We start from the raw sequence: 54705 nt of genomic DNA on the forward strand, positions 1-54705 counted from the left end.
ACGTGCAGCAAGGGGACGTATATCCGTGTGCTGGGCGAGGACATCGGCAATGCGCTCGGTTGCGGCGCGCACCTGAATGCGCTGCGGCGCACGCAGGTTGGGGCGCTCACGGCCGAAGGAATGATCACGCTGGAAGCGCTGCAGGCCGACGCCGCGCCGCTGTCGCTGCTGGCGCCGGTGGATGCGCTGCTGTCGTCGTTCCCGGCGGTTGTGCTGACCGAGGAACTGGCCAGGCGTTTCCTGCAAGGCCAGCGCCTGGCGCTCGGCAAGGAAAGCGTCGATGTGCCAAAGGAACAGGGCAGGGTGCGCGTTTATCATGACGGCAAATTGCTCGGGACTGGCATCCTGCAGGAGTATGCGATCCTGGCGCCGGAACGGTTGATCGCCGCGAAGCAGTAGCATTCGTGGCGACTCAGCGCGGAGGCGGCCTTCGGCCTTGTCCGCCCTACGAGTCTACCGGATTATCCAAAAAAACGATGCGGACCAGTGTGCGTAGGGCGGACAAGCGCGAAGCGCGCCTCCGCGCTGTTCCGCCCGGGACCCGATTTGGTGAAAAAATTAGCAAGCCATTGAAATTACGGGCCTTTTTGGATTGGCGCGTCGCAACACGTGCTATACTAGTCGGTTCCAGTAATCCGCAGCATCCTGTTTACCCCCGTACGCTACGTACATTTTCTTTACGACCATGTCAAATTCAAAACGCGCAATTCGTAACATCGCAATCATCGCCCACGTTGACCACGGCAAAACCACGCTCGTGGACCAGCTGCTGCGCCAGTCCGGTACCTTCCGTGAAAACCAGGCGGTCGATACCCGCGTCATGGACTCGAACGACCTCGAAAAAGAACGCGGCATTACGATTCTGTCGAAGAACTGCGCGGTTGAATACGAAGGCACCCACATCAACATCGTCGACACCCCAGGCCACGCCGACTTCGGCGGCGAGGTAGAGCGCGTGCTGTCGATGGTTGACTCGGTGCTGCTGCTGGTCGATGCACAAGAAGGCCCGATGCCACAGACCCGTTTCGTCACGCGTAAAGCGCTGGCGCTGGGCCTGAAGCCTATCGTTGTCGTCAACAAGGTTGACCGTCCGGGCGCGCGCGCTGACTGGGCCATCAACCAGACCTTCGAACTGTTCGACAAGCTGGGCGCCAGCGACGAGCAGCTCGACTTCCCGATCGTCTACGCTTCGGGCCTGAACGGCTACGCCGGCCTGACTGAAGATGTCCGCAGCGGCGACATGAAGCCACTGTTCGACGCGATCCTGCAACACGTGCCAGTCCGCGACGACAATCCAGACGGCCCGCTGCAGATGCAAATCACCTCGCTCGACTACTCGTCGTACGTCGGCAAGATCGGCATTGGCCGCGTCAACCGCGGCCGCGTGAAGACCGGCCAGGACGTCATCGTCATGAACGGTCCTGAAGGCACGCCAATCAAAGGCCGCATCAACCAGGTGCTGAACTTCAAGGGCCTCGAGCGCGTGCTGGTCGACGAAGCTGTCGCCGGCGACATCTGCCTGATCAACGGTATCGACGAAATCGGCATCGGTTCGACCATCTGCGCACCGGACACCCCGGAAGCGCTGCCAATGCTGACCGTCGACGAGCCGACCCTGACCATGAACTTCATGGTCAACAACTCGCCACTGGCCGGCCGCGAAGGCAAGTTCGTCACCAGCCGCCAGCTGCGTGACCGCCTCGACCGCGAACTGAAAGCCAACGTCGCACTGCGCGTAGCGCCGACCGACGACGACACGATCTTCGAAGTATCGGGCCGCGGTGAGCTGCACCTGACCATCCTGATCGAAAACATGCGCCGCGAAGGCTTCGAGCTGGCTGTATCGCGTCCACGCGTGGTCTTCAAGATGGTCGATGGCGTGCGCCACGAGCCGTTCGAGAACCTGACCGTCGACGTTGAAGAAGCCAACCAGGGCGGCGTGATGGAAGAACTGGGCCGCCGCCGAGGCGACCTGACCAACATGGAATCGGATGGCAAGGGCCGTGTGCGCCTTGAGTACAAGATTCCAGCGCGTGGCCTGATCGGCTTCCAGGGCGAGTTCATGACCCTGACCCGCGGTACCGGCCTGATGTCGCACGTGTTCGACGAATACGCTCCAGTGGACAACTCGCGTGGCGAGATGGCCGGCCGCCGTAACGGCGTGCTGATTTCGCAGGACGACGGCGCTGCCGTGGCCTACGCAATCTGGAAGCTGCAGGATCGCGGCCGCATGTTCGTGGTCCACAACGACCCAGTGTACGAAGGCATGATCATCGGTATCCACTCGCGCGACAACGACCTGGTGGTTAACCCGATCAAGGGCAAGCAGCTGACCAACGTGCGTTCGTCGGGTACCGACGAAGCAGTGCGCCTGGTACCGCCTGTCCAGATGTCGCTCGAATACGCGGTTGAATTCATCGCCGACGACGAACTGGTCGAGATCACGCCTAAGTCGATCCGCCTGCGCAAGCGCTACCTGAAAGAGCACGAGCGCAAGAAGGCTAGCCGCGAGGCGTAATAACCCTGTATCCGGGACCTACTGTCCCGGATCGCAAAAACCCGCAGGCGCCGGCAACGGTCCTGCGGGTTTTTTTACGCGCATACACGCCACGTCGTTCCCGCGAAAGCGGGAACCCATGCTGAGCGCGTTCCACCAGCACCCTATGGATTCCCGCTTGCGCGGGAATGACGATCAACGGTTCCGGGCGAGCATGGCATTCACTCGCGGCCATCAGCGAAAGTGATACTATTGCGCCAACCCGGGGAGCCGTATGGACTTGCGCCAGATTCAGTATTTCATTTGCCTGTTTGAAGAAGGCAGCGTAACGCGCGCGGCGCGACGGTTGAGCATCGTGCAGCCGGCGCTCAGCATGCAGCTGGCGCGGCTGGAGGAGGATCTCGGGCAGAAGCTATTCGACCGCAACAGCCAGGGCATGGTGCCAACCGCCGCCGCGCGCCAGATGTACCGGCTGTTCCTGCCCATCATGCAGGACTTCTCGCGCGCGCGTGAGCAGGTCATGTGCAGCGATGGCGAAATTACGGGGCATGTGAATATCGGCCTGATCGCGTCGATCACGGCCGGTGTGCTGGCCGACACCCTGTCCGCATTCTCGGCGCGCTACCCGAAGGTGGGCGTGACCGTCGCCGACGGCTACAGCACCACCCTGTCGGACTGGGTGAGCGGCGGGCAGATCGAAGCGGCCGTCGTCAACGGGCCGCGCCGCAACGGGCAGCTGAAGGTCGAACATATCATCGACGAAGACCTGGTGCTGGTGACGGCCGCGAGCCATCCTGCGCCGCCGCCGGCCCGGCTGACATTGCAACAGGTGGCGCAACTTGGCATCGGCCTGGTGCTGCCGACCCGTCACCACGGCCTGCGCGATGTGATCGACAGTTTCGCCCACAACGAAGACGTGGAGCTGGCCCCGGTCTACGAGGTCGACTCGCTGGTGACGATGACCCGGCTGGTCGAATCGACCCAGCTGGCCACCATCCTGCCGCGCATCGTCGTCAACGAACGCGCCGAGGCGGGCGCGCTGCGGCTTCACACCATCGTGTCGCCGCGCCTGACCCGCCAGGTACTGCTGCTGTCGCATCCGCGCCGTCCGCTGAGCCCCGCCACTGCGGCGTTTGTGGCCATCCTCAAGGCGCAGATCCTGCTCAAGACCCAGGGTCCCCAGGCCGTTTTGTAATGCCTTCCCAGCGCTTTACCAGTCCTGCATGTTCGACGCCGAACAGGTCGAGCACGCGGCCCACGGTGTGGTTCACGATGTCGTCCACCGATTCCGGACGGGTGTAGAAAGCCGGCACCGGCGGCAGGATGATGCCGCCCATTTCCGTCACGCTGGTCATGTTGCGCAGGTGCGCCAGGTTGAGGGGCGTTTCGCGCGCCATCAGCACCAGGCGGCGTCTTTCCTTGAGCATCACGTCCGCCGCGCGGCTGACCAGGTTGTCGGCCAGCCCGTGCGCGATGCTGGCCAGGGTCTTCATCGAGCAAGGGGCGACCACCATGCCAATCGACTGGAACGATCCGCTGGCCACCGTCGCGCCGATGTCCTTGACGTTGTGGACCACGTCGGCCAGCGCTTCGATGTCGCTGCGCTTCATGTCGAGTTCCTGCGATGCCGTCAGCGCGCCGGACGACGACATCACCAGGTGCGATTCGCAGGCGCCGCTGGCGCGCAACTGCTCGAGCAGGCGCACGCCGTAGATGGCGCCACTGGCGCCCGTGATCGCAACCACCAGGCGCGGACGGGCACTCACCGCACGACCTGCATGCTGGACCAGTCGACTGTCGCACCCGTGGTGATCTCGGCCGCCAGGTCGACCGTGTCCTCGCCCGGCACCTTCACCTTGGTGAACACGTGCTCGTGGTAGACCACCGGCCGGGTCGCGTCGATACCCATTTTGGCGCTGATGCCCTGCATATGCGCTGGCGGCGGTGCGCCGCCGGGCATCTCCATGCCCACCGTGGTGGATGGATCGAGCACCGAGCCTTGCGCGCCGGCGATCACGACCAGGTCGCGGTCGGCCTGGAAGCGTGTGGCCACGGCCCATTCGACCTGCAGCGGGTCGTGTACGTCGACGTCGTCGTCGACCACGGTCACCTGCTTCAGGTCATAGTGGGCGCCGAACGCGCACAGGATGACGTTCTTCGCTTCGCCTTCGCGCTTCTTCTTGAACTTGACGTGCAGGTGGTAGCGCCCGACGCCGCCGATCGACAGGTGGACGTCGCTGACGCCGGGATGGCTGCGCTGCAGCAGCGCGAGCAGGGTCGCTTCGCGCGGGATCGCGCCCAGCAGCAGGTGCTCCATTTCGGCTGGCACGATGGTATGGAACAGTGGCGATTCGCGGTGCGTGATGGCCGTTACCTGGATCACTTCGCGTTCTTCGCGCGCGCTGTAATACTTGGGGAACTCGCCGAACGGGCCTTCGGGCTCGCGCACCTTGGGCAGCAGCTTGCCCTCGATGACGATCTCGGCGCGGGCCGGCACGCGCACCTCGCTGGTTACGCATTTAACGACCGGCAGCGGCGCGCCATGCAGGGCGCCGGCGATTTCAAGCTCGTCGTGGTCGATCGGCGAGATCGCCTGGGAAGCGAGCAGGGTAAGGGGATCGGCGCCGATCACCACGGCGACGTCGAGCGCCTCGCCCTTCGCCTCTGCGGCCTGGTAGAAGGCGTGCAGGTGGCGCGGCAGCATCAGGATCGCCATGCGGTCCTTGGCATGTACTTGTATGCGGTTGATCGAGACGTTCTGGATGCCGGTGACCGGATTCCTCGCGATGACCAGGCCCGCCGTGATGTAAGGGCCGTTATCGTGTTCGCTGTGGGTCGGTATCGGCAGCGCGGCGTGCAGGTCGATGTCGCGCGTGACCACCTGCTGGCACGGCGCCTCGGCGGAGGCCACTTCCCGCCACGGCAGCGGATTGTCCGACGCCTTGCGGAAGGCGGCCAGCAGGTCGGATTCCCTGACGCCCATCGCCTCGGCGATCCACCCACGCCGCGACATGAAGCCCGATACAACCGGCATCGCATGGCCGTCCGGGGCAGGGAAGAAGGCGGCCTGCTCGCCGTCCAGCCGCTTGGCGATGGCGGCCAGCTGGTGCTTCAGTTTCACGTGCTCGCGCACCACCGCCACGCGGCCGGTGGAGCCAAGGTGGGACAGCCAGCTGCGCAGGTCACCGGCCAGGCCGGTCTCGTCATTGTTCGTTTTCACTCGGGTCTCCTCCATTGTCGGGCCAGTATAGGCAGGAGCCATTTATAACTACAAATAATAAATACTGATCGTCAATATCAAAATTAGTGATTGCTAAAAACGAGAGTTGGCGTGCGCGTTGCTCGTTTTTCGTGCATTATTGGCCGTATTAAGAGAGTGCGCTACGTTCCCCGGACTGAATCAGAAGGGGCGATAGCCTCCCCAAGGAGATATGCATGTCAGCTGCAGTACGTGTTTTGCAAGGTAAGTTCGGACGGGTTTGTCTTCTGGATATGGACCGCCCCCTGGTCACCCATGGCCATTCGCAGTGCCACGTCCTGATCAAGGTGAGCGGCGAAGACACGTCGTTCACTGTGCGCGACAAATCGTATCCGCTGACCGACCAGACGGCAGTGCTGATCAACTCGTGGGAACCGCACGCCTACACCCACCACGATCCCGATGCGCCGGGAACCATCATCCTTGCGCTTTATATCGAGCCGCTGTGGCTGGGCGAAATCGAGAAGGCGCTCATTTCGAGCGGCCAGCCGGGCTTCTTCCCGCAGCCCTGCGTCGAGATCTCCAAGCCGATCCGCAACCTGTCGAACCAGCTGGCGATGCAGATGCTGTATGGCGACCAGCTTAGCGCACAACAGCTCGAGCTACAGCTGTCGAACCTGATGATCGCGGTGATCGACGCGTTTTCCGAATGGCGCAACTTTAACGACCTGCGTAAAGCCGAAATGCCGCGCATTCCCGATCCGCGCATCCGCCGCGCCATCTCTTACATGCGCGGTAACGTCGGCGCCGAACTCGATATCGACAAGCTGGCATCCGAGGCCTGCCTGTCGCGCGCCCACTTCTTCAAGCTCTTCCAGCAGGACACCAGCCTGACGCCGAACCTCTACGTCAACGTGCTGCGCATGGAGAAGGCCATCGAAGGACTGACGCAAAGCCGGCAGCCGCTGGTCAGCCTGTCGGACAGCCTCGGATTCAGCGCGCAGAGCCACTTCACGCGTTTCTTCCAGCAGCACCTGGGTGCGGTGCCGAGCCAGTACCGCAAGGTGGTCGACATCTACGACCACCACTGAAATCGCAGGCGCGTAAAAAAAAGAGACTGTACGGTAAATCCAAACACCCACGGGTAACAGCTTTCGGCGCACTCGGACCTACACTTTTTGCAACAGTCATGCTGCAAAAAGGGTCTCGAAGTGAACCAGATTTCCGAACTGCCCGTCGAAGCACTTGCCCCTGCCGGCCATGTCGGCAAGGCGCTTCCCCGCTTTGAAGACGCGGCCCTGCTGACAGGGCGCGGCGGCTACGCCGACGACATCGGCGTCAAGCCGGGCACCCTGCACGCGGCGATCCTGCGTTCGCCCCACGGCCACGCCGACATCCTCTCCATCGACAGCAGCGCCGCGCTTGCGCTGCCGGGCGTGCGCGCCGTACTGACAGGCGCCGACGTCGCCGCCTGGTCAACGCCGTTCGCAGTCGGCGTCAAGCAGCCGATGGAACACTGGTCGATCGCCATCGAGCGCGCACGCTATGTGGGCGAGCCGGTCGCCGTGGTGATGGCGGAAAGCCGCTACATCGCGGAAGACGCGCTGGAACTGATCAAGGTGGAATACCGCCAGCTGCCTGCAGTGGTCGATCCGGAAGCGGCGCTGGAACAGGGCGCCCCGGTACTGCACGCGGCGGTCGGCGCCAACCTGGTGAACGATCGCCATTTCTCTTACGGCGAGCCGGAAGCCGCCTTCGCCGCCGCCGCGCGCACAGTCAAGATCAAGGTCCACTACCCGCGCAATTCCTGCACCCCGATCGAATGCTTCGCCGTCGTCGCGGAATACCTTGCTGGCGACGAGGGCTACGATGTCATGTCGAACTTCCAGGGACCGTTCGCGCTGCACCCGGTGATGGCGCGCTCGCTCAAGGTGGCCGGTACAAAGCTGCGCCTGCGCGCGCCGCGCGATTCCGGCGGCAGCTTCGGCACCAAGCAGGCGGTGTCCACCTACATCGTGCTGCTCTGCCTTGCCTCGCGCAAGGCGGATGCGCCGGTCAAGTGGATCGAGGACCGCCTCGAACACCTGCAGGCCTCGGTGTCGTCGACCAACCGCGTCACCACGATTGAAGCGGCGGTCACGTCCGAGGGCCTGGTCACCGCACTGCGCTACCACCAGATCGACGACTGCGGCGCCTACCTGCGCGCGCCGGAACCGGCCACCTTCTACCGCATGCACGGCATGCTGACCGGCGCCTACAAGGTGCGTCACCTCGAAGTGCACAACCAGGTCGTGCTGACCAACAAAACCCCTTCCGGACTGGTGCGCGGCTTCGGCGGCCCGCAAGTGTACTTCGCGCTTGAACGCCTGATGCAGCGCATCTCGGTCGAACTGGATCTCGATCCGCTCGACGTCATCAGCCGCAACATGATCACCCCCGACGCCTTCCCGTACCGCGCGCCCGCCGGTTCGCTCTACGACTCCGGCGATTACCAGCTGTCGATGGCGATGGCGGTGGAGCGCGGCGGGCTGGCGGAGCTGAAGGCGCGGCGCGACCAGGCCCGCGCCGAGGGCCGCCTGTACGGCATCGGCTACGCCGCAGTGGTGGAGCCGTCGATTTCCAACATGGGTTACATCACCACCGCGCTGACCCCGGCAGAACGCGCCAAGGCCGGGCCGAAAAACGGCGCCAACACCAGCGCCACCGTGGCGGTCGATCCGCTCGGCAGCGTCAGCGTGATGATCGATTCGGTGCCGCAGGGGCAGGGCCACCGCACCGTGGTGGCCCAGGTCGTGGCCGACGTGCTGGGACTGGAGCCGTCGGATGTGCTGGTTAACGCCGAACTCGACACGCAGAAAGACGGCTGGTCGATCGCCGCCGGTAATTACTCCAGCCGCTTTGCCGGCGCGGTAGCGGGCACCGTCCACCTGACCGCGGTCAAGGTGCGCGACAAGCTGGCGCTGATCGCAGCTGCCATCCTCGGCGTGCCCGCCGCCGACATCGTGTTCGAAGGCCGCAAGGTGTTTTCGCGCGTCGCGCCGGACATCAAGCTGCCGTTCCACCGTGTGGCGGGCGGCGCCCACTGGTCGCCGGCCAGCCTGCCGGAAGGGATGGCCTCGGGCGTGCGCGAAACCGTGTTCTGGACGCCGATGCAGCTGCAGGCGCCGGACGAAAACGATGTGATCAACAGCTCGGCCGCCTACGGCTTCGTGTTCGACATCTGCGCGGTCGAAGTCGACAAGATTACCGGCCAGGTGCGCATCGACCGCTACGTCACCTCGCACGACGCCGGCCGCATCCTCAACCCGGCGCTGGCCGATGGCCAGATCCGCGGCGCGTTCGCACAAGGCCTGGGCGCCGCGCTGATGGAAGAATTCGACTACGGCAGCGACGGCAGCTTCAAGTCCGGCACCTTTGCCGACTACCTGGTGCCGACCACCTGCGAAGTGCCCGAACCGGTCATCGTCCACATCGAAACGCTGTCGCCGTTCACGCCACTGGGCGCCAAGGGCCTTGGCGAGGGCAACAACATGAGCACGCCGGTGTGCATCGCCAACGCGGTGGCCGACGCGCTGGGCGTGGCCGACCTGCGCCTGCCGCTGACGCCGTCGAAAATCCATGCGCTGCTCGGCGTCGAGGACCCGGCGCCGAGCGGGCCGCGCAGCGCACCTCCGGTAAAAGCGCCGCAAGGCGGCCACGCGCTGTCGATGTCCGGCTCGGTCGAACTGCCGGCCACACCGGAACAGGTGTACGCGGTGCTGCTCGATCCGGAGGCGCTGGTCAAGGTCATTCCCGGCTGCCACGCGCTCGACAAGGTCGGCGAAAACCACTACCGCGCCGACGTCACCATCGGGATCGGGCTGGTCAAGGCGCGCTACGCCGCCGAGATCCGCTTGTCCGACCTCGACCCGCCGCACGGCCTCGCGCTCGGCGGCAAAGGCGTCAGCTCGCTCGGTTCGGCCGAAGGCGCTGGCCGCATCCGTCTCGAGAGCGCGGGTTCGGGAACCCTGCTTACCTACGACTACAGCGCCGCGGTCAGCGGCAAGGTGGCGGCGGTGGGCGGGCGCATGCTGGAGGGCGCAGCCAAGATCGTGCTGCGCCAGCTGTTCGAACAACTGGGGCGCCAGGCCGGCGGCGGCGCGCCGCCCGCGCGCTCACTGTGGCAGCGCATCCTGCACGCGCTGGGAGTATCCAAATGAAGCCATCGGCATTCGATTACATCCGCGCCGACAGCGCCGAAGAGACGGTGGGCCTGCTGGCGCGCCACGGCGAGGACGCCAAGATCCTGGCCGGCGGCCAGTCGCTGATGGCGATGCTGAACATCCGCCTGGCGCAGCCGGCGATGCTGGTCGATATCTCGCGCTGCAAGGACCTGGACTACGTGCGCGTCGAAAACGGCAAGCTGGTGGTCGGCGCGGCGGCGACCCAGGCCAGCGTCGAAACGCGCGCGGCGCTCGCGTCGGAAGTACCGCTGCTCGCCATGGCGTTTCCGTGGATTTCGCACTTCCAGATCCGTAACCGCGGCACCGTGTGCGGTTCGGTGGCCCATGCCGACCCGAGCGCCGAACTCCCGCTGTGCCTGACCGCGCTGCAGGGCGAGGTGGTGCTGCGTTCGCAGTCCGGCCGCCGCGTGCTGAAGGCCGACGATTTCTTCCAGGGCATGCTGATGACCGCTGTACGCCCGGGCGAAATCGTCGAGGAAGTGCGGTTCCCGCTACAGCAGCAGGGTGCGCGCTACGCCTTCCGCGAAGTCTCGATGCGCCATGGCGATTTCGCCATCGTGGCGCTCGCCGCTGTCGTCACGGACAGCGCCATCGAGCTGACCGCGGGTGGCGTGGCAGACCGCCCGATCCGCAAGCGCTGGGCGCGCATCAGCGGCGCCGACCTGGACACCGCGCTCAACGACTTCGCATGGGAACTCGAGGCCCAAACCGACGCGCACGCAAGCGCCGAATACCGGCGCCACCTGGTGCGCCAGCTGGGCCGTCAACTGATTGGGAGGGCAAGTACATGAAGCACTACGAAAAGAACATGGAGTACCCGGTGACCATCGTGCTGAACGGCGTTGCGCGCACCGCGCCGGCCGAATCGCGCATGCTGCTGTCGGACTTCCTGCGCCACAAGCTTGGCGCCACCGGCACCCACGTCGGCTGCGAACACGGCATCTGCGGCGCCTGCACGGTGCGCGTCGACGGCGTGGCCCAGCGCTCATGCATGCAGCTTGCCGTGCAGGCCGATGGCCGCAGCGTCGATACCGTCGAGGGGTTGAACAAGGGCGCCGGCGCCGAACTGGGCGACCTGCAGGCAGCCTTCAAGCGCCACCACGCACTGCAGTGCGGCTTCTGCACCGCCGGCATCCTGATGTCATGCAGCCACTTCCTCGAGCGCGTCCCCGCGCCGAATGAGGAGCAGGTGCGCGACATGCTGTCGGGCCACCTGTGCCGCTGCACCGGCTATACGAATATCGTCAACGCGGTGCTCGACGTTGCAGCGCAACGCCAGGCCGCCATCCAGGGGAGTAAAGAACATGCTTGATTTGGGCCGCAGTTTCCTCGCATCGGTAGAACGCAGTCCCGGCCAGCTGGCGCTGGTGGACGGCGAGCTGCGCCTGACCTACGGCGAGTGGTTCGAGCGCGTGGCCGCGGTGGCGGGAGGGCTGCAGGAGATGGGCCTGCAGCGCGGCGACCACCTGGTCGCGCTGCTGCAAAACCGCTGGGAGATGGCGACCCTGCACTGGGCATGCCAGTTCGCCGGCATCATCGTCACGCCGCTGAACTGGCGCGCCAAGCCGGACGAAATCGATTACTGCGCCGGCGATGCGAATGCGCGCGCCATTGTGTTCCAGGATGTGTCGGCCGATGCCGTGAGCTGGTCGGTGGTGGCGCAGCGCCTGCCGCGCATCGCAGTCGGCGCGGCGGAAGGCGCCACGCTGTCGTTCGAACAGCTGCTGGCCGCCAGGCCGGCGGCGCAATTGCTCAATGCCGCCGCCGACGACTGGTCGCTGATGCTGTACACCTCGGGCACCACCGGCAAGCCGAAGGGCGTGCCGCGCCGCCACAGCCATGAGCGCGCGGCCGCGCTGGCCCACGTCGCCCAGAACCAGTATGGCCGCCACGAACGCACGCTCGGCGTCATGCCGCTGTATCACACCATGGGCGTGCGCTCGCTGCTGGCGATGGCGCTGGTGGATGGCTGCTTCGTGTGCGTGCCGAAGTTCGATCCGGTCGCGGTGCTTGCGGCGATCGAGGCCGAGCGCATCACCAACCTGTACCTGGTGCCAACCCTGTACCACGACGTCATCGCGCATCCGAACTGCGCCACGACCGACCTGTCGTCGGTGCGCAAGCTGGGCTTCGCCGGCGCATCGATGAACGAAGCGCTGCTTAAAAAGCTCGACGCGCTGTTCCATCCCGAGCTGTTCGTCAATCACTACGGCTCGTCCGAGGTGTACACCTTCAGCATCGACCAGGACGCGGTGAAAAAGCCGGGTAGCGCAGGGCGCGCCGGCATCAACCAGCGCCTGCGCGTGGTGCGCCTCGACAGCGGCGACCCCGACATGGCCGCCGAGCGCTACGAGGAAGGCGAGATCATCGTCGACCTGGCGGGCGACGAAGCCTTCGAGGGCTACTGGAACCGCCCGGACGCCAACGCCAAGGCCTTGCGCGGCGGATGGTACTTCACCGGCGACACCGGCTACCTGGACCGCGACGGCGACCTGTTCGTGTCGGGCCGGACCGACGACATGATCATCAGCGGCGGCGAAAACATCTCGCCGGTCGAAATCGAGAGCCTGCTGTCGCTGCACCCGGCAGTCGACGAAGTGGCGGTGGTTGGCCTGGCCGACGCGCGCTGGGGCCAGTGCGTCACGGCCTTCGTCAAACGCCGCGCGCCGGTCACCGAGGCGGAACTCGATACGCATTGCCGCACGTCGGGCCTGGCCAACTTCAAGCGGCCGCGCTCCTACATCTTCGTCGTCGAAGTGCCGCGCTCCCCGGTCGGCAAGCTGTTGCGCCGCAAGCTGGTCGCCAATGAATACGAAGCAGAAGCACCGCAGTGATTCTTTCCATTCCAAAAACGCAGGAGACAAAATGAAACCAGCATTCGCATACAAAGTAATGGCCGCGGCGATGATCGCAGGCTTTGCCGCAACCGCGTCGGCCCAGGACGGCCCGATCCGCATCGGCGTCGTCACGCCGCTGTCGGGCACCTATTCCGCGCTCGGCCAGCAGGTCAAGTGGGGCATCGAGCTCGCCACCAGGGAAATCAACGCCTCCGGCGGCATCATGGGCCGCAAGGTCGAACTGCTGTTCGAGGACGAGGAGGCCAATCCCTCGGTCGCCACGCCGAAAGCCGAGAAGCTGTTCCAGGTATCGAAGGTCGACTTCCTGACCGGTACCGTCAACTCGGCGTCGACGCTGGCGGTAGGCCAGCTGGCCGAGCGCAACAACCGCCTGATCGCTACCACCGTCTCGTTCTCCGACACGATCACCGGCGAGAAGTGCTCGCCGAACGTATTCCGCGTGAACGCCAAGGCCGGCCAGCAGTCCGCCGCGCTGGCCGAGTGGCTGAGCAAGGCCAAGCCGAACGCCAAGGTGTTCTACCTCGGCCCTGACTACGAGATGGGCCGCAGCACGGTAGCGGCCTTCAAGAGCGCGGCCGAGAAGAAGGCGTCGAAGACCGTCGGCGAAGTGTTCGCCCCGCTCGACAACAAGGACTACTCGCCGTTCTTCGGCCAGGTCCGCGCGGCGCGTCCGGACGTGATGTATACCTCGGTGGCCGGCAACGACACGGTGCGCCTGTTTAACCAGATGGCCCAGTACGGCCTGCTGAAGAACATGACCGTGGTGGGCGCGTCCGGCACGCTGACCTCGCAGAACCTGAAGGCGGTCGGCAAGGCAGGTGAAGGCTTCGTTACCGGTGTCGGCTACTCGGTTGAAATCGACCTCCCTGAAAACAAGAAGTTCGTGCAGGCCTTCACCGAGTACGCGAAGGCGCCGCCTGACCTGTACGGCGCCGACTCTTACGGCGTCATGTACTTCTACAAGGCCGCGGTCGAGAAGGCGAAGAGCACCGACACCGACAAGGTGCGCGCCGCGATGCGTGGCCTGGAGTGGATGACCCCGCAGGGCAAGAAGACCATGCGCGCGGGCGACCACCAGGCGATCCAGGACATGTACGCAACCCAGATGTCCAACGGGAAGTTCAAGGTCATGAGCAAGGTGCCTGGCGCCGCCGCGATCGGCCCGGACACCTGCACCAGGTTCTGACGATTATGGATGGATTCATCGACACACTGCAGTTCGTGCTGGCTCCACAGGTCGTCAACGGCCTGTCGATCGGCGTGGCTGTGATCCTGATGGCGCTCGGGCTGACGATCATTTTCGGACTGCTCGACGTGATCAACATGGCGCACGGCGAGTTCTACGCGCTCGGCGCCTACCTGGGCGTGAGCCTGGCCGCCGCCGGCGTCAACTTCTGGCTGATGCTGCTGCTGGTGCCGCTGATCATGGCGCCGGTCGGCTATGCCTTCGAGCGTATGCTGATCCAGCGCGTGTTCCACCACAAGGACCGGCATATCCTGACGCTGCTGCTCACCTTCGGCCTGGCGATCATCATGGAAGACCTGTTCAAGGTGTTCTATGGTCCGCAGGCGCTGACCGCCGAAACGCCGATTGAAGGCGCCAGCGAGATCGCCGGCATGTTCTTCCCGAACTACCGGCTGTTCCTGATGGCGATCGGCGCCGCGATCATCGTGGTGGTGTGGCTGGTGGTCTACCGCACCAGCCTTGGCGCGATGGTGCGCGCCGCGGCGTTCGACAAGAACATGGCGTCGTCGCTGGGCGTGCCGGTATCGCACGTCTATGCCGGCACCTTCGCGTTCGGCGTGGCGCTGGCGGCCTTGTCCGGCGTGCTGCTCGCGCCCGTGTACTCGGTGTTCCCGACCATGGGCAAGGACTTTATCCTGATGGCGTTCAGCGTCGTCATCGTCGGCGGCCTTGGCAGCATCAAGGGCGCAGTGATCGCGGGGCTCGTGCTGACCCAGATCCAGGCTATCGCCAGTTTATACATGTCGCCTTCGTGGACCGACCCGCTGGTATTCGCCATCATGGTGGCGGTGCTGATGGTGCGCCCGCAAGGACTGTTCGGGAGGCTCGGCCATGCTTGATAACGTCACTCCGATCCGCGCCGCGGCGCCCGCTCCCGCGCCGGTGCTTGGGGCGGTCGCACGCCGCGAGCTGATCGCCCGCAACGCGGTGCGCTACTTCGCCTTCCTGTTCATCGCGCTGGCGCTGGTGTTCGCCGCCATCGCCACAGTGCTGGACGATGTGTTCTTCTTCCGCCTGGCCACGGAGGCCCTGATCTTCGGCGGCTTTGCGATGTCCGTCGACCTGCTGCTAGGCTTCGTCGGCCTGCTGTCGCTTGGCCACGCGCTGTTTTTCGGGCTTGGCGCCTATGTGTCCGGCCTGGTGCTGAAGGAATGGGCTGCGTCGTTCTGGCTGGCGCTGGCCGTGACACTGGTGGCGGCTACCGTTGCCGGCGCCGTGGCCGGCGTCATCGCCACCCGTGCACGCGGCGTGTACTTTGCGCTGATCACCTTCGGGCTGGCCGAGGTGGTGTCCAAGGTGGTGTTCAATACGCGTGAGCTGGGCGGCTCCGATGGCATCATCGGCATCCCTGTGGTGCAGGCCAACTTCCTGTTCTTCACCGTCGACAGCAGCCACCCGGCCAGCTTCTTCCTGCTGGTACTGGTGCTTGTCATGGCGATGTACTTTGCGCTGGAGGCGCTGCTGCAGACTCCCGCCGGCCGCCTGGTCGTGGCCATCAAGGCCAACGAGCACCGCGTGCCTTTCCTTGGCTTCAGCGCGCAGCACTACAAGCTGCTGGCCTTCATCGTGGCCGCCAACGTCGCCGCCCTGGCCGGGTCGCTGTACCCGATGCTGCGCGGCTTCGTGTCGCCAGAGCTGATGTTCTTCCAGGCGTCCGGCAACGCCGTGATCACCGTGATCCTGGGCGGCGTGGGCACCCTGATTGGCCCGCTGTACGGCAGCGTGATTTTGAGCGCGCTGAAATCGGTGGTCGGCTCGTACACCGAACATCACCTGATCATCATCGGCGTGCTGTTCATGATTTCGGTGATCTTCTTCCCCAAAGGCCTGATCGGCTACCTGCGCCCGCGCCTCGAAGCGTGGCTGTCGCGAAAGGAGCAGCCATGAACCACGCAGACCAGAACGTGCTGTCGGTACGCGACCTGACGGTGCGCTTCGGCGCGCTGACCGCGGTCAACAACGTCAGCTTCGACGCGAAGCGCGGCCATATCACGTCGGTGATCGGACCGAACGGCGCCGGCAAGAGCACCTTGTTCAACCTGATCAGCGGTGCAATCCGCCCGAGCGGCGGCAAGGTCAGTTTCAACGGCCAGGATGTCACCGCGCGCGGGCCGGACCACCTGATGAAGGCGGGCCTGGCGCGCTCGTTCCAGATCACCAACCTGTTCTTCGAGCTGTCCGTGTTCGAGAACCTGCGCCTCGCAGCGCAGGCGCTGGAACCGGCAGGGCGGGCGTTTTTGCCGGTCCGCCGCAGCGGCATCGCCCTGGATCGCGCCGAGGAACTGATCGCGCAGTTCGGCCTGTCGGCCAAAGCGCATGAACTGGCCGGCTACCTGTCGCACGGCGAGCAGCGCCGCCTCGAAATCGCGGTGGCGCTGGCCTGCCGTCCCAGGATGCTGCTGCTGGACGAGCCGACCCAGGGCATGTCGCACGCCGACACCGAGGAAACCGGCGAAATGATCAAGTCGCTGGCGGGGGAGCTGTCGATCCTGCTGGTCGAGCACGACGTCGGGCTGGTGATGAACCTGTCCGACCATGTGGTCGTCATGACGCAGGGCGCCAAGCTGGCCGAAGGCCTGCCCGCCGCCGTGCGCGCCAACCCTGCGGTGCAGGCGGCCTATTTTGGACAAGGAAGCCATCATGCTTGAACTTGAAAACGTCCACACCCACTATGGACTGAGCCATGTGCTGCAAGGCGTATCGCTGACCGTCGGCGCCGGCGAAGTGGTGGTGCTGTGCGGCCGCAACGGCGTCGGCAAGACCACCGTGATGAAAACCATCGCCGGCTGGGTCAAGCCGAGCGCGGGAACGGTGCGCTTCAATGGCGCCGACGTCAAGCCGCTGGCGCCGGACCGCATCTGCCGCCTCGGCCTCGGCCTGGTGCCGGAAGACCGCCGTATCTTCCCCGGCCTGACGGTCGAGGAAAACCTGAAGCTGGGCTTCCTCCAGTGCCCGGGGCGCAGCAAGGCCGAGTCGCGCGCCGTGCTCGAACGGGCCTACGAGCGCTTCCCGCGCTTGAAGGAGCGCCGGCCGCAGCTTGGCACGTCGCTGTCGGGCGGCGAGCAGCAGATGCTGGCGATGGCCCGTGTGCTGGTCGGCGCGCCGAAGATGCTGCTGATCGACGAGCCGACCGAGGGCCTGGCCCCGATCATCGTCGATGAAATCTTCGCCATCATCGAGCGCCTGCGCGATGACGGCATTCCCATCCTGCTGGTGGAGCAGAACGTCCAGCGCGCGCTCGACGTCGCCGACCGTTTCTACGCGCTCGAACGCGGGCAGGTGATCCTGTCCGGCGACGCCGCATCAAGCAGCGCCCGCAGCAGCCTGCAAGAAGCCATCGCGGTCTAACTTTTTTAACCCATTCAAAGGAATTTACATGTCCCACCTTTCCCACCCGGCGCATACCCTGCTCGAAAAGCTCGACGGTTTTTCGGTGATCATCGATGCCGACCGGCAGCGCGCCGACATCGTGCTCGAGCGCCCGCCGTTCAACATCATCTCGATGGCCCAGCGCGACCAGCTGCGCCTGGTGTTCGAATCGCTCGACGAAAACCCGGCGGTGCGCGTCATCGTGCTGCGCGCCGTGGGCGAACACTTCTCCAGCGGCGGCGACATTCGCGGTTTCCTCGACGCGACGCCGGAGCATGTATCGAAGCTGGCATGGAACATCGCCGCCCCTGCGCGCTGCAGCAAGCCCGTGATCGCCGCCAACCGCGGCTTCTGCTTCGGCGTCGGCTTCGAGATCTCGCTGGCCTGCGACTTCCGCATCGTGTCCGAAACCTCGCAGTACGCGCTGCCCGAGCAGAAGCTGGGCCAGATCCCGGGTTCGGGCGGTTCGGCGCGCCTGCAGAAGATGGTCGGCATCACGCGCACCAAGGACGTCGTGATGCGTTCGCGCCGCGTGCCCGGCCAGCAGGCATACGAATGGGGCATCGCGACCATGTGCGTGCCCGACGCCGAACTCGAAAAGGCGACCGATGCGCTGGTCGAAGAACTGCTTGCGTTCTCGCCGATCGCGCAGCGTACCGCGAAGAAGCTGCTGAACGACACCGAGGACTCGACCCTGTCGATCGCCATCGAACTCGAAGGCCACTGCTACAGCCGCCTGCGCTCGTCGGATGACTTCCGAGAGGGCGTCGAGGCCTTCCACCAGAAACGCAAGGCTGACTTCAAGGGCAGCTAAGCAAAAGCCGCAAGGCGCTCAGTACGATTCTTATAAAAATTTGGAGACATGGACATGAAGAACGCACAGCACGCACTTTCCGCAAGCCGCCGCAAGCTGGCCATCGGCGCCGCCGCACTGGTTGTCGCCGGCGCGTGGAGCACACGAGCCGCCGTTGCGGCCGAATTGGCCGAGGTACGCATCGGCGTCAACAACGTGGTCAGCGATGCGCCGTTCTTCATCGCTAACAAGAAGGGCTATTTCACCGAGCAGGGAATCAAGGTCGTCTTCGTTCCATTCGACGCGGGACCGAAGATGATCGCGCCGCTGGGCACCGGCCAGCTTGACGTGGCCGCGGGCGCCATGTCGGCCGGCCTGTTCAACGCCGCCGCGCGCGACATCAACATCAAGGTGGTCGCCGACAAGGGCTCGACCCCGCCGCAGTACGACTACATGCCTATCCTGGTGCGCAAGGCGCTGGTCGACAGCGGCAAGGTCAGGAGCTACAAGGACCTCAAGGGCCTGAAGGTGGCCGAGGCGGCCAAGGGCGGTTCGCCCGGCTCGAAGCTGAACGAAGCGCTCAAGACCGGCGGCCTGACATACAAGGACACCGAACACGAATACATCGGCTATCCGCAGCACGTGGCGGCGCTGATGAACGGCGCCATCGACGCGAGCGTCACCACCGAGCCCTCGGCCACGCAGGCCATCGAGCGCGGCGCGGCGGTCCGCCTTGGCAGCGCCGATCCGTATCCGAACCAGCAGATCGCGGTGCTTCTGTACGGCGGCGACTTCATCAAGAAGCGGCCGCAGCTTGCGCAGAAGTTCATGATCGCTTACCTGAAGGGCGCGCGCTACTACAACGACGCCCTCAAGGACGGCAGGTTCGCCGGGCCGAATGCGGCCGACGTGATCGCGATCCTGGCGCAGGACAGCAACGTCAAGGACCCGGCGCTGTACAAGAAGATGACGCCGAACGGCATCCACCCGGACGGCAAGATCAACGAGGCGAGCCTGGCGCGCGACTACCAGTTCTACAAGGACCAGAGGTATGTCGACGGCAGCGTGAAGCTCGAACAGGTACTCGACACGTCCTTCTTGAATGCGGCAGTCAAGGCGCTCGGCCCTTACCAGCCGAAGCAGCAATAAGATGGGGGTGACCATGAAGCTGGCTGAAAACATACCGGGCCTGGCGGCGCCGAAGATCCGCATCGCCAACCTGACCAAGCAGTTCGCCACCAAGGGCGGTACCTTCACGGCGATCGACAACATCTCGCTCGACATCGCGCCGGGCACCTTCTTCGTCATCGTCGGTCCCAGCGGCTGCGGCAAGACGACGCTGCTGCGCATCCTGGCCGACCTCGAAAAACCGAGCAGCGGCACGGTCGACATCAGGGCCGACCGGCCGGGAAAGCCAAGCAACTCGATGGTGTTCCAGGGCGATTCGATCTTCCCCTGGATGACGGTGTGGGACAACGCCGCGTATGGCCTGAAGCTGCGCGGGCTGCCTGAGGCGGAAGTGCGCGAAACGGTCGGGCACTACCTCGACAAGACCGGCCTCACCAAATTCGCCAGGCACTATCCGCACCAGCTGTCCGGCGGCATGAAGCAGCGCGTGTCGATTGCGCGCGCATTCGCCAACGACCCGGAGATCCTGCTGATGGACGAGCCGTTCTCCGCGCTCGATGAGCAGAACAAGACGCTGCTGCAGGAAGAAGTGCTGCGCATCTGGGAAGCCGACAAGAAGACGGTCGTCTTCATCACCCACAGCGTCGACGAGGCGGTGACGCTTGGCGACAAGATCATGGTGATGTCCGCGCATCCGGGCAAGGTCAAGGCGATCATCGATGTGCCGTTCGCGCGCCCGCGCAATGTGCTGGAGCTGCGCTCGCAGCCGGCGTATGGCGAGATGGTCTACAACATCTGGGGTCACCTGCGCGACGAAGTACAACGCGCCAAGGCGCAGGAGGAAGCACGCACATGAGCATGAACGATAAAACCCGCGACCGCCTGGTCAGTGTCGCTTCGCCGCTGGCCCTGGTGCTGCTATGGGAGCTGTGCGCCCGCGCCGGGGTGCTCGATACCCGGTTCTTCCCGGCGCCGACCAGCATTGTCGCGCAGGCGGTAGACCTGGCCACCTCCGGCGAACTGTGGGGCCACCTGTCCGCCAGCCTGCAGCGCCTGCTGTGGGGATCGCTGCTGGGCGGCGTGCCGGCGCTGTTGCTTGGCATCGCGATGGGCCTGTACCGGCCTGTGCGCGCGGCCATCGACCCGCTGATCTCGGCGACCTATCCGGTGCCGAAAAGCGCGATCCTGCCGCTGATCCTGCTCATCTTCGGCCTCGGCGAAGCGTCCAAGATCGTCATGGTGGCGCTGGGGGTGTTCTTCCCGGTGGTGATCAACACGATCAGCGGCGTCATGCAGATCGATAAAATCTACCTCGACGTCGGCAAGAACTTCCGCGCCAGCCGCTGGCAGACCTTCCGTACCGTGGCCCTGCCGGGCGCGCTCCCATCGATCATGGCGGGCATCAAGCTCGGCATCGGCATGGGCCTGATCCTGATCGCGATTGCCGAAATGGTGGGCGCCAAGAACGGCATCGGCTTCATGATCTGGGATGCGTGGCAGATCCTGTCGGTCGAGACGATGTATGTCGGCCTGATCGTCATTTCCATCCTGGGCTTCCTGCTGACGCTCATCCTGAACGAAATCGAGGGATGGATCCTGCCATGGAAGCACGAGCGATAGATAACGCGGGGCGCCGCCTGCGCGCGCTGAACCTGGTCGGCGGCCAATGGCAGGGCGCCAGCGGCGCGCGCGAGGGCGACAGCATCAACCCGGCCAACGGCAGGGAGATCGGCAGCTTCGCCGCAGGCGGCGCCGCCGATGCCCGCCAGGCCATCGATGCGGCGCGGCGCGCCTTCGACGCTGGCGGGCTGTCGCGTGATCCGGCGCAGCGCGCGGCGCTGCTGCTGCGCTGGGCCGACCGGCTGGAAGGGCGCGCCGACCTCGCCCAGCTGCTGACGCTTGAAAACGGCAAGGTGCTGGCGCAGTCGCGCCAGGAAATCGCCGCCGCCGTCGCCTGCGTACGCCATTGCGCCGGACAGCTTCAGCACGGTGTGCCGCCAGCGGCGCAGCCGGTGGGCGTGGTTGCCATCATCGTTCCCTGGCACGCGCCAGTGGCGTCGCTGGCCGCCTGGCTGGCGCCGGCGCTGGCCGCCGGCTGCGCTGCCGTCGTCAAGCCGGCGCGCCAGGTCGCCCAGGTGTCCGCGGCCGTGATCGCGGAACTCGCGGCGGTCGAAGGCCTGCCCGCCGGCGCCGTCAACCTGGTCTCGGAGACCGGACAGGAAGCGGCGCGCGAGCTGGTGGCGTCGCGCCAGGTGGACGTGCTGTGCTTCACGGGCTCGCAGGAAACCGGCCGCAAAATGACGGTGGCCGCGGCGCCCAGCGCCAAGAAGCTGTTGTTCGACCTCACCCGCAAGTCGTGCAGCCTGGTGTTCGCGGACACCGACGTGCAGGCGGTGGCGGCGCAGCTGGCCGCCGCGGCTGTCGTCGCTTCGGGACAGCACAGCAGCGCACCGCGCCGCATCCTGGTGCACGCATCATGCTTTGACGAAGCCAAGGCGGCGCTCAGGCGCGCGCTGGAGCAGGTGGTGGTCGGGGCAGGGGACCGGGCCGGCTGCGGCATGGGTCCCCTGATCGATGCACCGGCGCTGGTTGCCGTGGGCGTGCGCACCGAGCAGGCGCTGGCGCGCTGCGACGAGGTGGTGCTGCACGGCCGCCGCGCCGGGGGCGAACTGGCCGACGGCTACTTTCTCTCCCCGACGCTGGTGGCCCAGCGCGATTGCTCGGACCCTTCCTCGCCGGATGAAATCTATGGCCCGTTCGTCTCGCTCGGCCGCTTCGAGGCCGACGCGGAGGCGCTGGACTGCGCGAATGAGATGCCGATGGCGCGCTCGGTCAGCGTCTGGACGGGCGACCCGGCGCGGGCGCAGCGGCTGGCGCGCGCATTGCGCAGCGGCGGCGTCCTGATCAACCGGCACGACTGGCTGGCGCCAGGTGGTAGCATGGGGCGCCAGGGCCGGCAGCCATTCGGCGGCCTGGCCGATTTTTTCGCCACTCCCGGCCACTAGGAAAGGAAGCGCCTTGCAGCACACCGCGATCGCACTCGAAGGGCGAGACGTAACGATCGAATACGAATGGGTCGCCGGCGCGCGCAGCGGTGCGCCGCTGATCGTGTTCCTGCATGAAGGACTGGGGTGCGCCGCGATGTGGGGCGACTGGCCGCGCGCCTTGTGCGCGGCCACCGGCTGCCGCGGCCTGGTGTTCTCGCGTTACGGCTACGGGCATTCCCAGCCCCGTCCCGCGCCAGGGCCTGGCTGGCCCGTTGACTACATGGAGCGCGAAGCGCGCGAGCACCTGCCTGCACTTCTGGAGGCGGTCGGCATCGACGCCGCGCGCGAGCGCCCGGTCATCTTCGGGCACAGTGACGGCGCCACCATCGCGCTGCTGTATGCCGCCGCTTTCTCGCAGCATGTGCGCGCGGCGGTGGTGCTGGCCCCGCACGTCTTTACCGAGGAGGTGGCGCGCGAGCGGATAGCGCGGCTGCGCGCCAGCTGGGACGACGGACGGCTGGCGGCCCACCTGGCGAGCCTGCACGGCGACCCCGGGGGCGTATTCAATGGCTGGAGCGGTTGCTGGCTGTCGGCTGCGTTCCGCAACTGGAACGTCGCGGGGGCGCTCGCCAGCATCGCCTGCCCGCTGCTGGCGGTGCAAGGCAGGCAGGACCAGTATGGGACCCTAGAGCAGCTGTACGAAATACAGCGCCGGGTTCCCCACGCCGAACTGCTGGTCCTCGACGATTGCCGCCATGCGCCACACGAGGAGCATCCCGCCGCGGTGCTCGGCGCCGTCGGCGCTTTCCTTGGGCGCCAGGGCGCCTGAGGCGCGAAGGGCGAGAAAAAACCCGCAATGCCGGCGACGGCGATGCGGGTTTTTTATGCGCGCTGCGTTTTGTGGCGCTTTAACGAAGTCCCAGCAAGGCCAGCACGCGTTCCCGGCTGATCCCCACCATCGCCGACGTAATCGCCAGCAGCGATTCGTAGTTCGGATCGGTCGCGGTGGCGGCGAAGTCCTTCGCCAGCACAGTCATGTCATCGGACGGCACCGGCGCCATCGCGGCGCGGCTGGCCGCGGCGCTCAGCTCGCGGCTCGCGGCGGCCTGCGAACTCCTGACCTGCGCCAGCGCCCGCACCACCTCCTGCAGACTCAGCCGCAAGGCTTCGGTATCGCTGGTGCCCCAGCGCTGCGGCGCGACTGCGCCAGGTTCTTCTTCCGTCGCCACGCGCCCGCGTCCGAGGATCGACAGGTTGTCGCGCAGGGCGGGCCAGTGCGCTTCCGGCGTCGTAAAGATCAGCTTGCCATTGGCGTCGCTGCTGACGCGGACGTTGGCGGGCGCCAGCGCGCGGTCGAAGCGCTGGACGATCTCTTCGTCCGACATGCCGGGTTCGATATTGACGGTCAGCGCCTGGCCGCCGGCGCCGGACGAAAACGACAGCATTTGCGGGGCGCTCGACTTCAGCGAGCTGAGCGTCATGCCGCGCACATTGAAGCGCTGGGTCGCCGATGCGGCGTTGTAGTTGAGCTGCGCGTCGAGCTTGTCCCCGCCGGACTGGCGCCGGCGTTCGAGCGTGTTGGCCAGTTCGCGCAGGCGCGCTTCGATCTGGCGTTCGTCCGCTTGCAGGTTGCTGAGCTTGGCGCTCAGCTCGCTTTTGAGCGACTGCAGCTGGCCGGCGACTTCTTCAAGGAAATCAAGCGCTTGCTGGGCGCTGGCGACATCGCCTTGCAAGTGGCTGTCGAAGCCGCGCATGGTGCGCCGCATCGGCGCCGGTGCCGGGGTGGCCGCAGGAGGTGGCGCGAGCTGGGGCGGACGGCCTTCGGCCAGCCGTTCGGCAGCTTCCGTGCGCGCCTGCGGGGCGCTGGCTGCGCTGCCGGTGGTGCTGGCAGGGGCAGGGGACTGGGGACGGATGCTGTCCATGGCTTACAGCACCGAGAACAGCGACAGGGTGCCGATTTTGGCGTAGGCCTTGTAGGTCGCCTGCAGGGCGTTCGAATAGCCAGTCAGCTCGGTTGCGGCAAAGCCGTAGTCGAGCTGGCCGATGTCGGTCAGCGCCATCTGGTTCGACAGGCTCACATTGCTGTGGTTGATGTCGAGGGTGTCGAGGATGTTGTGCGAGCCGCCCAGTACCGCCACTTTGCCCGAAATGAGATTGAGCGCGGTGTCGAAACCGTCGAGGTTGGCCGCGAGCAGGGTGCGCAGCGCCGGGTCGCTCGGGTTCATCGTTGGCTGGCCGAGCGCGTCGATCACGGCGTCGAGCTGGTTGAGCAGGTCTTCCACGCCGCTGACGTTGCCGTTCGCGACCTGGGTGATGCCGTTGCCGACAACCACGGTCTGGTCATTGGTGTTGCCCACAAAGGTGTAGCGCGCGCCGGCGGCGGCCGTCGCATCGAAGGCGATCGGCGCGGTGTCGGTCTGGGTGCCGGAGAACACGTAGCGGCCTTCCTGGTCGACCGCGTTGGCGGTGTACAGCAGGCTTTCGCGCAGCGAGGTCAGCGGCGAGATCATGGCGCGCAGGTCGTCCGGCGTGTTGCTGCCGTCCGAGGACCAGACCAGCAGGTCGCGGCCCTGGATCATGTCGTTGACCATGCTGGTCAGGTAATCTTCGTTCTTGCTGAGGCGGATCTTGATCGCGGCGATGTTCTCGCGGTACTGGTTCAGGGTCGATTCCTCGCGGCGCAGGCGCGACAGGCGCACGTTGTCGACCGGGTCGTCAGACGGCAGCTGGATGCGCTGTCCCGACGCCATCTGCTGGGTCAGGTAGCCGAGGCGCTCCTGGTTCACCTGGAGCGACTGGTTCATCGTCGACTGGTACTGGCTGGTGGCGATTCGCATGCGGTTCCCCTTAAGACATCATCGCGAGGGTGGCGTCGAACAGCGCGTTGGCCACCGACATCACCTTCATGTTTGCTTGATACATGTTCTGGAATTCGACCAGGTTGATCGCTTCCTCATCCTGGTTGACGCCGCTCGTCGATTTCCAGTCGTCCACCGCCTGGTTGCGGATGGTTTCATTGGTCGCCAGGGTCGCGCGGTTCTGCTGGCTGTCGACCGCCAGCTTGCCGGTCAGCTGGGTGTCGGCGTCGGCGATCAGCACCATGCCCAGCGAGGTGACGTTGATCGGATCGTTCTTGATGGCGATGATCTTCTGCAGGTTGCCGCTGTCGCCAGGGGTGCCGTCGCTTGAGAACGCCAGGTCGGCGGTCTGGTAGCCATCGACGATCTGCAGCATGTTCGAGGTGCTGCCCGGGGTGTAGACGAACATCGGGCCGCCGGCGGTGCCGTCCATCTTGAAGCCGGCCGCCAGCTGGGTGTTGACCTTGTCGGCGATCTGTTCGGCCATGTCGGCCACGCCCTGCTGCAGCGGCAGCAGGATGTTGCGCTCGTACGCGCCAAGGCCGCCGAGCTGGCCGCCGACGCTGACGCTGTCGAGGTCGAAGGTGGAGCCGGCGAAGGACAGCGAGAAGGTCTGGGTGGTGCCGCCGCTCACGTTCAGCTGGCCGGCGATGCCGCCGAGCACCAGCGCCTGGCCGGTTTTGAGCGAAACGCTGCGGGTGCCGTCAGGCTGGTCGGAGACTTCCAGGTCGAGCTGGGACGCCAGCGCGTCAATGGCCTGGTCGCGCGCGTCGACCAGCGACGAGTGGTTGGTGCCGGTGGCGGCGGCGATGGTGATCTGGCGGTTCAGCGACGCGATGTTGGCGATGGTGACGTTGGCGCTGGAAACGATCGCGCTGCGCTGCAGGCGCAGCGATTGCAGCTGGGCGTTGAAGACGTTGTTGAGGTTGTTGAAACGCTGGGCCATGGTGCCGGCCGCGGTCAGCACTTGCTGGCGCAGCGGGGTCGAGGTCGGGTCGACGCCGGCCACGGCGTTCATCGCCTCGAAGAACTTGTCGACGCCGGCCGACAGGCTCGCTGCGTTGTCGCCCATGACGCGTTCAAGCTGGGTCAGGTAAGGCTGGGTCTGCGAATGACGGCCGACGCCGGACGCCGAGCGCCACATTTGCTGGTTCTTGTAGTCGTCGCTGATGCGCAGCAAGTTGTTGACGGCCACGCCATTGCCGGGCGAGCGGTTGTTGCCGCGCTCCGAGCCGACCGCCGTCAGCAACGCCATCTGGCGCGTGTAGCCCTTGGTCTGCATGTTGGCAAGGTTCTGGCTGGTAGTGGCCAACGCCAACTGGGAAGCGAGCGCGCCGGACAGCGCATTGTTCATGATGCTCATTTTGCAATTTCTTTCGCGTGGGTGGCGTCAACTAAACAAGGCGACCGTTTACTTCGTTTTATTAAGCGGCGCAGGTAAAAGCTGGCGCAGGATGGCGTCGGCGATGCCGAAGGCGCGCTGGCCGGCCATCTGGGTGGCCACCATGCCGTCGGCCATGTCCTGCATGTCGCGGTTGACCGGGTCCTTGAACACGCTGTCGTCGGACGCCATTTCGCGGGTGCCCGCGCGCATCTGCTTGAGCATGTTCGCGATGAAGAAGCTTTCGAATTCGACTGCCGCCTTGGTGGCCTTGGCCGCATACACCGGGTCGGCGGCGGGATTGTCGCCGCCTGGGCGGGGCAGGGATGGGTCGAGAATGGTCATGTGCTGTCCTCAGATTACGACAAGTTCGCCTTCGATCGCGCCGGCCTGGTCGAGCGCCTGCAGGATCGCCATGATGTCGTCGGGCGTCGCGCCCAGGCTGTTGACGACGTCGATGATGGTTTGCAGCTTGGCGCCCTGGGGCCATTTGAACATCTGGCCCGAGCCTTGGTCAACCGACAGTTTCGATTGCGGCGTGACGGCGGTGCGGCCGTTCGAGAACGGGCCTGGCTGGCTGACGTTGGAACTTTCGGCGATCACCACCTTGAGCGCGCCGTGGGTGACGGCAGCGGCCTTGACGCGCACGCCGTCGGCGATGACGACGGTACCGGTGCGCGAGTTGAACACCACCTTCGGCACCTCGGCGCCGACTTCCACCGGCATCGATTCGAGCTTGGCCATGAAGGCCACGCGCGCGGTCGGGTTTTCCGGTGCGATCACGGCGATGGTGGCGCCGTCGCTGGTGGTGGCCACCGGGCCAAAGCGGCGGTTGATCGCCTCGACCACGTTGGTAGCCGACTGGAAGTTAGCGTTCTTCAAACGCAGCATGACTTCCGGGCGGGTCGCGAAGTCGGTGGCGATTTCGCGCTCGATGTTGGCGCCGTTGGGAATGCGTCCGCCGGTTGGCGTATTGACGGTCACGCTGGAGCCGCTGTTGCCGGTCGCGTTCAGGCCGCCGACCACCACGTTGCCCTGTGCGAGCGCGTAGATTTCGTTGTCGGCCGCGCGCAGCTGCGTCAGCAGCAGCACGCCGCCGCGCAGGCTCTTGGCGTCGCCCAGCGACGACACGTTGACGTCGATCTGCTGGCCGCGGCGGTAACCGGGCGGGAACACCGCGCTGACCATCACGGCCGCGACGTTCTTGTTCTTCGCGTCGGTCCCTTCCGGCAGCTTGACGCCGAACTGCTTGAGCATGTTGACGACCGACTGGCTGGAGTACTTGACCTGGGTGCTGTCGCCGCTGCCATTGAGGCCGACCACGAGGCCGTAGCCGACCAGCGGGTTGTCGCGCACGCCTTCGACGCTGACCAGGGAACGCAGCGGCTGCGCGGCGAACAGCGGCAGCGCGAGGCAGGAAGCCAGTACCAGGGTGGCGAGGCGGAGGAAGCGGGATTGCATGATTTGTCTACCTTAGAACGGCATCCACGGGCTGACGAAGAAGCGCGTCAGCCAGCCGGGTTGATTGGCGTCGGACAGGGCGCCCTTGCCGGAGTACGAGATGCGCGCATTGGCCACGCGCAGCGAGGACACCTGGTTGTCGGCGTCGATGTCGGCGGCGCGCAGGAAGCCCGCCAGGCGCACGAATTCTTCGCCCTGGTTCAGGGTCAGGCTTTTTTCGCCGGCCACGCGCAGCAGGCCGTTCGGCAGCACTTCCTGCACGATCACGGTCAGCGCGCCGGACAGGGCGTTTTGCTGGGTGCTGGTGGCGTCGCCGCTGAAGCTGCGTTCAGCCGACAGGTCGACACCGGTTTTCGGGAAGGTTTTGCCCAGCAGGCCGGCAGGGGTCACGCCCACGCTCGAATCCTTGCTGATGCTGGTGCCGGCGCGCTTGCTGGCCTGGGTGGTCTCTTCGAGGAAGACAGTGACCACGTCGCCGGTGCGGAAGGCGCGTGCGTCGGACGTCAGCGGCACCGCGTCGGCGTTGAACACGCCGCCCGACAAGCCGCCGCGCGCCACTGCACGCGGCAGCGGCGCGGTCTGGTCGGCCATGGTCGGCGCGGGCGCAGGCAGTTGCATGGTTGCGCAGCCGGAGAGCGCGACGACGACAGCCGCCATCAGTACGTGTTTCATTATCGCGCCGCCTGTGCCAGGTACTGCAGCATGTTGTCCGCCGCCGACAGCACCTTGGTGTTCATTTCGTAGGTGCGCTGGGCGGCGATCATGTCGACCATCTCTTCGACCACCTGCACGTTCGAGCCTTCCAGCGCGCCCTGGCGCAGCTTGCCGAATGCGCCTTCGCCTGGATTGCCTTCGGTGGCCTGGCCGCTGGCCGCGGTTTCCTGGAACAGGTTTTCGCCGAGGGCCAGCAGGCCAGTCGGGTTGACGAACGAGGTCAGGGTCAGCTGGCCCAGTTCGGACGGGGTGGTGCTGCCCGGGATGGTCGCCGAGACCATGCCGTTTTCGCCGATGGTGATCGCGGTGGCGTTGGCCGGCACGGTGATCTGCGGTACCAGCGGCAGGCCCGATGCGTTGACCAGGGTGCCGTTGGCGTCGACCTGCAGCTGGCCGGCGCGGGTGTACGCCGGCTCGCCGTCAGGTCGGCGCACCTGCAGGAAGCCGTTGCCGGAAATGGCGACGTCGAGCGGCTGGCTGGTGGTCTGGATCGAACCGTTGGTGAACACCTTCTGGGTGCCGACCAGGTGGGTACCGTTACCGAGCTGGACACCCGATGGCGACAGCGTGTTGTCGGCGCGCTGGGCGCCGGGCTGCTGCTCGACCTGGTAGAACAGGTCTTCGAAAACCGCGCGGTCGCGCTTGAAGCCGACAGTGTTCACGTTGGCCAGGTTGTTGGCGATGGTCTGCAGTTTTGCATCCTGGGCTTGAACGCCGGTCTTGCTGATCCACATTGCTGGATTCATGATGTGCTCCTGGGTGGTTTGGTGACGGCCGCTTACGCGCCGATCAGGCGGTTGCCCGCTTCATTCATGTTGTCGCTTGCCTTGAACAGCTTCATCTGCATCTCGAAGCTGCGGTTCAGGCTCATGGTGGCGATCATTTCCTCGACTGCCGAGACGTTGCTGCCTTCGAGGTGGCGGTTGCGCACCGTGACGGCAGGGTCGGCAGCCAGCTGGTCGCCGTTGCGCGCCACGATCAGGCCCGCTTCGTTCTTGGTCAGCTCGCCCGCTTCGCCACCCACCAGCTTGAGCTTGTCGACCACCTGCATCTCCTGGGCGCCCGGCGCCTGGATCGAGATGGTGCCGTCGGCGCCGATGGCGACCGCGTTAAACGGCGGCAGCACGATCGGGCCGCCGTCGCCCAGCAGCGCATGGCCGCCGACCGACAGCGCGCCTTCGGCATCGATTTCGATGTTGCCGGCGCGGGTGTAGGCTTCGCCTGGTCCGAACTGCACCGCCAGGTAGCCGTTGCCGGCCACCGCCACGTCGAGGTCGCGGCCGGTTTCCTTGACCGTGCCCTGGCGGGTCGACAGGGCATCCGACTTCATGTTCGCCATGTGGCGGTCGTCGTAGCCGAAGCCGCCTTCGAGCGACTGCGCCGCCGTCACTTCCATGTTGGCGCGAAAGCCCGTGGTGTCCATGTTGGCCAGGTTGTTGGCGTGGACCTGCTGCGAGCGCAGCGCGCGCTCGGCCCCGGAGAGGGCGGTGAAGATCAGTTTATCCATGCTGTTACAGCGCCTGCATCAGTGCTTGCATCATCGAATTCTGGGTCGAGATGACCTTCGAATTGGCCTGGTAGTTGCGCTGCGAGGTCATCAGGCCGACCAGTTCGGAGGTGATGTCGACGTTGGAGCGTTCGAGCGCGCCGGTGTTGAGCTTGCCCAGCAGGCCGCTGCCCGGGGTGCCGTACAGCGCAACGCCCGAGCTCGAGGTCTCGCCCCAGCTGGTGTCGCTGATCGAGGCGAGCGAGCCTTCGTCGGCGAAGGTGGCCACGGCCAGGGTGGCGATCGCCTGGTTCTCGTCGTTGCTGTACTTGGCGATGATCGAGCCGTCCGGGGCCAGCTCGACGCCGACGAAGGCGCCCGAGGCGTAGCCGTCGGTGGCGTTGGTGCTGGTGATCGCTTCGCCGGCGAACGCGGTGGTGCCGGCGTAGTCGACGGTGAAGGCCAGCGGGGCTGCGCCGTTGGTCGGGGTCAGGGTCAGCGCCACCGGCGCCACCGGGGCGGTCAGCTGGCCTTGTGCGTTGAAGGTCATGTTGGTGCTGGTTGCCGGAGCGGCGCCGTCGAAGCCGTAGTGCACGGTGACGCCGGCGGCCGACTTGACGAAGTACTGCGACACCGTGTGCTGGGCGCCGAGCGAATCGTAGACCACCGACTGCTTGGCCATGTTGTAGGTGTTGGCGTTGGCAGGGTCGAATGCGACCGCCGGGACGGTCCAGTCGGCAGACAGGTTGGCAACGAATTCAACCTTGGTGCTGGCAGAGGCTGGAATCTGGCCGGTCGGGATCTTAATGTCACCCATCGCGCCGAGGGTCGCGCTGCCGGCGACGCGGGCGAAGCCCTGGGCGCGGCGGCCGTTGCTGTCGACCATGAAACCATCCTTGTCGGCCGAGAAAATGCCGACCCGGGTATAGGCCATCAGGCCCTGGTCGTCGCGGGTGACGAAGAAGCCGCGGCCATCGATGGCGGCATCCATGCCGCGTCCGGTGGTCATGGCGCCGCCGTTCTGGCCGATGCTCTGGGTCATCGAACCGACTTCAACGCCGGTCGCCTGGGCGCCCGCGTACATCGACGAGAAGTTGGCGCGGCTGGACTTGTAGCCGTAGGTGCCGGCGTTGGCGATGTTGTTCGAGGTTGCTTCCAGTTGCGTGTTGATTGCCTGGATGCCCGACAGTGCGATTTCGAAACTCATGATGTATGTCCTTTAGAAAACGTTAGATGTGTGCCGCGGCAGCCAGGGGATTGGCCTTGCCATTAAAACCGGTGACGTACGACGGAGCCACTTCGCCCACGCCCGCCACCTTGAGGAGAATGCCGCCGGACGCCGTCATGCGCACCGACTCGAGGCGTCCGTTGACTTCGATTTCAGGCTGCTGGCCGTTGGCGGTCGTAACCGCCATCGAATACTTGCCTGGTGGCAGACCGAGTGCGGCCGGGTCGATGGTGAACGGCAGCGGACCGGCGCCGTGCGAACCGAGCGCCACCTTGTGCTGGACGCCGTCGGCGCCGGTCAGCACCAGTTCGTTCGACGCACTTGGCGAGGTCAGCGTGATGTTGCCCTGGACTTTTTCGCCGTCGAGCTGGACGCTGTCGGCGGCGACCACCACATCGCTGCCGACCTGCGCGCCAAGCGCCAGTACCTGCAGGCTTTGCAGCACGCTGGCCGAGGTGCTGTTCATCTTGGCCATGTTCTGCAGCGCTTCGGTCTGGCTCAGCTGCGACAGCTGGTTGACGAACTGGGTCGGGTCGCTCGGCGACAGCGGGTCCTGGTTGCGGATCTGGGCAACCAGCAGCTTGGTGAACATGTCCGCCGTTTCGCTTGGGGCGCTGGAGGACAGCACGTCGGAGGTGCTGGCGCCGGCGCCGTTGTTATTGCCATTGATGTTATTGGTCAGCATGATCAGCTTTCGCCAAGACGGAGCAGCGATGCCTGCATGGACTTGATCCTGCCCAGCACCTCTACATTGGTTTCAAAAGCACGCGATGCCGCCATCATGTCGGTCATCTCGGCTACCTGGTTGACGTTCGGGTAGTACACCATGCCGTCGGCGTCGGCCACCGGATTGTCCGGTTCGTAGGCCTTGCGCAGCGGCTCGGCGCTTTCGACCACGTCGAGCACCTGCACCTGGCTGCCTGGGGTCAGCTTGCCGCTACCGTTGTCGAGGATGGCGGCGAACACCGGCTTGCGCGCGCGGTAGGTTTCGGCTTCGGAACCGCCCACCGAGTCGGCGTTGGCCAGGTTCGAGGCCACGGTATTGAGCCGCACCGACTGGGCCGCCATGGCCGAGCCTGCGATCTGGGAAATGTCTTTGAAGCTCATTGTTATTGTCCCTCGATGGCTTTGTTCAGGCCGCGCAGCTTCATGTTGATGAAGGTCAGGCTGGTCTGGAAATCGGAAGCGTTCTGCGAGAACGCCGCCTGCTCAATGCCGATCTCGACGGTGTTGCCGTCGGCGCTAGGGTGGAAAGGCACGCGGTACTGCGCGGTGCCGTCGCTGAAGCCCGGCAGGGTGTCCGCTTCGCCGTCGATGCGTTCCTGCAGCACGCTGGCGAAGTCGATGTCGCGCGCCGTGAAGCCAGGCGTGCTTTCATTGGCAATGTTGGATGCCAGCACACGGGTGCGTTCGGCACGCAACTCCAGGGCATCGGCATGGACTCCCAGTGCCTTTTGGAAATTAATCGTCATTGAACGCTCCTCCGTTGAGTGAACTGCAGTTTGAACTTGTTAGAATGAACGGCCAGCGCGGGACGGCTTGTTCCGCGTGCAACCCTCGTCAAGGTGTTTTCCATGCCCGAAATCCGCTGCGCTTCCTTGTTAATGCTGTTAGTCGCTGGCACTGCGCAAGCCGCCGAACCAGGCCTGGTTGGCAAAATCGAGCAGGCCGCGCGCGCCCAGCTGGCGCGGCAGGCGGAAGCATCCGCGCTGGCCGAACCGGAATTCACCATCACCGTCGTCAACCCGCGGGCCGCGCCGGCGTGCAGGCAGCCCGTGTCGGTCGAGCCGGTCGACACGCGCAGCGCCGCGCGCATGCGCTTTGCGGTCCAGTGCCGCGATACACCTGGCTGGCGATACGAGTACATCGTGCGCGCCAAGGTCAGCGCCAAGGTCGCGGTGACGGCCGGGCCGGTCGCGGCCGGGCAGCTGTTATCCGACGACGACCTGGTCATCGAGCGGCGCGACATCAGTTCGCTGTCCGACACCATTGGCGTGGCGGCAGCGGTAGGGCAGGCCAGCAGGCGCTCGCTGCGGGCCGGCGAAGTGCTGCGGCAAAGCCAGCTGGCCGCGCCCATTTTGGTCAAGCGCGGCGAACCGGTGGTGATGCTGGCGCGGGTCGACGCGATCGAGGTCAGCACGGCCGGCGAAGCGCTCGACAGCGGCGCGCAAGGCTCGGTGGTACGGGTGCGCAACGTCGCCAACGGGCGCGTGGTGCGCATGCGCGTCACCGCTGCCGGCACGGTCGAACCTGTCGAAGTGGCGCTCACTCGCTGACTCCCTGCAGGCGCGTCGCCAGGCGCGCCAGTTTCGTTGCGTACTGCGGGTCGGTCGCATAACCGCCGCGCGCCAGGCCTTCGGCGAAGGCGCGCGCATCGCTGCCCGCGCCGATCGCGCCGCGGTAGCGCGGGTTTTCCAGCAGCATTTGTGCGTAGTCGCGGAAGGCGCTGGCCTGGTCCGGATACGCGCGGAAGCGCTCGGTCTTTTTCACAGCCGCGCCGTGTTCGAATTCGGTGGTCAGCGATTCGGCCACGCCGCCATCCCATTTGCCGCCCGCCTTCAGGCCGAACAGGTTGTGGGTGCTGTCGCCGGCGCTGTCGCGCAGCGGACGCTGGCCCCAGCCCGATTCCAGCGCGGCGTGCGCCTGCACCAGTTCCGGCGCGACGCCGAGGCGTTCGCCTGCTTCGCGCGCCCACGGCGCGATGGTGTCGAGGAAGGCTTGCTGGTTGCCGGCCGGCGCCAGTTCGCTGTCCGCCGCCACGCCCTGGCTGCGCGCCTGCCACATGCGGCCTTCGACGCTCAGGGTGGTGGCTGCGGTCGCGCCGCCGCCTTCGCTGATGTAGTCGGCGATCTCGCCGTGCATCTCGCTGAACACGCTGCCGAAACCGCTGCCGCCGCCAATGGCCGCGGCCGGGCGCGCGGCCTGGGTCGGCGCCAGCGGCGCGATTGGCGCGGTGTGGAAATCAGCGTGGCGCATAGATTTCTTCCTCACCGTTGAGCACGCGCTGCATGATCGAGAACTGTTCGGTCAACAGGGCGCTGTTGCGCGCGTTCAGGCGCTTGCATTCGACGACCCTCTGTTCCAGCGCCTGCCAGTCGGCCGCGAATGCGGCGCGGACGGGCGCGGCCAGGCTGGCGATCAGCTGGGCCATGTCGCCGTCAGGGCCGAGCAGGGCGCGCACCAGCGCCACGCGCTGCAGGCGGCGCTGGTCCATTGCCTCGAGCGCCGGCATCAGCTGCTCGGCCAGTTCGGCCAGCTGCGCGCTGCGGTGGCGCAGCGCGGCGTCGAACTGGCGTTCGAGCAGGTCGAGCAGCGTGTTCGACGCTGCCAGGTCGGCTTGAATGCCGTCCGCCAGTTTCGCCACTGCAGAATCGCGGGTCATGCGTGTCATCTTATTTACCGCCGTGGAAACGCTGGATCAGGCCGGCCAGGCGGCCCGCATCGAACGGCAGCTCGCCTTTGGCCAGCAGGTCGCGCAGTTCGGCCACGCGCTCGTGGTCGATCTCGGGCATGTCGCGCAGCGCCGCCATGGCCGGCTGCAGCACTTCGGACTGCAGGGCCGCAGCCGGTTTGGCGGAGGCCGCGCCTGCGGCCAGCGTGCCTGCCGCTTCGACGCCTGCCGACGCACCGGCGCGATTGAGCGCGAACGAATCGGTTGGGGTACTGCCGCTATTGATCTTCATGCGTTGGCCTCGGGTCCTGGATTGAATCGTCATGATGTTATTGCGCCTTGCCGGTCATGGTGCCGCGCAGCTGTTCGAGTTCGGCGCGCTCGGGAATGCCGACGTCGGCGCCTGTGCCGAGCGCCTCGCCCTTGGTGCGCGGGCCGAACATGGCTGCCACGCTGTCGGCCTGCTTGCGGGTCAAGATCAGCAGTTCGATGCGGCGGTTCAGGGAAGCGGCCGGGTTGGCCGGGTCGAGCGGCGAACGGTCGGCCATGCCGACCACCTGCAGCACGCTTTCGGCGTGCATGCCGCCGGCCATCAGCACGGCGCGGGCCGCCATCGCGCGGCTGGACGACAAGGTCCAGTTCGAGCGGCCGTCCGGGTCGTCGGCGTACTTCAGCGAATCGGTGTGGCCGACCATCAGCATCTGGTTTTCCATCTTCGCGAACAGCGGGCCCATCTTGCGCAGCAGCCTGACGAAACGCTCGGTCGGCTTGGCGCTGCCGAGCATGAACATGCCCTGCTTTTCGGTGTCATGCAGCATCACGCGCAGGCCGTACGGCATCACCACCGCTTCCAGGTTCGACGACAGGCCGCTGTCGGCGCTCATCGACGCCAGCACTTTGGACAGTTCGGCCAGGTCGGACGGGCTGTCGTACATCCGGCGCGGCGCGCTGTCCGGGCTGTTCGACTCGCCATGGTGGGGCAGGGCGAAACGTTCGATCAGGCTGCCGCGCGGGCCGCCGCCGATGCTCGGCTTGTGGCCGGCCGCGTCGGTAAAGCTGCTGCTCATTTCCTGCACGACCGCCTTCAGGCTTTGCTGCTCGCGCGCGGCCATCAGCCACAGCACCAGGAACAAGGCCATGAGCGCAAGGCAAAAGTCGGCGAACGCCACTTTCCAGGCGCCGCCGTGATCGTCCTCGGCATGCTTGCGGCCACTGCGCTTGATGACCGCGCCGTCGCCGTGCTTTTTATCAAGCGGCTTTTGCACGCGTATCCCCTCGCGAATCGCTGGAACGGCGGCGCGGTGGCGCCAGGTCGTCGTCGCCGCCGCCCATCGCATTGATCCAGCTTTCCAGCTGGGCAAAGCTCGGCTTGATGTTGAGCTGCACCAGGCGGCGGCCGGCGTCGATCGCCAGCAGCGCCGGCTTGCCCGACACGTGGGTCACCAGCACTACCTTGACGGTTTCCATGTTGGCCGCTTCTTCGTTGACCAGCTGCTTCATCATGTTGGAAATCGGGTCGAGCACGCCGTAGCAGAAGAAGATGCCGAGGAAGGTGCCGACCATCGCCGCGCCGACCTTGGCCGAGATCTCGCCCGCATCGGCGCCGCCGGCCACCGAGTTCATCGCCATGACGATGCCCAGCACCGCGGCCAGGATGCCGAAACCAGGCATCGCCTCGGCGATCTTGTGCAGCGACTTGGACGGCTGCACCAGCTCTTCGTGGATGGCTTCCAGTTCCTGCTCCAGCACGCCTTCGAGTTCGTGGGCGTTGATCTTGCCCATTGCCATCAGGCGGAAGTTGTCGACGATGAAGGCGATCAGCTTCGGCTCTTCCAGGATCAGCGGGTAGCGCTGGAACACCGGGCTGGCGGCCGGGTCTTCGACGTGGGCGTCGAGCGCCTTCAGGCCGCCGGCGGCCGTTTGCAGCAGTTCATACATCAGCAGCAGCAGCTGGCGCTGCGATTCCGAGCTCGGCTTCTTGCGCATGACGATCTTGCGCAGCTGGTGGGCCATCTCGGCCAGCACGTGGGTCGGGTTGCCCAGCACCAGGGCGCCGAGGCCGGCGCCGGCGATGATCAATACTTCGACCGGGTGCCAGATCGCCTCGAAGGTGCCACCCATGATGGCGAAACCGCCGAAGACGCAGCCGAGGACGATGAAAATGCCGATGACTTGTTGCATGATGTTTCCTTTTTTCTTTTACTTTGTATTCGATACGCCAGCGATCGCGGCTTTCATTTTTCCCAGCGCCTGCTTGTTGAGCTGGCAGACGCGGGCGTCGGACAGGTCCAGCACGGCGGCGATTTCCTTGTAGCTCAGCTCGAACTCGTAAATCATCTGGACCACGCGCTGCTCGCGTTCGTCGAGCGCGCCGAGCGCCTGCTCGAGGCTGCGGCGCACCAGGTACTGCTCTTCCGGGCCGGGCGCGGCGTGGGCGCGTTCCTCGGTTTCCTGCAGCACCTCGTCAAAGCTGAGCAGCTGCCCGGCGTTGTCGTCCAGTTCGTACTGGCGCCATTCGTCCAGGCTCATGCCCAGCGCATCGGCCGCTTCCTGCGCGCTTGGCTCGCGGCCCAGCTTGCGGGTCAGCGCGCGCACCGCGTCGCGGGTGCGGTGGCTGTCCTGGCGCACGGTGCGCGGGCGCCAGTCCTGGCGGCGCAGCTCGTCGAGGATGGCGCCGCGGATGCGCAGGCTGGCAAAGCTGCCGAAAGCGGCGTCCGGGTTGCCGTAGCGGCGCAGCGCTTCGAGCAATCCCATCAGGCCGATCTGTTCCATGTCCTCGCGCCCCATCACGCCCGACACCTGCGCGCCCAGCTGGCGCACGATGCGCTTGACCAGCGGCGCGTACGCCACCAGGTGCTGTTGCTCCTCGCGCGCGCTCATGCCGGCCACGGCGGCCGTGCTGGCGTAGTCGCCAGCGTAGTCGGCCGCGTAATCGCTGGCAGTGTCGGTGTAATCGGCGGTGTAGGCCAAGATGGTCTCTTATTCGATGATCAGTTTGCCAATCATGACTTGGGAGAACGGCTTTTCCGTCTTCTCCGCGGCATAGGTGGCTTCGAATGCACTGTTCAGGCGCTCGGCAAATTGTTCTACCGTCATCGCCGACGCTTCATTCAAGGCATAGCTTGACAGGGCGCGCACCGCGACGGTCCGCAGCATAGGCAGGTGTTCCTTGGCCTTCTTTTCGTTTTCCTCTGTGGTTGACAACACCAGGTCGGTCGAAATGTAGTGGGCCTGGGTGTCGCCGGTGTTGCGCTTCAACATCACAATGACCTTGTCGAGCGTCACGTAGCGGGCCGGCTCCTTGTTTTCGTCCACGTCGACCAGCTGTTCGGCTTCGGCCGCGGCGAGGGGATTGGCGCCAGGCACAGGGCCGTACCACCACATCGCGGCGCCGGCGACGGCGGCACTGGCGAGGGCGACGCCGGCAAAGGCTAACATTGAGCTAAGTTTCTTTTTCATGCGTAGGACTCACGGGCGTTCAGCGAAAAGGTGGAATTCGGGTTGCCGGCTTCGGCAAGTGCGCGGCCAGGATCGGCTTCATCGGCTGCGCCTTCCTGCTGGCGCTGGCGGCCCTGCTGGTCGAAGGCCTGCTGCGCCGAGCCGCCACTGCGCGTGGCGGTGGTGACGTTGACGGCCACCTCGGTGAACTGGCGCTGGGCCAGGTCGGTGCGCATGGTGTCGCTGATAGTGTTCAACTGGCGCACCACTTCGCTGTGGGTTGCCGAAATATTCACTTCGAGCGAGCCGGCCATGTGGCGGATCGCGATCTCGATGCGGCCGAGGTTGGGCGGGTCGAGGCGGATGACGGCCTGGTCGATGTTGCGCGACAGCTGAAGCTGCAGGCGGTCGCCCAGCGCTTCGCGCAGCGGCTGCTGCCATGCGGCCGGGGTCGCGGCGGCCAGTTTCAGTTCGCTGCTGGCGACCGGCGCAGGCTGGGCAGGCGCAACGCCGCTGGCAGTTACCGGCGCGGGCGCATCGGCGGCGGCAGGGGCGTCGGCGGCCGCGGCTACCGGTACCGCGGCAGGTGCGGCGGGCGCGGCCTGGGCCGGCGCGGCAAACGCCGGTGCGGCTGCGGCAGGCATCGCCGATGGCAGCACCGCCGGGGCGGCGTCCGCGGGCAGGGCGGCAGCAGCGGTGCCAGCAGGAGCAGGGGCAGGGGCAGGGGCTGCGGCGAAGGCGGCGCCGCGCAGGGTTATCGGCGTAGCAGTCACGGGCGCCAGCGGAATGTGCATCGGCATCGCAGGCATCATGGCGGCCAGCGCAGGCAGTTCTTCCGCCAGCTGCTGGGACTGGTCCTGCGCTGCGGCGCCGTCGCTGGTGGCAGCGTCGGTTCCGGCGTCAGGATCGGCGGCACCGGTGTCGGCGCCAGCCAGCAGTTCGGCAGGCAGGCCTTCGGCGGCTGCGGCGGCTTCCTGCGGCGCGGCGGCCAGGTCCAGGCCCATCCAGTCGGCAAAAGCGGTGACCGGCGCGGCGCCAGGAACTGCCGGGGCAGGTGCGGCTTGCGCGGCCTGCGCCAGTTCTGCGGGAACGGCGGCTGGCGTGGAGGTACTGATCATCATGCTCATGCCAGGTTCTCGTCGAGTTCGGTTTGGTGTTCGAGGGCGTAGGCGATCCAGCCCGCCTTGTTGTCTTGCAGTTCAGTCATGCGCACAAGCAGCTGTTCGCGCTGTTCCGCACACACGGTGGCGGCCAGCGCGTGCGAGGCGCGCAGGCGGTCCACGGCGCGCAGCTCGGCCGCGGTCCACGGGCCGTGGGCGGCCAGCGACTGCAACTGCGGCGCCAGGTCGGCGACAGCGCCGCACAGGCGGTCCCAGTCGCGCGCGCCGGCGGCGGCGGCGAGCGCATCGCGCATCGTGTCGAGCGTGGCGCGCCTATCCATTGCGCGCCTGTACGCCGAGCCAGCCCTGGCGGATGGTGTTGAGGATCTTGACCACTTCGTCGACCATCACCGGGTCGAGCGCGATGCCGGCGCTGTGCAGGCGGGCGGCGCAGAACTCGTACAGGCGGCCCAGGTTGGCGACCACTTCGCCGCCCTGTTCGAAGTCGAGCGAGCTCGACAGGCCGTTGATGATTTCAATGCATTTGTCGATGCTGGCCGCTTTCTGTTCGTAGCGGCGCGCCACGATGTGGGCACGCGCGCGGGCCAGCTCGTCGAGCAGGCCGTCGGTCAGCAGCAGCACCAGTTCGACCGGGGAGGCGCGCGAAGTCTGCGCGTCCAGGTTGACCGCGTGGTAATCGCCGTAGGCTTCGGTATGGGACATGTGGTTCTCTCTTAGTCTTTCTTCTCGCCGAACAGCGCGTCGAGCATGCTGCTGTTCGAGTTCATCTGGTTTTGCAGGCCCTGCAGCATGGTGAACTGCTTCAGGTAGCGCTGGTAGGCGCTGTTGTATTGCTGGTCGAGCTCCTGCTGGCGCACGCCGAGCTGCACTTGCAGGCGGTCGTTGGCTTCCAGGCGCTGCTTGATCTGGCCGTTGACCTGGCTGCTCCACTGTTTCAGGTAAGCGTCCATGTTGCCGGCGATGCCGCTCGGCGAGATGCTCGAGGCCTTGCCGATCAGCGTATCGAGGCCGTCCGGGTCGGCGGCCAGCTGCTTGTTCAGGCGGGTGGAATCGAGCACCAGGGAGCCGTCGCGCGCGGCGGTGATGCCGTAGGCGGCCAGGCTGCTGGTGCCGGCCTGGCGCAGGATGCTGACCAGGCGGGTCTGCAGCACGCGCACCCCGCCGTCATCGGAAAACACGCCGGGCTTCTTGCCATCGGCCGGATCGCCCGGGTCGACCATCGCGTCGATCACCGCTTTGAGCTTGTTGTACTCGGTGACGAACTTCTGCACATTGGCGGTGGTCGCGGTGCTGTCGGGAGCGACCGTCACGGTGACCGGCGTTTCGCCCACGGCCTGCGCCTTGGTGAACTTCATGGTCACGCCTTCGATATTGGTGAAGGTGTTGGTGGCCTGCTCGATCTTGCTGCCGGTGCCCTGGGCGCCGAGCCAGATCACCGCGTCCTGGCCGCTCACCAGGGTGCGCTTTTTGGACGGGTCGAGGGCCGCCTGCAGCGCCGCATCGGTGACGCCGGAGACGTCGAGGCTGATGGCGCTGGCCGTGCCGGTCGACTGGGAGGTCAGCACCAGTTCGGCCACGCCGCCGATGGTGACGATCGACGCGGACACCTTGCCCTTGTTGTCAGGCGCGGCGTTGATCGCCAGCGCCATTTCGCGCACGCTCATGCCGCCGATGCCGTCGGTGTCGGCGCTGTCCAGGTCGACGGTGAAGGAAGGGGCGCCGTTCATCTCGACCACCAGCGAGCCCGATGCGCTGGCCGAACTGGAGACGCCGCTGAAGGCGACCTGGCTGGCGGTGGCCAGCTTTTCAACAAAGAAGGAGTAGCTGCCGGGCGTCGCGGCGGCGGTCGCGGTGGCGCTGCCCAGCGCGACGTCGCTGAAGGTGGCCGACTGCGCCAGCATCGATGGCGTGGTCGCCAGCGCGAACAGGCTGGCCTGGTAGGACGAGATCGCCGCGCGCAGGTCGTTGAGCGCCTTGGTCGAGGCGTTGGCCTTGTTGAGCTGCGTGGTCTGGATGCCCTGGCGCGCCGCTACGTAGTTTTCCGCCAGCGCCGCAGCGGTGGTGGCCGGATCGTAGGTAGGTGAGGTGATTGCCATAGTATTGTCCCGTCCTGTCAGTTATTTTGTACGGCCAGCCATCCAGGCCTGGGTTGCGAGGTCATCCTGGCGCTTGCGGTCGACGCGCTGCTGCGCGAGGCCGGCCGCATCCTGCTTCTGTTCCAGCACCTGGCCGAGCAGCTCGCGGCGGGTCCAGGCCGAGGCCAGCGCGCGCTGCGACAGCGCCATGTTCGCTTCGTGCAGGCTCAGGTCGGTGCGGTGGGTGTCGGCCATCTGCATCACCGCCTGCTTGTACTGGCCGCAGTTCAGGGCCAGCGCCAGCGGCAGCGCGCCCGACGGGCCGCTGCCTTCGGCCAGGCTGTCGAGGCGCTCCAGGTTGGCGCGGTAGCGCGCGCTGGTGGCCTGCTGCGCCGCCATCTCCGCCTGCAGGCGGTCGACTTCGATGCCGCGCAGGTGCACCAGGGTACCCAGGCTGTTGATGGTGTTCTTCAAGCTCATTGCATCATCGCTTCAAGTTGTTCGATACAGGCCGGCAGCGGCGCCGCTTCGCGGGTGCCCTGCGACAGGAAAGTCTCGATGTGTGGTTGCAGGCGCACCGCCAGGTCGGTGACCGGATCGGCGCCAGGCACATAGGCGCCCAGCGGGATCAGGTCGCGCACGCGCGCATGGCGCGCCATCGATGCCTTCAGCTTGCGCGCGGCCAGCGCGTGCGTCTGCGGCACCACCTGCGCCATGCAGCGGCTGATCGACTGGGCCACGTCGATGGCAGGGTAGTGGCCGCGTTCGGCCAGCTCGCGCGTGAGCACGATGTGGCCGTCGAGGATCGCGCGGGCGGTGTCGACCACCGGGTCCTGCTGGTCGTCGCCTTCGGCCAGCACGGTATAGATGGCGCTCATGCTGCCCGACGGGTTTTCGCCGTTGCCGGCGCTTTCGACCAGCTGCGGCAGGGCGGAGAACACCGACGGCGGATAGCCACGGGTGGCGGGCGGCTCGCCCAGCGCCAGCGCGACTTCGCGCAGCGCCATCGCGTAGCGGGTCAGCGAGTCGACCAGCAGCAGCACGTTCTTGCCCTGGTCGCGGTAGTGCGCGGCCACGGCGTGGCAAAGTTCGGTGGCGCGGATGCGCATCAGCGGCGAATCGTCGGCAGGGGCGACGACCAGCACAGCTTTTTTCAGGCCGTCTTCGCCCAGCGACATTTCGACGAACTCGCGCACCTCGCGGTTACGTTCGCCGATCAGGCCGACCACGACCACGTCGGCCACGGTCTGGCGCGTGATCAGGCCAAGCAGCACGCTTTTGCCGACGCCACTGCCGGCCATCAGGCCGACGCGCTGGCCCTTGCCGATCGTGAGCATGGAATTGATCGCGCGCACGCCGACGTCGAGCGGCTCGGCGACCGGCTGCTTGCGCAGCGGGTTCACGCGCGGCGGCGCCGGCTCGAGGCGGTGTTCGCCTTTCATGGGCCCGAGGTCGTCGATCGGCTCGCCCAGGCCATTGACCATGCGGCCCAGCCAGGAGTCGCCAATCTGCAGCGCGGTGGCGGTCGGCGCGGGCAGCACGCGGGCGCCGGTCGACAGGCCGGCGGCCTGCTTGAACGGCATCAGGTAAGAGACTTTTTCGCGGAAGCCGACCACCTGCGCGTCGAGCCATTCGCCCGACACGGTCTCGATGCGGCAGCGCTGGCCGGTGTGCAGGCGGCAGCCGACGCTCTCGAGCAGCAGCCCCGATGCGCCGACCAGGCGGCCGGTCGGGGTGGCAACCGGCACCTCGCCGATTTCCAGTGCGCGCAGGGTGTCGGCGAGCGCCATCATGCAGCCAGTTCCTCGGCCGCGTGTTCGGCGGCCGCTTCAAGCTGGGTGGTCACTTGCTCCATCACCGCGACCAGGCGGCCGTTGCAGCCGGCGTCGACTTCGTGGTCGCCCGCACGCACGCGGCATTCGCCGGGCTGCATCGCCGGGTCGCCCAGCAGGTTCCACTTCTTGGCGCGCTTCGGATCGAGTTCGGTGATGCGCTTGAGTTCTTCCGGGTTCAGGTAGACCTCGACCTGCTCGCGGGTCGGCGGCATGGCGGCGAGGGTCTCGTCGACCAGCGCGAGCAGCTGGACCGGCTGCAGCGCCAGTTCGGCGCGGATCACCTGGCGCGCGACCTTGCCGACCAGTTCGACGACTTCGGTGGTCTGGGCGGCGCGGTAGTCAAGGCGCAGCTTCTTGAGCGCCTTGAGCATGTTGTCGATCGGCTTGGCGGCCTGCTCGTAGGCCAGCTGCGCCTGGCGGCGGCCTTCGGCCAGGCCCTGGGCCAGGCCTTCGGCGTGGCCGGCGGCGAGGCCTTGTTCACGGCCGGCGTCGTAGCCGGCGTCGAAGCCGTCCTGCTGTCCCTGCTTGAAGCCATCGTTGACGGCGTCCTGCCATTGGCCGGCCGCGTCCGGCGACGGCGGCAGGGCGCCGGGCGCGCGGTGCGACAGTGGCGGGAAGTGGTAGGGACGGAAGTGCTTCATTCGACGACTGCCTCGGCGAACAGCTGGATCTCGATGTCGCCCGCATCGGCCAGCGCCTTGACGGTGGCCATGATGTCCTTGCGGGTCTGCTCGATGCGGCTCATCGGCACAGGGCCGGAGCGGCGCATCAGGTCCTCGAAGCTCTGGGCCTGGCGGCGCGGCATCGAGGTCAGGATGGCGTCGCGCACCGCCGGCTCGGCGCCCTTGAGCGCGATCGCCCACTGGTCGAGCGGCACGTCGTCGAGGATGCGGATGATGGTCTGCTCGCTCTGGCGCGACAGGATGAAGAAGTCGTACATGCTCATCTCGATTTCCGAGACCACTTCCGGATCGTGGGCGCGCAGCAGTTCCACCATGCCGGCGCGGTTGCCCGGCAGGCGGTTGAGGATTTCGGCGACCTGGCGCACGCCTTCGACGCTGGCGCTCTGGGTGTCGAGGGCGGACAGGCAGCGGCTCACCAGCTCTTCCAGTTCGGCCAGCAGGTCGCGGTCGATTTCGTCGAGGCGGGCCAGGTTCAGCAGCACCAGCTCGCGGCCTTCGACCGGCAGCGCTTCGAGGATCTGGCCGGCCAGCGCCGGCGGCAGGAAGGCCAGGAACACCGCCTGCATCTGCACGTGTTCGTTGGCGACGTAGTCGGCCAGCCACTTCGGCGAGGCCCACTGCAGGCGCGCCATCATCGGGCGGATCGCGTCGCCGTAGATGTTGTTCAGGACGCTGTTGGCGATATCGCTGCCCAGCGCCAGGTCGAGCGAGCGCTTGAGGTAGCTGCGCGAGGCGCCGTGCACGCCGCTTTGCTGGCGGTAGTCGTCGAAGAAGTTCTGCATCGCTTCGCGCACCGAGTCGACCTTGATGCCGCTCATGCGCGACATCACCTGGGTCACTTCGATCAGCTCTTCGCGGTCGAGGCAGCGCAGCACCGCCGCCGCCGGCTCTTCGCCGATGCTCAGCAGGACGATTGCAGCCTGTTCAACCGGCGACAGCGATTGCGCGCCGTCGTCCTCGTCGTAGTTATTGTCCAGTTCGGCCATTTTTCTGCATCCATTGTTTGACGACTTCGGCGACCCGTTCCGGCTCCTTGCCGGCCAGGACCTTGAGGTGGTCCACCATCACATCGACTGCCGAGCCAGATGGCGGCAGGTCATAATTTTCCAGCAGCGGCACCACCGGCATCGGGGTCGGCAGGGCCGGCGCGGCATGGCCTTCGGCGGCGCCGTCGGCAACCGCCGGGGCGGCCAGTGCGGCGGCCGTGCCAGGGGCGGCCAGCGCGGCCGTGTCAGGCGCCGTTTTCGGCGTGGCCAGGCGGTTCGTCAGCAGGCGCAGCAGCGGGCGGGCCAGCAGGAAGTAGGCGAGGATCGCGCCGACCAGCCAGATCACCCAGCTGCTGATGTCGACGATGTTGTCGCGCTCTTCCCACCACTGCACCGGCGCGGCCGGCTTCGGGAAGGCCAGCGCGGACACGGCCAGCACGTCGCCGCGGGCGGCGTCGATGCCCAGGCCCGAGCGCAGGATAGTGTCGAACGAGGCCAGTTCGGCGGCGGTCCAGCCAGCCTTGCCCGGCGCCGAGCTGTTGTTCAGCACGACGGCGACGCTGAGCTTCTTGAGGCGGCCGCGGCTGCGCTTGATCTGGGTGATGTTGCGGTCGTAGGCGTACTGGCGGGTGGTGGCGTTCTTGCGCGCGCTGCCGTCGTCGGCCGGCTTGGCTTCTTCGCCGGCGGCAGGTTCGGCCTGCGGCGGACGGTTCGACAGGCTGCCGGGAATGCCCAGCGCCACGCGGTTCTTTTCCATCTCTTCGCGCATCGCTTCGCTGGTGACCTTCGGGGCTTCGCCGTACTTTTCCGAGGTTTCCTCGACCTTGTCGTTGTCGATGTCGGCAGTGACGCTGAGCTTGAAGTTGGCCGCGCCCAGGACCGGGCCGAGCAGTTCGTTGACGTTGGCGCGCACGGCGTCGGTGATGCGCTTGGCATTGGCGTCGCCCTGGCTGGCGCCGTCGAAGCCTTCGGACAGGTCGATGCGCGAGGACAGGTAGTTGCCGGACTGGTCGACCAGGCTGACCCGCTCGGGCGCCAGGGTCGAGACGCTGCCCGACACCATGTTGATGATGGCGGCGATCTGTTCGTTCGACAGGGTGCGGCCCGGCTTGACTGCCACCACCACCGACGCCGACGACTTTTCGCCGTCGGACGCGATGAAGGAGGTCGAGCGGGCGATCGACAGGTGCACCCGGGCCGAGGCGATGGCGTCGAGCGACAGGATGCTTTGCGCCAGTTCGCCTTCGAGGCCGCGGCGGAAGCGCACGTCCTGCACGAACTGCGACACGCCCAGCGGGTCGTTCTTGTCCATCAGTTCGAGGCCGGCCGGCAGCTGGGCGGTGACGCCTTTCGAGGCCAGCAGCATGCGCACCTTGCCCAGCATCGCGTCCGGCACCAAGAGCTGGCCGCTGTCGGGATGCAGGCGGTAGGGAATCTGTTCGGCGTCGAGCACCGTCATCATGTCGCTGGCGGCGACTTTTTCGCGCGCGCCGAACACCGGCTTGTAGCTGGCCTGGTCGCTCCAGATGTACATCATGACGGCGGCGGTGATGCCGATTGCCAGCACGATCATTGGCGCCAGGTTGTTGCGCAGCACCGCTGGCATGGCGGGCAGCGAGCCCATGCCCTTGCCGGCGAAGGTGGATTTGAGGGTGTTGATCACGTTGTTTTCCTGGTCAGATCGGCAGCTTGAGCAGATCGTCGACGGCGCCCATGACCTTGTTGCGCACCTGCATGAGCATCGAGAAGGACAGGCTGGCTTGCTGGCTGGCCAGCATCGCGCCGACCAGGTCGTCGCTCTTGCCGCTGTCGACATCGGCCATGCGGGCGGCGGCGGCGCTGTCTTCGGCATTCACGCCGGCCAGCGCGTCTTTCATGCTCTGGGTAAACGAGAAGCCGGCCGGCAGGGCCTGGCCCGACACCGGCGCGGCCGCCATCACGGCGCTGTTGGCGAGGTTGCCCGCATCGTTGGCAAGCGCTGCCAGATCAGCCTTGATCAGGCTGCCAAGATCGTTCGCTGTCGTTTTTCCAACTTCCATGGTCGCTACCCCTGCTATGGTAATTCTGTTAATAATCAATCAGTTATCGCTAGCTTAACGCCCCAATAAGCGGCCTCGGCGGGCAAAACGCAAGTCTGAGGCAAGCGCCATGCGATTCACATCAAAAATAGTTTTTTTAGGGAAAATAGTTGCTGCTGAGTAGGTAAAATCCAACAGGTTTCAACTTAATCTATTGATTCCCATATCTTTGTTTCCACGGATGCCATGTTTCGTAGCAAAGTGTCATGGTGCGCGAGCGATGTCACATTCGTCCCTGCGCCCCGATCTTACCGCATGGAAATTGTAGTGCCAAGGGGAAATTTTATTCACGCCATGAAATAGGCTCTGCTATACTGTTTTCTCCAATAAAACAAAGAGTTGCCCACTTTGCCACGTTCGGAAACCCATAATCGATGCCCACAGTAATGTCCTCCACCGCCGCACAGCAGCTTCAAGTGCTCGACCCCTGCCTGCTAGGCCGCCCGGTCCATTTGTTGCCGCAGTTTGCCGCCCAACTGGCCGACGACCTGGCCGCCGCCATGCGGGTGGCCGGCGCACGCCGCTACTGGGAGGCTTTCGAACTGGTCGCGGCCGACTTCGTGCGCACCCCCGAATCTGCCCAGTGCGGCCGCTGGCTCGGTTTTGCCGGCAATGCCGGGTCGATGGCGTTTTCGATCGGGCGCGCCGGCTTGCTGTCGATTCTCAACTACCGGTATGGGCGCCGCGGCCAGGCGCCGGACGCGCCGCCGGACCCGGCAACGGTCAAAGTCACCGCCACCGAAGAGCGCCTGGCTGTTGTTTTGGGGCAACAGGTGTGCGGCGTGCTCAACCAGCGGGTGGCGGCCAACCTGGCGCGTGCGGGGAAGGGCGCCGCCGCGCCCGGCGCCGCGGCGCCGATCCAGCCGCGCCCGGCAGTGGCACCGGCGCCGGGCAGCTGGACCGTCGGCGTGACCCTGCGCGACATCCATAGCGGCGCGCCGCTCAGCTACTGGATCAGCCTCGACCAGGCAATGATGGCGGCCGTGCTGCAGGGACTGGTGCCGGAGCGGCTGCGCGAACGCGCCACCCGCGGCGCCGGGGCCCCGCTCGGCGCGACCCTGCAGGTGCGCCTGGACGGCCGCCTGGTTAGCAAGGAAATTACCCTCGAGACCCTGTTTGCCATGAAACTCGGGGATATCATCCCTGTCAGCCTCGGCCGCGCGCAGGTGCTGCTCGACGAATCGCCGCTGTTTACCGCCGCCGTCTCCGAGCACAATGGCACGCTCTGTTTAACCTCTTTTGAAGATACCGACTAATGAACATCAACCAGAACGAACTGCCGGGACAGGAGCTGGACGGGGAACTCGAGGACATGATCATCGAGGAACCGGCCGTGGCCGGTACTGAACAGACCCGCTCGAGCGCCCCGCGCCGCGCGCGCGACCTGCCGCAGATGATGCGCAAGATCCCGGTCACCCTGACCCTGGAAGTGGGCTCGGCCCGCATCTCGCTGCAGGAACTGATGTCGATCGGCCCGTCGTCCGTGATCGCGCTGGACGCGCTGGCGGGCGAGCCGCTGGTGATCAAGGTCAACGGCACACCGATCGGGCGCGCCGAAGTCGTGGTGGCCGGCGAACAGTACGGCCTGAAGGTGATCGATCTCGACGGCCTCAACCTCGACCTGATCGCCTCATGACCATCCGCTTCGGCGGCAGGCCGGCGCTGGCGCTGGCCGCCGTGCTGGCGCTTGCCCTGTGCGCCCCTGCCTCGGCCCAGGACCTGCTGGCCGGCGTGATCCCCGGCTCGAAGACCGACCTGACCGTCAAGTCGCAGATCCTGGTCCTGATGACCTTGCTGGGCCTGCTGCCCATCATGGTCATGATGATGACCAGCTTTACCCGCTTCGTGATCGTGCTGTCGCTGTTGCGCCAGGCCCTAGGCCTGCAGCAGGGCTTGCCGAACCGGGTCATCACCGGGGTCGCGCTGATCCTCACGCTGCTGGTGATGCGCCCGGTCGGCGACGCCGTCTGGCGCGACGCCTTCCTGCCTTACGACAAGGACCAGATCGGCATGCAGGAGGCCCTGAAAATTGCCGAGGTGCCGGTATCGAACTTCATGCTGGCCCAGACCAGCAAGGCCGCGCTGGCCCAGGTGGCGCAGCTGGCGGGCGAATCGGCCGCGCTGGCGCCGCAGCAGCGCGCGTTTACCGTCAAGCTGGCCGCCTTCGTGCTGTCGGAACTGAAAACCGCGTTCCAGATCGGCGCCATGCTGTTCATCCCCTTCCTGATCATCGACCTGGTGGTGTCGTCGGTGCTGATGGCGATGGGCATGATGATGCTGTCGCCGCTGGTCATTTCGCTGCCGTTCAAGCTGCTGCTGTTCGTGCTGGTCGACGGCTGGACCCTGACTGTCAGCACGCTGGTCGGCTCCATACGCGCCTACTGACGCCGGCGAGGACATGACATGACGCCCGAAATCGCAGTCGAACTGGTCACCGGCGCCTTGCAGGTGGTGATGCTGCTGGTGCTGGTGCTGGTGGTGCCAGGCCTCGTCATGGGCCTGATCGTGGCGCTGTTCCAGGCCGCCACCCAGATCAACGAGCAGACCCTGAGCTTCCTGCCGCGCCTGCTGGTCACCTTGCTGGCAGTGATTTTGGCCGGCAACTGGATGACCGGCTACCTGATGGACTATTGCGTGTCGGTGTTCCGGCGCGCGGCCGTGCTGGTCGGCTAGCCGCGGATGGAACTGGCCGGCTACCTGCTGCCCTTGCTGAACGCGCTGTGGTGGCCGTTCGTGCGCAACCTGGCGCTGTTGTCTTCCGCGCCGATCGTCGGCGACACCCTGGTGCCGCTGCCGGTGCGGGTGCTGCTGTCGCTGGTGCTGGCCTTCCTGCTGCTGCCGGTCACGGCCGGCAACGCCGAGATCGACCCGTTTTCGCTGCTGGGCGTCGTCGCCACGGTCGAGCAGGCGATTATCGGCGGGGTGATCGGGCTGGCGCTGCATTTCTCGATGTCGGTCATTTCCATGGTCGGCTACCTGGTGTCCTCGCAGATCGGCTTCGCGATGGCGCAGATGAACGACCCGGTCAATGGCGCGTCGTCGGACGTGGTGTCGCTGCTGCTGTCGATGCTGACGATCCTGATTTTCTTCGCCATCGACGGCCACCTGGTGCTGGCCGGGGTGATGGGCGCGAGCTTCAAGGCCTGGCCGGTGGGGCAGGGCTATGGCCCGCTGCTGCTGCAGGCGGTCGCGTTCAACGCGGCCTGGATTTTCTCGGCGGCCATGCTGCTGGCGCTGCCGATCGTGTTTTCGACCCTGGTGGTGCAGATCGGGTTCGGCTTCCTGAACCGGGTGGCCCCGGCCCTGAACCTGTTCTCGCTGGGCTTTTCGCTGACCACCTTGTTCGGCCTCTTGATGCTGATCCAGGTCGTGCGCTTTTTGCCTGAGCACTACATTGCGATGACCAACCAGGTGCTGGAAATGCTGCGCCAGCAGATGGGAGCGGCCCGTGGCTGAGAACAGCACCGGCGATAAAAGCGAAAAGGCTTCACACCAGAAGCTGAAGAAGGCGCGCGACGAGGGCCAGGTAGTCCGCTCGCGCGACCTGGCCACCGCGATCGGCATCCTGGCCAGCCTGAAGCTGTTTACCATGATGCTGCCGAGCTACCTGGAATCGTTCCGCGCGCTGTTCGCGCTGGTGTTCGTGCCGCTGGGCGCCGACGGCGCGATGGAGAACACGATGTCGACCGTGTTTACCAGCTCGCTCATGCTGCTGGTGCAGATGCTGTTGCCGCTGGCGCTTGTGCCGTTCGCGGTCGGGGTCGGCGCCCTGATCCCGGGCGGGTGGGTGATCACCACCAAGCACTGGATGCCGAAGATGGAGCGCTTGTCGCCGGCCAAAAACCTGGGCAACCTGATGACCTCCAAGCACTGGATCAGCGTGGCGACCTCGATCGGCAAGGCGGTCGCGCTTGGCTTTGTGCTGTGGAACGTCAGCGAGTCGGGCATGCGCGCCTATGTCGAGCTACAAAAGATGAACCTGCCCGATGCGATGGTGCACGGCGCCGGCCTGATGTTCGATGCCCTGATGGCGATGTGCATGGTGTTCCTGCTGTTCGCCGTGATCGACGTGCCGGTGCAGGCATTCCTGTTCGCCAAGGGCCAGCGCATGAGCAAGCAGGACATCAGGGAAGAGCACAAGAGCACCGAAGGCCGTCCCGAGGTCAAGCAGCGCATCCGCCAGCTGCAGCAGCAGATGGCGCGGCGCAGCGTGAACAAGACGGTACCCACCGCCGATGTGGTGATCGTCAACCCGCAGCACTACGCGGTGGCGCTGAAGTACGACGCCGGCCGCGCCGAGGCGCCGTTCGTGGTGGCCAAGGGCCTCGACGAGATGGCGCTGTTCATCCGCGAGGTCGCCAGGAAACACGGCGTCGAGACGCTCGAACTGCCGCCGCTGGCGCGCGCGATCTACAACACCAGCCAGGTGCAGCAGCAGATTCCGGCCCAGCTCTACCAGGCGGTGTCGCAAGTACTGAATTACGTATTACAGTTGAATGCTTTCCGTTCCGGCCGGCGCACCGCGCCGCCACGTTTCCCCAATGAGGTGGTAGTACCACCAAACCTGAGTGAGGTTCCCGCGTCATGAGTTTTCTGAACACCATGCTTGCCGAGTTAAAGCGCCACAAGTACGCCACCCCGGTGTTCCTGATGGTGATCATGGCGATGATCATCCTGCCGCTGCCGCCGGTGCTGCTCGACGTGCTGTTTACCTTCAACATCGTGCTGGCCCTGATCGTCATCCTGGTCAGCGTATCGGCCAAGCGGCCGCTCGACTTCTCGGTGTTCCCGAGCGTGATCCTCGGCACCACGATGCTGAGGCTGACCTTGAACGTGGCCTCGACCCGGGTGGTGCTGCTGCACGGCCACGAAGGCACCCATGCCGCCGGCCAGGTGATTGAAGCATTCGGTAACGTGGTCATCGGCGGCAATTTCGTCGTTGGCCTGGTGGTGTTCATCATTTTGATGATCATTAACTTCGCCGTGGTCACCAAAGGCGCCGAACGTATTTCGGAAGTGTCCGCCCGATTCACGCTGGACGCGCTGCCGGGCAAGCAGATGGCGATCGACGCCGACCTCAACGCCGGCCTGATCAACCAGGAAAAAGCCCAGGTCCGCCGCCGCGACGTGGCCGCCGAAGCCGACTTCTACGGCGCCATGGACGGCGCCTCCAAGTTCGTACGCGGCGATGCGGTCGCCAGTATCCTGATTTTGATTATCAACATGGTGGGCGGCGTGGCGATCGGTTCGCTGATCCACGACCTGTCGTTCGGCGATTCGTTCCGCGTCTACGCGCTGCTGACCATCGGTGACGGCCTGGTGGCCCAGATCCCGGCGCTGCTGCTGTCGGCCGCGGCTGCGATCCTGGTGACCCGCATCAGCGACTCCGGCGACTTCGAGCAGCAGGTCGGCGGCCAGCTGCTGGCTTCGCCGCAAGTGCTGTTCTCGGCGGCCGGCATGATGGTCATCCTGGCCCTGATCCCGGGCATGCCGTGGCTGATGTTCATGCTGTTTGCCGGCGTGCTCGGCTATGTCGGCTACCGCCTCCATACCCGGGTCAAGGCGCCCGACCACTCCCGCGTCGCCGCGATCGAAGCGGCCTTGCGCGACGAGCGTCCGGCCGAACTCGACTGGCAGCAGCTGCCGGCGGTGCAGCCACTGTCGGTCGCGGTCGGCTACAAGCTGGTCGGCCTGGTCGACCCTGCCCAGGGCGAGCCTTTGGCCAAGCGCATCAAGGGCGTGCGCCAGAGCCTGTCGGAAGCGATGGGCCTGCTGCTGCCCGCGATCCAGGTGCGCGACGACCTGGCGCTGCGCCCGAACCAGTACACCATCGTCCTGTCCGGCACCGTGGTGGCCGAGGCAGAAGTCGTGCCCGACCACCTGATGGCGATTCCTTCGCCCAATGTGTATGGCCAGCTGGACGGTATTCCGGGCGTCGAACCGGCTTATGGCATGGCTGTGACCTGGATCGCGCCGGACCAGAAAGCCAATGCGCTGGGTCTGGGCTACCAGGTGGTCGAGGCGCCGAGCGCGATCGCCACCCACGTTTCAAAGGTCGTGCGCGACTACCTGCCGGACCTGTTCCGCCACGAGGACGTGCCGGCCATGATGGAGCGCCTGACCGCGCTGTCGCCGAAACTGTCGGCGGCGCTCGACAAGGCATTGACCCACACCCAGCTGCTGCGCGTGTTCCGCGTGCTGCTGGCGGAGAACGTCTCGCTGAAGGACATCGTGGTGATCGCCACCACCTTGCTCGACAGCTCCGAAACGACCAAGGATCCGATCCTGCTGGCGGCCGAAGTGCGCTGCGCGCTGCGGCGCCAGATCGTCACTGCGCTGTTTGGCAAGAAGAAGGAAATGCCCGCGTTTAACCTGTCGGGCGAGCTGGAGAACATGCTGCTCGGTTCGCTGAACCAGGCGCGCCAGGGCGGCAAGATCGCGCTGGATAACTTCCCGATCGACCCGCAACTGCTGTCGCAACTGCAGCTGAACATGCCGGTGGCGCGCGAGCAGATGAAGCAGCAGCAGACGCCGCCGTTATTGCTGGTACTGCCGCAGGTGCGGCCATTGCTGGCGCGTTACGCGCGCCTGTTCGCCCCTGGCCTGCACGTGCTGTCGTATAACGAAATTCCCGAAAACCGCGAAGTGTCGATCATCGGCACAGTCGGTTAAGGCGCCTCTGGCGCCGCCGGCATCGCCAGCAGCAGGGCGACGTCGGCCATTGCGCGGAACAGCGGATCGGGCAGGGCCGCCGCCATGCGGGCGTCCTGCAAGGGGCGCGCCGGCGCCAGCGCGTGGCGCAGGGTAGTGCGCACCAGGGTCAGGCCGGCGCGCGCGATCGCTTCGCGCAGGGCCGGGAGCGCCGCGCGCAGCAGTTCGAGCGAGCTGGTGTAGGGCGCAGCAAGTTCCATCATCACGCCGTCCGGCAGCGCTTCGAGCTGCACGCTGGCGCGCATTCCATCCGGTAAAGTCAGTTCCACCCGCAAGGCCGCCTTGCCGCGCCGGCGCCGTCCGGGCGGCTGGTCTGTGCCGCCGTCGAGTACGCGCAGGGTCATCGGACGCGCCGGCCCTGGCGTGACGAAGCGCCAGGCGTCGGGGTGCCATTGCAGGGCGGGTGGCTGGCCGGGCTGTGCCGGCGGGAACTGCCCTGCCATCAAGAGGTTGCCGGGCAGGTGCTGGCCATTTGCCTGTTGTTGCTGGGCGGCCAGCTGCAAGCCATAGGTGGCGGCCATCCCGCGCCAGGCGTGGGCCAGGGTGGCGCCATCGAGCGCGGGCCAGGCCATCTGGCGCGCCATGAACAGCTGGTCGGGCCGCATCGATGCCGCCTCGGCCATCGCGGCGCCCGGGTTCGCGGGCAGTGCAAGCGGCTGGCCGGCGGCGGGCGCGGCGTCGGCGGCGGCCACCAGCGGCACTGCCGCCGGCAGCACCGGGAGGGCGGCCGGGCCATGCTGCACGCTGGGTGCAAGTGGGGTTACCGGGACGGGAAGCAGCGCTGCAAGTTGGATGGTTGCCATGGTCAGCCGCCAAAAGAGGGACATAAAAAAAGCCAGCCGGGGTTGCCGGCTGGCTCTTGACCCGCCCTGGGGCGGGGGGAGTTTGCGGCGATTACTGCAGCAGGGACATCACCATCGACGACATGCTGTTGCTCTGCTTGAGCATCGCGGTGCCGG

Annotated in this window: 60 protein-coding genes (2 of these 60 running past the window's edge); 27 read left to right on the top strand and 33 right to left on the bottom strand. The window is 66.1% G+C overall.

What is annotated here, in order from left to right; translation table 11 throughout:
* The 3 genes from truB to LMJ30_RS02860 form a co-directional block, all read left to right on the top strand.
* Positions 1 to 399, top strand: the 3' portion of a protein-coding gene (gene truB, locus LMJ30_RS02850) for a tRNA pseudouridine(55) synthase TruB (protein WP_371872963.1). 546 nt of this gene lie to the left of the window's left edge; 399 of the gene's 945 nt are visible here — the last part of the coding sequence; its start codon lies off the left edge, out of view; its stop codon occupies positions 397 to 399.
* A 286-nt stretch (positions 400 to 685) separates the two neighbouring features.
* Complete coding sequence (gene typA, locus LMJ30_RS02855; protein WP_229430827.1) at positions 686 to 2518, top strand: translational GTPase TypA; 1833 nt, start codon at positions 686 to 688, stop codon at positions 2516 to 2518.
* Positions 2519 to 2771: 253 nt separating this feature from the next.
* Positions 2772 to 3692, top strand: coding sequence for a LysR family transcriptional regulator (locus LMJ30_RS02860; RefSeq protein WP_229430828.1), 921 nt, complete (start codon positions 2772 to 2774; stop codon positions 3690 to 3692).
* Here the strand turns inward: LMJ30_RS02860 and LMJ30_RS02865 are convergent.
* Positions 3661 to 4263, bottom strand: coding sequence for a UbiX family flavin prenyltransferase (locus LMJ30_RS02865; protein WP_229430829.1), 603 nt, complete (start codon positions 4261 to 4263; stop codon positions 3661 to 3663). The two genes, LMJ30_RS02860 and LMJ30_RS02865, sit on opposite strands and share 32 nt — an antisense overlap.
* Entirely contained in the window at positions 4260 to 5717 is a 1458-nt protein-coding gene (locus tag LMJ30_RS02870; protein WP_229430830.1) for a UbiD family decarboxylase, read from the bottom strand. Before LMJ30_RS02870 ends, LMJ30_RS02865 begins: the two co-directional genes overlap by 4 nt.
* Positions 5718 to 5989: 272 nt before the next feature.
* Here LMJ30_RS02870 and LMJ30_RS02875 point away from each other — a divergent pair, with 272 nt between their 5' ends.
* From LMJ30_RS02875 to LMJ30_RS02950, 16 genes are all read left to right on the top strand, one after another.
* Positions 5990 to 6787: a helix-turn-helix domain-containing protein gene (locus LMJ30_RS02875; RefSeq protein ID WP_229430831.1), complete on the top strand. Its 798-nt coding sequence runs from the start codon at positions 5990 to 5992 to the stop codon at positions 6785 to 6787.
* Between the two features lie 120 nt (positions 6788 to 6907).
* On the top strand, positions 6908 to 9895 hold the full coding sequence (locus LMJ30_RS02880) for a xanthine dehydrogenase family protein molybdopterin-binding subunit (RefSeq protein ID WP_371872964.1): 2988 nt from the start codon (positions 6908 to 6910) through the stop codon (positions 9893 to 9895).
* Complete coding sequence (locus LMJ30_RS02885) at positions 9892 to 10710, top strand: FAD binding domain-containing protein (protein ID WP_229430832.1); 819 nt, start codon at positions 9892 to 9894, stop codon at positions 10708 to 10710. The genes LMJ30_RS02880 and LMJ30_RS02885 overlap by 4 nt, the downstream gene beginning before the upstream one ends.
* Positions 10707 to 11231 carry a (2Fe-2S)-binding protein gene (locus tag LMJ30_RS02890; RefSeq protein WP_229430833.1) on the top strand — a complete coding sequence of 175 codons (525 nt, stop codon included), beginning with the start codon at positions 10707 to 10709 and terminating at the stop codon, positions 11229 to 11231. The genes LMJ30_RS02885 and LMJ30_RS02890 overlap by 4 nt, the downstream gene beginning before the upstream one ends.
* On the top strand, positions 11224 to 12753 hold the full coding sequence (locus LMJ30_RS02895; RefSeq protein WP_229430834.1) for an AMP-binding protein: 1530 nt from the start codon (positions 11224 to 11226) through the stop codon (positions 12751 to 12753). The genes LMJ30_RS02890 and LMJ30_RS02895 overlap by 8 nt, the downstream gene beginning before the upstream one ends.
* A gap of 31 nt (positions 12754 to 12784) precedes the next feature.
* The gene (locus LMJ30_RS02900; RefSeq protein WP_229430835.1) at positions 12785 to 13963 is read left to right on the top strand and encodes an ABC transporter substrate-binding protein; all 1179 of its coding nucleotides are present in this window, start codon (positions 12785 to 12787) and stop codon (positions 13961 to 13963) included.
* Between the two features lie 5 nt (positions 13964 to 13968).
* Complete coding sequence (locus tag LMJ30_RS02905; RefSeq protein ID WP_229430836.1) at positions 13969 to 14862, top strand: branched-chain amino acid ABC transporter permease; 894 nt, start codon at positions 13969 to 13971, stop codon at positions 14860 to 14862.
* A complete protein-coding gene (locus LMJ30_RS02910; RefSeq protein ID WP_229430837.1) occupies positions 14855 to 15910 on the top strand; it encodes a branched-chain amino acid ABC transporter permease in 1056 nt (351 codons plus the stop codon). The genes LMJ30_RS02905 and LMJ30_RS02910 overlap by 8 nt, the downstream gene beginning before the upstream one ends.
* Positions 15907 to 16671 carry an ABC transporter ATP-binding protein gene (locus LMJ30_RS02915; RefSeq protein ID WP_229430838.1) on the top strand — a complete coding sequence of 255 codons (765 nt, stop codon included), beginning with the start codon at positions 15907 to 15909 and terminating at the stop codon, positions 16669 to 16671. Before LMJ30_RS02910 ends, LMJ30_RS02915 begins: the two co-directional genes overlap by 4 nt.
* Complete coding sequence (locus LMJ30_RS02920; protein WP_371872970.1) at positions 16661 to 17371, top strand: ABC transporter ATP-binding protein; 711 nt, start codon at positions 16661 to 16663, stop codon at positions 17369 to 17371. The genes LMJ30_RS02915 and LMJ30_RS02920 overlap by 11 nt, the downstream gene beginning before the upstream one ends.
* Positions 17372 to 17399: 28 nt before the next feature.
* The gene (locus LMJ30_RS02925) at positions 17400 to 18206 is read left to right on the top strand and encodes an enoyl-CoA hydratase/isomerase family protein (protein ID WP_229430840.1); all 807 of its coding nucleotides are present in this window, start codon (positions 17400 to 17402) and stop codon (positions 18204 to 18206) included.
* Positions 18207 to 18260: 54 nt separating this feature from the next.
* Positions 18261 to 19334 carry an ABC transporter substrate-binding protein gene (locus LMJ30_RS02930; protein ID WP_229430841.1) on the top strand — a complete coding sequence of 358 codons (1074 nt, stop codon included), beginning with the start codon at positions 18261 to 18263 and terminating at the stop codon, positions 19332 to 19334.
* A 13-nt stretch (positions 19335 to 19347) separates the two neighbouring features.
* The gene (locus tag LMJ30_RS02935) at positions 19348 to 20169 is read left to right on the top strand and encodes an ABC transporter ATP-binding protein (protein WP_229430842.1); all 822 of its coding nucleotides are present in this window, start codon (positions 19348 to 19350) and stop codon (positions 20167 to 20169) included.
* A gap of 2 nt (positions 20170 to 20171) precedes the next feature.
* The gene (locus tag LMJ30_RS02940) at positions 20172 to 20933 is read left to right on the top strand and encodes an ABC transporter permease (protein WP_229430843.1); all 762 of its coding nucleotides are present in this window, start codon (positions 20172 to 20174) and stop codon (positions 20931 to 20933) included.
* Positions 20915 to 22318: an aldehyde dehydrogenase family protein gene (locus tag LMJ30_RS02945; protein WP_229430844.1), complete on the top strand. Its 1404-nt coding sequence runs from the start codon at positions 20915 to 20917 to the stop codon at positions 22316 to 22318. The genes LMJ30_RS02940 and LMJ30_RS02945 overlap by 19 nt, the downstream gene beginning before the upstream one ends.
* A 13-nt stretch (positions 22319 to 22331) precedes the next feature.
* Positions 22332 to 23129, top strand: a complete 798-nt coding sequence (locus LMJ30_RS02950; protein WP_229430845.1) for an alpha/beta fold hydrolase — start codon at positions 22332 to 22334, stop codon at positions 23127 to 23129.
* 79 nt (positions 23130 to 23208) lie between these two features.
* Here LMJ30_RS02950 and LMJ30_RS02955 read toward each other — a convergent pair whose 3' ends face one another.
* From LMJ30_RS02955 to flgB, 12 genes are read right to left on the bottom strand one after another with little or no spacing between them, the layout of a single operon-like run.
* The gene (locus tag LMJ30_RS02955) at positions 23209 to 24222 is read right to left on the bottom strand and encodes a hypothetical protein (RefSeq protein ID WP_229430846.1); all 1014 of its coding nucleotides are present in this window, start codon (positions 24220 to 24222) and stop codon (positions 23209 to 23211) included.
* A gap of 3 nt (positions 24223 to 24225) precedes the next feature.
* Positions 24226 to 25137 carry a flagellar hook-associated protein FlgL gene (gene flgL, locus LMJ30_RS02960; RefSeq protein WP_229430847.1) on the bottom strand — a complete coding sequence of 304 codons (912 nt, stop codon included), beginning with the start codon at positions 25135 to 25137 and terminating at the stop codon, positions 24226 to 24228.
* A gap of 10 nt (positions 25138 to 25147) precedes the next feature.
* Positions 25148 to 26521, bottom strand: coding sequence for a flagellar hook-associated protein FlgK (gene flgK, locus LMJ30_RS02965; protein ID WP_229430848.1), 1374 nt, complete (start codon positions 26519 to 26521; stop codon positions 25148 to 25150).
* A 48-nt stretch (positions 26522 to 26569) separates the two neighbouring features.
* Positions 26570 to 26884, bottom strand: a complete 315-nt coding sequence (locus LMJ30_RS02970; protein WP_229430849.1) for a rod-binding protein — start codon at positions 26882 to 26884, stop codon at positions 26570 to 26572.
* 9 nt (positions 26885 to 26893) lie between these two features.
* The gene (locus LMJ30_RS02975; RefSeq protein ID WP_229430850.1) at positions 26894 to 28000 is read right to left on the bottom strand and encodes a flagellar basal body P-ring protein FlgI; all 1107 of its coding nucleotides are present in this window, start codon (positions 27998 to 28000) and stop codon (positions 26894 to 26896) included.
* A gap of 12 nt (positions 28001 to 28012) precedes the next feature.
* Positions 28013 to 28672, bottom strand: coding sequence for a flagellar basal body L-ring protein FlgH (gene flgH / locus LMJ30_RS02980; protein WP_229430851.1), 660 nt, complete (start codon positions 28670 to 28672; stop codon positions 28013 to 28015).
* Positions 28672 to 29460 carry a flagellar basal-body rod protein FlgG gene (gene flgG, locus LMJ30_RS02985; protein WP_229430852.1) on the bottom strand — a complete coding sequence of 263 codons (789 nt, stop codon included), beginning with the start codon at positions 29458 to 29460 and terminating at the stop codon, positions 28672 to 28674. Before flgG ends, flgH begins: the two co-directional genes overlap by 1 nt.
* Before the next feature lie 32 nt (positions 29461 to 29492).
* Positions 29493 to 30221, bottom strand: a complete 729-nt coding sequence (locus LMJ30_RS02990) for a flagellar basal body rod protein FlgF (RefSeq protein ID WP_229430853.1) — start codon at positions 30219 to 30221, stop codon at positions 29493 to 29495.
* A 4-nt stretch (positions 30222 to 30225) separates the two neighbouring features.
* Entirely contained in the window at positions 30226 to 31407 is a 1182-nt protein-coding gene (locus LMJ30_RS02995) for a flagellar hook protein FlgE (RefSeq protein WP_229430854.1), read from the bottom strand.
* 22 nt (positions 31408 to 31429) lie between these two features.
* Positions 31430 to 32113: a flagellar hook capping FlgD N-terminal domain-containing protein gene (locus LMJ30_RS03000; RefSeq protein ID WP_229430855.1), complete on the bottom strand. Its 684-nt coding sequence runs from the start codon at positions 32111 to 32113 to the stop codon at positions 31430 to 31432.
* Between the two features lie 2 nt (positions 32114 to 32115).
* On the bottom strand, positions 32116 to 32535 hold the full coding sequence (gene flgC, locus LMJ30_RS03005) for a flagellar basal body rod protein FlgC (RefSeq protein ID WP_229430856.1): 420 nt from the start codon (positions 32533 to 32535) through the stop codon (positions 32116 to 32118).
* Positions 32536 to 32537: 2 nt separating this feature from the next.
* Positions 32538 to 32900: a flagellar basal body rod protein FlgB gene (gene flgB / locus LMJ30_RS03010; protein ID WP_229430857.1), complete on the bottom strand. Its 363-nt coding sequence runs from the start codon at positions 32898 to 32900 to the stop codon at positions 32538 to 32540.
* A 102-nt stretch (positions 32901 to 33002) separates the two neighbouring features.
* On the opposite strand from flgB, the gene flgA reads away from it, so the two are divergent.
* Positions 33003 to 33704: a flagellar basal body P-ring formation chaperone FlgA gene (flgA, locus tag LMJ30_RS03015; RefSeq protein WP_229430858.1), complete on the top strand. Its 702-nt coding sequence runs from the start codon at positions 33003 to 33005 to the stop codon at positions 33702 to 33704.
* On the opposite strand, the gene LMJ30_RS03020 is transcribed toward flgA, so the two are convergent.
* Genes LMJ30_RS03020 through fliE form a run of 17 tightly spaced genes read right to left on the bottom strand, consistent with a single transcriptional unit; the run spans position 33694 to position 46996 of the window.
* On the bottom strand, positions 33694 to 34404 hold the full coding sequence (locus tag LMJ30_RS03020) for a glycoside hydrolase family 73 protein (RefSeq protein WP_229430859.1): 711 nt from the start codon (positions 34402 to 34404) through the stop codon (positions 33694 to 33696). The two genes, flgA and LMJ30_RS03020, sit on opposite strands and share 11 nt — an antisense overlap.
* A complete protein-coding gene (gene flgN / locus LMJ30_RS03025; protein WP_229430860.1) occupies positions 34391 to 34810 on the bottom strand; it encodes a flagellar export chaperone FlgN in 420 nt (139 codons plus the stop codon). Before flgN ends, LMJ30_RS03020 begins: the two co-directional genes overlap by 14 nt.
* A gap of 10 nt (positions 34811 to 34820) precedes the next feature.
* Entirely contained in the window at positions 34821 to 35111 is a 291-nt protein-coding gene (flgM, locus tag LMJ30_RS03030; protein WP_229430861.1) for a flagellar biosynthesis anti-sigma factor FlgM, read from the bottom strand.
* A gap of 37 nt (positions 35112 to 35148) precedes the next feature.
* A complete protein-coding gene (locus tag LMJ30_RS03035; RefSeq protein WP_229430862.1) occupies positions 35149 to 36084 on the bottom strand; it encodes a flagellar motor protein MotB in 936 nt (311 codons plus the stop codon).
* Entirely contained in the window at positions 36068 to 37000 is a 933-nt protein-coding gene (motA, locus tag LMJ30_RS03040) for a flagellar motor stator protein MotA (RefSeq protein WP_229430863.1), read from the bottom strand. Before motA ends, LMJ30_RS03035 begins: the two co-directional genes overlap by 17 nt.
* Before the next feature lie 18 nt (positions 37001 to 37018).
* Positions 37019 to 37789: a FliA/WhiG family RNA polymerase sigma factor gene (locus LMJ30_RS03045; RefSeq protein ID WP_371872965.1), complete on the bottom strand. Its 771-nt coding sequence runs from the start codon at positions 37787 to 37789 to the stop codon at positions 37019 to 37021.
* Between the two features lie 9 nt (positions 37790 to 37798).
* Entirely contained in the window at positions 37799 to 38257 is a 459-nt protein-coding gene (locus LMJ30_RS03050) for a flagellar basal body-associated FliL family protein (protein WP_229430864.1), read from the bottom strand.
* A gap of 17 nt (positions 38258 to 38274) precedes the next feature.
* Positions 38275 to 39384 (bottom strand): flagellar hook-length control protein FliK, encoded by a 1110-nt coding sequence (locus LMJ30_RS03055; RefSeq protein WP_229430865.1) that lies wholly within the window; start codon positions 39382 to 39384, stop codon positions 38275 to 38277.
* Positions 39381 to 39698 carry a hypothetical protein gene (locus LMJ30_RS03060; protein ID WP_229430866.1) on the bottom strand — a complete coding sequence of 106 codons (318 nt, stop codon included), beginning with the start codon at positions 39696 to 39698 and terminating at the stop codon, positions 39381 to 39383. Before LMJ30_RS03060 ends, LMJ30_RS03055 begins: the two co-directional genes overlap by 4 nt.
* Complete coding sequence (gene fliS, locus LMJ30_RS03065; RefSeq protein ID WP_229430867.1) at positions 39691 to 40080, bottom strand: flagellar export chaperone FliS; 390 nt, start codon at positions 40078 to 40080, stop codon at positions 39691 to 39693. The genes LMJ30_RS03060 and fliS overlap by 8 nt, the downstream gene beginning before the upstream one ends.
* A gap of 11 nt (positions 40081 to 40091) precedes the next feature.
* Complete coding sequence (gene fliD / locus LMJ30_RS03070) at positions 40092 to 41474, bottom strand: flagellar filament capping protein FliD (RefSeq protein WP_229430868.1); 1383 nt, start codon at positions 41472 to 41474, stop codon at positions 40092 to 40094.
* Positions 41475 to 41495: 21 nt separating this feature from the next.
* Positions 41496 to 41933: a flagellar FliJ family protein gene (locus LMJ30_RS03075; RefSeq protein ID WP_229430869.1), complete on the bottom strand. Its 438-nt coding sequence runs from the start codon at positions 41931 to 41933 to the stop codon at positions 41496 to 41498.
* Positions 41930 to 43246 (bottom strand): flagellar protein export ATPase FliI, encoded by a 1317-nt coding sequence (gene fliI / locus LMJ30_RS03080; RefSeq protein WP_229430870.1) that lies wholly within the window; start codon positions 43244 to 43246, stop codon positions 41930 to 41932. The genes LMJ30_RS03075 and fliI overlap by 4 nt, the downstream gene beginning before the upstream one ends.
* Positions 43243 to 43929: a flagellar assembly protein FliH gene (gene fliH, locus LMJ30_RS03085; protein WP_229430871.1), complete on the bottom strand. Its 687-nt coding sequence runs from the start codon at positions 43927 to 43929 to the stop codon at positions 43243 to 43245. The genes fliI and fliH overlap by 4 nt, the downstream gene beginning before the upstream one ends.
* Entirely contained in the window at positions 43926 to 44957 is a 1032-nt protein-coding gene (locus LMJ30_RS03090; RefSeq protein ID WP_229430872.1) for a flagellar motor switch protein FliG, read from the bottom strand. Before LMJ30_RS03090 ends, fliH begins: the two co-directional genes overlap by 4 nt.
* On the bottom strand, positions 44938 to 46620 hold the full coding sequence (gene fliF, locus LMJ30_RS03095) for a flagellar basal-body MS-ring/collar protein FliF (RefSeq protein ID WP_371872966.1): 1683 nt from the start codon (positions 46618 to 46620) through the stop codon (positions 44938 to 44940). The genes LMJ30_RS03090 and fliF overlap by 20 nt, the downstream gene beginning before the upstream one ends.
* A gap of 13 nt (positions 46621 to 46633) precedes the next feature.
* Positions 46634 to 46996 carry a flagellar hook-basal body complex protein FliE gene (gene fliE / locus LMJ30_RS03100; RefSeq protein ID WP_229430873.1) on the bottom strand — a complete coding sequence of 121 codons (363 nt, stop codon included), beginning with the start codon at positions 46994 to 46996 and terminating at the stop codon, positions 46634 to 46636.
* 425 nt (positions 46997 to 47421) lie between these two features.
* Here fliE and LMJ30_RS03105 point away from each other — a divergent pair, with 425 nt between their 5' ends.
* From LMJ30_RS03105 to LMJ30_RS03135, 7 genes are read left to right on the top strand one after another with little or no spacing between them, the layout of a single operon-like run.
* On the top strand, positions 47422 to 48291 hold the full coding sequence (locus tag LMJ30_RS03105; RefSeq protein ID WP_229430874.1) for a hypothetical protein: 870 nt from the start codon (positions 47422 to 47424) through the stop codon (positions 48289 to 48291).
* Complete coding sequence (locus LMJ30_RS03110; RefSeq protein ID WP_229430875.1) at positions 48291 to 48671, top strand: FliM/FliN family flagellar motor switch protein; 381 nt, start codon at positions 48291 to 48293, stop codon at positions 48669 to 48671. The genes LMJ30_RS03105 and LMJ30_RS03110 overlap by 1 nt, the downstream gene beginning before the upstream one ends.
* The gene (fliP, locus tag LMJ30_RS03115; protein ID WP_229430876.1) at positions 48668 to 49420 is read left to right on the top strand and encodes a flagellar type III secretion system pore protein FliP; all 753 of its coding nucleotides are present in this window, start codon (positions 48668 to 48670) and stop codon (positions 49418 to 49420) included. Before LMJ30_RS03110 ends, fliP begins: the two co-directional genes overlap by 4 nt.
* Before the next feature lie 18 nt (positions 49421 to 49438).
* On the top strand, positions 49439 to 49708 hold the full coding sequence (fliQ, locus tag LMJ30_RS03120) for a flagellar biosynthesis protein FliQ (RefSeq protein ID WP_229430877.1): 270 nt from the start codon (positions 49439 to 49441) through the stop codon (positions 49706 to 49708).
* Between the two features lie 6 nt (positions 49709 to 49714).
* A complete protein-coding gene (gene fliR, locus LMJ30_RS03125; RefSeq protein WP_229430878.1) occupies positions 49715 to 50491 on the top strand; it encodes a flagellar biosynthetic protein FliR in 777 nt (258 codons plus the stop codon).
* Positions 50484 to 51623, top strand: coding sequence for an EscU/YscU/HrcU family type III secretion system export apparatus switch protein (locus tag LMJ30_RS03130; RefSeq protein ID WP_229430879.1), 1140 nt, complete (start codon positions 50484 to 50486; stop codon positions 51621 to 51623). Before fliR ends, LMJ30_RS03130 begins: the two co-directional genes overlap by 8 nt.
* The gene (locus tag LMJ30_RS03135; RefSeq protein WP_229430880.1) at positions 51620 to 53707 is read left to right on the top strand and encodes a flagellar biosynthesis protein FlhA; all 2088 of its coding nucleotides are present in this window, start codon (positions 51620 to 51622) and stop codon (positions 53705 to 53707) included. The genes LMJ30_RS03130 and LMJ30_RS03135 overlap by 4 nt, the downstream gene beginning before the upstream one ends.
* On the opposite strand, the gene LMJ30_RS03140 is transcribed toward LMJ30_RS03135, so the two are convergent.
* Both LMJ30_RS03140 and LMJ30_RS21915 read right to left on the bottom strand, forming a co-directional pair.
* Positions 53704 to 54549 carry a hypothetical protein gene (locus tag LMJ30_RS03140; protein ID WP_229430881.1) on the bottom strand — a complete coding sequence of 282 codons (846 nt, stop codon included), beginning with the start codon at positions 54547 to 54549 and terminating at the stop codon, positions 53704 to 53706. The genes LMJ30_RS03135 and LMJ30_RS03140 overlap by 4 nt on opposite strands.
* A gap of 91 nt (positions 54550 to 54640) precedes the next feature.
* Positions 54641 to 54705: the 3' portion of a flagellin N-terminal helical domain-containing protein gene (locus LMJ30_RS21915; RefSeq protein ID WP_229430882.1), read on the bottom strand. 1081 nt of this gene lie beyond the right edge of the window; only the last 65 of its 1146 coding nucleotides appear in the window; its start codon lies off the right edge, out of view — the gene reads right to left on this strand; it ends in the stop codon at positions 54641 to 54643.

Source organism: Massilia agrisoli (genome assembly GCF_020831365.1).
Lineage (GTDB): Bacteria > Pseudomonadota > Gammaproteobacteria > Burkholderiales > Burkholderiaceae_D > Telluria_A > Telluria_A agrisoli.

Excerpts from the sequence above, each read along its gene's own strand:
- typA (WP_229430827.1), top strand. The coding sequence starts at position 686 with ATGTCAAATTCAAAACGCGCAATTCGTAACATCGCAATCATCGCCCAC.
- LMJ30_RS02860 (WP_229430828.1), top strand. The coding sequence starts at position 2,772 with ATGGACTTGCGCCAGATTCAGTATTTCATTTGCCTGTTTGAAGAAGGC.
- LMJ30_RS02875 (WP_229430831.1), top strand. The coding sequence starts at position 5,990 with ATGGACCGCCCCCTGGTCACCCATGGCCATTCGCAGTGCCACGTCCTG.
- LMJ30_RS02885 (WP_229430832.1), top strand. The coding sequence starts at position 9,892 with ATGAAGCCATCGGCATTCGATTACATCCGCGCCGACAGCGCCGAAGAG.
- LMJ30_RS02890 (WP_229430833.1), top strand. The coding sequence starts at position 10,707 with ATGAAGCACTACGAAAAGAACATGGAGTACCCGGTGACCATCGTGCTG.
- LMJ30_RS02895 (WP_229430834.1), top strand. The coding sequence starts at position 11,224 with ATGCTTGATTTGGGCCGCAGTTTCCTCGCATCGGTAGAACGCAGTCCC.
- LMJ30_RS02900 (WP_229430835.1), top strand. The coding sequence starts at position 12,785 with ATGAAACCAGCATTCGCATACAAAGTAATGGCCGCGGCGATGATCGCA.
- LMJ30_RS02905 (WP_229430836.1), top strand. The coding sequence starts at position 13,969 with ATGGATGGATTCATCGACACACTGCAGTTCGTGCTGGCTCCACAGGTC.
- LMJ30_RS02910 (WP_229430837.1), top strand. The coding sequence starts at position 14,855 with ATGCTTGATAACGTCACTCCGATCCGCGCCGCGGCGCCCGCTCCCGCG.
- LMJ30_RS02915 (WP_229430838.1), top strand. The coding sequence starts at position 15,907 with ATGAACCACGCAGACCAGAACGTGCTGTCGGTACGCGACCTGACGGTG.
- LMJ30_RS02925 (WP_229430840.1), top strand. The coding sequence starts at position 17,400 with ATGTCCCACCTTTCCCACCCGGCGCATACCCTGCTCGAAAAGCTCGAC.
- LMJ30_RS02930 (WP_229430841.1), top strand. The coding sequence starts at position 18,261 with ATGAAGAACGCACAGCACGCACTTTCCGCAAGCCGCCGCAAGCTGGCC.
- LMJ30_RS02935 (WP_229430842.1), top strand. The coding sequence starts at position 19,348 with ATGAAGCTGGCTGAAAACATACCGGGCCTGGCGGCGCCGAAGATCCGC.
- LMJ30_RS02940 (WP_229430843.1), top strand. The coding sequence starts at position 20,172 with ATGAACGATAAAACCCGCGACCGCCTGGTCAGTGTCGCTTCGCCGCTG.
- LMJ30_RS02945 (WP_229430844.1), top strand. The coding sequence starts at position 20,915 with ATGGAAGCACGAGCGATAGATAACGCGGGGCGCCGCCTGCGCGCGCTG.
- LMJ30_RS02955 (WP_229430846.1), bottom strand. The coding sequence starts at position 24,222 with ATGGACAGCATCCGTCCCCAGTCCCCTGCCCCTGCCAGCACCACCGGC.
- flgL (WP_229430847.1), bottom strand. The coding sequence starts at position 25,137 with ATGCGAATCGCCACCAGCCAGTACCAGTCGACGATGAACCAGTCGCTC.
- flgK (WP_229430848.1), bottom strand. The coding sequence starts at position 26,521 with ATGAGCATCATGAACAATGCGCTGTCCGGCGCGCTCGCTTCCCAGTTG.
- LMJ30_RS02970 (WP_229430849.1), bottom strand. The coding sequence starts at position 26,884 with ATGACCATTCTCGACCCATCCCTGCCCCGCCCAGGCGGCGACAATCCC.
- LMJ30_RS02975 (WP_229430850.1), bottom strand. The coding sequence starts at position 28,000 with ATGCAATCCCGCTTCCTCCGCCTCGCCACCCTGGTACTGGCTTCCTGC.
- flgH (WP_229430851.1), bottom strand. The coding sequence starts at position 28,672 with ATGAAACACGTACTGATGGCGGCTGTCGTCGTCGCGCTCTCCGGCTGC.
- flgG (WP_229430852.1), bottom strand. The coding sequence starts at position 29,460 with ATGAATCCAGCAATGTGGATCAGCAAGACCGGCGTTCAAGCCCAGGAT.
- LMJ30_RS02990 (WP_229430853.1), bottom strand. The coding sequence starts at position 30,221 with ATGGATAAACTGATCTTCACCGCCCTCTCCGGGGCCGAGCGCGCGCTG.
- LMJ30_RS02995 (WP_229430854.1), bottom strand. The coding sequence starts at position 31,407 with ATGAGTTTCGAAATCGCACTGTCGGGCATCCAGGCAATCAACACGCAA.
- LMJ30_RS03000 (WP_229430855.1), bottom strand. The coding sequence starts at position 32,113 with ATGCTGACCAATAACATCAATGGCAATAACAACGGCGCCGGCGCCAGC.
- flgC (WP_229430856.1), bottom strand. The coding sequence starts at position 32,535 with ATGAGCTTCAAAGACATTTCCCAGATCGCAGGCTCGGCCATGGCGGCC.
- flgB (WP_229430857.1), bottom strand. The coding sequence starts at position 32,900 with ATGACGATTAATTTCCAAAAGGCACTGGGAGTCCATGCCGATGCCCTG.
- flgA (WP_229430858.1), top strand. The coding sequence starts at position 33,003 with ATGCCCGAAATCCGCTGCGCTTCCTTGTTAATGCTGTTAGTCGCTGGC.
- LMJ30_RS03020 (WP_229430859.1), bottom strand. The coding sequence starts at position 34,404 with ATGCGCCACGCTGATTTCCACACCGCGCCAATCGCGCCGCTGGCGCCG.
- flgN (WP_229430860.1), bottom strand. The coding sequence starts at position 34,810 with ATGACCCGCGATTCTGCAGTGGCGAAACTGGCGGACGGCATTCAAGCC.
- flgM (WP_229430861.1), bottom strand. The coding sequence starts at position 35,111 with ATGAAGATCAATAGCGGCAGTACCCCAACCGATTCGTTCGCGCTCAAT.
- motA (WP_229430863.1), bottom strand. The coding sequence starts at position 37,000 with ATGCAACAAGTCATCGGCATTTTCATCGTCCTCGGCTGCGTCTTCGGC.
- LMJ30_RS03050 (WP_229430864.1), bottom strand. The coding sequence starts at position 38,257 with ATGTTAGCCTTTGCCGGCGTCGCCCTCGCCAGTGCCGCCGTCGCCGGC.
- LMJ30_RS03055 (WP_229430865.1), bottom strand. The coding sequence starts at position 39,384 with ATGAGCATGATGATCAGTACCTCCACGCCAGCCGCCGTTCCCGCAGAA.
- LMJ30_RS03060 (WP_229430866.1), bottom strand. The coding sequence starts at position 39,698 with ATGGATAGGCGCGCCACGCTCGACACGATGCGCGATGCGCTCGCCGCC.
- fliS (WP_229430867.1), bottom strand. The coding sequence starts at position 40,080 with ATGTCCCATACCGAAGCCTACGGCGATTACCACGCGGTCAACCTGGAC.
- fliD (WP_229430868.1), bottom strand. The coding sequence starts at position 41,474 with ATGGCAATCACCTCACCTACCTACGATCCGGCCACCACCGCTGCGGCG.
- LMJ30_RS03075 (WP_229430869.1), bottom strand. The coding sequence starts at position 41,933 with ATGAGCTTGAAGAACACCATCAACAGCCTGGGTACCCTGGTGCACCTG.
- fliI (WP_229430870.1), bottom strand. The coding sequence starts at position 43,246 with ATGATGGCGCTCGCCGACACCCTGCGCGCACTGGAAATCGGCGAGGTG.
- fliH (WP_229430871.1), bottom strand. The coding sequence starts at position 43,929 with ATGAAGCACTTCCGTCCCTACCACTTCCCGCCACTGTCGCACCGCGCG.
- LMJ30_RS03090 (WP_229430872.1), bottom strand. The coding sequence starts at position 44,957 with ATGGCCGAACTGGACAATAACTACGACGAGGACGACGGCGCGCAATCG.
- fliE (WP_229430873.1), bottom strand. The coding sequence starts at position 46,996 with ATGGAAGTTGGAAAAACGACAGCGAACGATCTTGGCAGCCTGATCAAG.
- LMJ30_RS03105 (WP_229430874.1), top strand. The coding sequence starts at position 47,422 with ATGTCCTCCACCGCCGCACAGCAGCTTCAAGTGCTCGACCCCTGCCTG.
- LMJ30_RS03110 (WP_229430875.1), top strand. The coding sequence starts at position 48,291 with ATGAACATCAACCAGAACGAACTGCCGGGACAGGAGCTGGACGGGGAA.
- fliP (WP_229430876.1), top strand. The coding sequence starts at position 48,668 with ATGACCATCCGCTTCGGCGGCAGGCCGGCGCTGGCGCTGGCCGCCGTG.
- fliQ (WP_229430877.1), top strand. The coding sequence starts at position 49,439 with ATGACGCCCGAAATCGCAGTCGAACTGGTCACCGGCGCCTTGCAGGTG.
- fliR (WP_229430878.1), top strand. The coding sequence starts at position 49,715 with ATGGAACTGGCCGGCTACCTGCTGCCCTTGCTGAACGCGCTGTGGTGG.
- LMJ30_RS03135 (WP_229430880.1), top strand. The coding sequence starts at position 51,620 with ATGAGTTTTCTGAACACCATGCTTGCCGAGTTAAAGCGCCACAAGTAC.
- LMJ30_RS03140 (WP_229430881.1), bottom strand. The coding sequence starts at position 54,549 with ATGGCAACCATCCAACTTGCAGCGCTGCTTCCCGTCCCGGTAACCCCA.